General features: G+C 71.7%; 55 protein-coding genes and 3 tRNA genes (2 of these 58 running past the window's edge). 30 read left to right on the top strand and 28 right to left on the bottom strand.

Annotation, left to right across the window (positions count from 1 at the left end):
* The 3 genes in view from yidD to rpmH are tightly spaced (at most 21 nt apart) and all read right to left on the bottom strand, a layout consistent with a single transcriptional unit that may run on beyond the window.
* Positions 1 to 243, bottom strand: the 5' portion of a protein-coding gene (gene yidD / locus VM636_RS15280) for a membrane protein insertion efficiency factor YidD (RefSeq protein ID WP_030420045.1). The gene continues 132 nt to the left of window position 1, outside the view; 243 of the gene's 375 nt are visible here — the first part of the coding sequence; its start codon is at positions 241 to 243; the stop codon falls past the left edge of the window.
* Entirely contained in the window at positions 240 to 611 is a 372-nt protein-coding gene (rnpA, locus tag VM636_RS15275) for a ribonuclease P protein component (RefSeq protein ID WP_078855887.1), read from the bottom strand. The genes yidD and rnpA overlap by 4 nt, the downstream gene beginning before the upstream one ends.
* 21 nt (positions 612 to 632) lie before the next feature.
* Entirely contained in the window at positions 633 to 770 is a 138-nt protein-coding gene (gene rpmH / locus VM636_RS15270; RefSeq protein ID WP_003956500.1) for a 50S ribosomal protein L34, read from the bottom strand.
* Positions 771 to 1146: 376 nt separating this feature from the next.
* Here rpmH and dnaA point away from each other — a divergent pair, with 376 nt between their 5' ends.
* The 9 genes from dnaA to VM636_RS15225 all read left to right on the top strand — a co-directional run bounded on the left by dnaA (position 1147) and on the right by VM636_RS15225 (position 14229).
* On the top strand, positions 1147 to 3030 hold the full coding sequence (gene dnaA, locus VM636_RS15265; RefSeq protein WP_338484827.1) for a chromosomal replication initiator protein DnaA: 1884 nt from the start codon (positions 1147 to 1149) through the stop codon (positions 3028 to 3030).
* 1173 nt (positions 3031 to 4203) lie between these two features.
* The gene (gene dnaN / locus VM636_RS15260; RefSeq protein WP_030420042.1) at positions 4204 to 5334 is read left to right on the top strand and encodes a DNA polymerase III subunit beta; all 1131 of its coding nucleotides are present in this window, start codon (positions 4204 to 4206) and stop codon (positions 5332 to 5334) included.
* A 241-nt stretch (positions 5335 to 5575) separates the two neighbouring features.
* Complete coding sequence (gene gnd, locus VM636_RS15255) at positions 5576 to 6451, top strand: phosphogluconate dehydrogenase (NAD(+)-dependent, decarboxylating) (protein WP_030420041.1); 876 nt, start codon at positions 5576 to 5578, stop codon at positions 6449 to 6451.
* 37 nt (positions 6452 to 6488) lie between these two features.
* Positions 6489 to 7610: a DNA replication/repair protein RecF gene (gene recF / locus VM636_RS15250; protein ID WP_030420040.1), complete on the top strand. Its 1122-nt coding sequence runs from the start codon at positions 6489 to 6491 to the stop codon at positions 7608 to 7610.
* Between the two features lie 14 nt (positions 7611 to 7624).
* Positions 7625 to 8188 carry a DUF721 domain-containing protein gene (locus VM636_RS15245; RefSeq protein WP_030420039.1) on the top strand — a complete coding sequence of 188 codons (564 nt, stop codon included), beginning with the start codon at positions 7625 to 7627 and terminating at the stop codon, positions 8186 to 8188.
* A 424-nt stretch (positions 8189 to 8612) separates the two neighbouring features.
* Entirely contained in the window at positions 8613 to 10673 is a 2061-nt protein-coding gene (gyrB, locus tag VM636_RS15240) for a DNA topoisomerase (ATP-hydrolyzing) subunit B (RefSeq protein ID WP_199809374.1), read from the top strand.
* Positions 10674 to 10715: 42 nt separating this feature from the next.
* Complete coding sequence (gene gyrA / locus VM636_RS15235) at positions 10716 to 13313, top strand: DNA gyrase subunit A (RefSeq protein ID WP_030420037.1); 2598 nt, start codon at positions 10716 to 10718, stop codon at positions 13311 to 13313.
* A gap of 18 nt (positions 13314 to 13331) precedes the next feature.
* Positions 13332 to 14054 carry a DUF3566 domain-containing protein gene (locus VM636_RS15230; RefSeq protein WP_107091313.1) on the top strand — a complete coding sequence of 241 codons (723 nt, stop codon included), beginning with the start codon at positions 13332 to 13334 and terminating at the stop codon, positions 14052 to 14054.
* A gap of 98 nt (positions 14055 to 14152) precedes the next feature.
* Positions 14153 to 14229: transfer RNA gene (locus VM636_RS15225), tRNA-Ile, on the top strand.
* 55 nt (positions 14230 to 14284) lie between these two features.
* Here the strand turns inward: VM636_RS15225 and VM636_RS15220 are convergent.
* The 11 genes from VM636_RS15220 to VM636_RS15170 all read right to left on the bottom strand — a co-directional run bounded on the left by VM636_RS15220 (position 14285) and on the right by VM636_RS15170 (position 21453).
* Positions 14285 to 15442 (bottom strand): site-specific integrase, encoded by a 1158-nt coding sequence (locus VM636_RS15220; protein ID WP_053913027.1) that lies wholly within the window; start codon positions 15440 to 15442, stop codon positions 14285 to 14287.
* On the bottom strand, positions 15442 to 15630 hold the full coding sequence (locus VM636_RS15215) for a helix-turn-helix domain-containing protein (RefSeq protein WP_053913026.1): 189 nt from the start codon (positions 15628 to 15630) through the stop codon (positions 15442 to 15444). Before VM636_RS15215 ends, VM636_RS15220 begins: the two co-directional genes overlap by 1 nt.
* A complete protein-coding gene (gene repSA / locus VM636_RS15210; protein ID WP_053913025.1) occupies positions 15627 to 17018 on the bottom strand; it encodes a replication initiator protein RepSA in 1392 nt (463 codons plus the stop codon). The genes VM636_RS15215 and repSA overlap by 4 nt, the downstream gene beginning before the upstream one ends.
* On the bottom strand, positions 17015 to 18085 hold the full coding sequence (locus tag VM636_RS15205) for a DNA cytosine methyltransferase (RefSeq protein WP_053913024.1): 1071 nt from the start codon (positions 18083 to 18085) through the stop codon (positions 17015 to 17017). The genes repSA and VM636_RS15205 overlap by 4 nt, the downstream gene beginning before the upstream one ends.
* Entirely contained in the window at positions 18082 to 18327 is a 246-nt protein-coding gene (locus VM636_RS15200; RefSeq protein ID WP_234340376.1) for a hypothetical protein, read from the bottom strand. Before VM636_RS15200 ends, VM636_RS15205 begins: the two co-directional genes overlap by 4 nt.
* A gap of 5 nt (positions 18328 to 18332) precedes the next feature.
* Positions 18333 to 18515, bottom strand: coding sequence for a hypothetical protein (locus VM636_RS15195; protein WP_053913022.1), 183 nt, complete (start codon positions 18513 to 18515; stop codon positions 18333 to 18335).
* 91 nt (positions 18516 to 18606) lie between these two features.
* Entirely contained in the window at positions 18607 to 18891 is a 285-nt protein-coding gene (locus VM636_RS15190; protein ID WP_053913021.1) for a hypothetical protein, read from the bottom strand.
* 15 nt (positions 18892 to 18906) lie between these two features.
* Entirely contained in the window at positions 18907 to 19089 is a 183-nt protein-coding gene (locus VM636_RS15185) for a mobile element transfer protein (RefSeq protein WP_053913020.1), read from the bottom strand.
* 14 nt (positions 19090 to 19103) lie between these two features.
* The gene (locus tag VM636_RS15180; RefSeq protein WP_053913019.1) at positions 19104 to 19763 is read right to left on the bottom strand and encodes a DUF2637 domain-containing protein; all 660 of its coding nucleotides are present in this window, start codon (positions 19761 to 19763) and stop codon (positions 19104 to 19106) included.
* 20 nt (positions 19764 to 19783) lie between these two features.
* On the bottom strand, positions 19784 to 21118 hold the full coding sequence (locus tag VM636_RS15175) for an FtsK/SpoIIIE domain-containing protein (protein ID WP_053913018.1): 1335 nt from the start codon (positions 21116 to 21118) through the stop codon (positions 19784 to 19786).
* Between the two features lie 2 nt (positions 21119 to 21120).
* Positions 21121 to 21453 carry a hypothetical protein gene (locus VM636_RS15170; protein ID WP_053913017.1) on the bottom strand — a complete coding sequence of 111 codons (333 nt, stop codon included), beginning with the start codon at positions 21451 to 21453 and terminating at the stop codon, positions 21121 to 21123.
* A 131-nt stretch (positions 21454 to 21584) separates the two neighbouring features.
* On the opposite strand from VM636_RS15170, the gene VM636_RS15165 reads away from it, so the two are divergent.
* The 3 genes from VM636_RS15165 (at position 21585) to VM636_RS15155 (ending at position 23882) form a co-directional block, all read left to right on the top strand.
* A complete protein-coding gene (locus tag VM636_RS15165; protein WP_053913097.1) occupies positions 21585 to 22451 on the top strand; it encodes a winged helix-turn-helix domain-containing protein in 867 nt (288 codons plus the stop codon).
* Positions 22441 to 23124, top strand: coding sequence for an HAD family hydrolase (locus tag VM636_RS15160; RefSeq protein WP_053913016.1), 684 nt, complete (start codon positions 22441 to 22443; stop codon positions 23122 to 23124). Before VM636_RS15165 ends, VM636_RS15160 begins: the two co-directional genes overlap by 11 nt.
* A gap of 554 nt (positions 23125 to 23678) precedes the next feature.
* Positions 23679 to 23882 (top strand): N-(5'-phosphoribosyl)anthranilate isomerase, encoded by a 204-nt coding sequence (locus VM636_RS15155; protein WP_159042098.1) that lies wholly within the window; start codon positions 23679 to 23681, stop codon positions 23880 to 23882.
* A 400-nt stretch (positions 23883 to 24282) separates the two neighbouring features.
* Here the strand turns inward: VM636_RS15155 and VM636_RS15150 are convergent, their stop codons facing one another.
* Positions 24283 to 24642, bottom strand: coding sequence for a hypothetical protein (locus tag VM636_RS15150; protein ID WP_338484817.1), 360 nt, complete (start codon positions 24640 to 24642; stop codon positions 24283 to 24285).
* A gap of 488 nt (positions 24643 to 25130) precedes the next feature.
* Positions 25131 to 25481 (bottom strand): DUF6344 domain-containing protein, encoded by a 351-nt coding sequence (locus VM636_RS15145; protein ID WP_030420034.1) that lies wholly within the window; start codon positions 25479 to 25481, stop codon positions 25131 to 25133.
* Positions 25482 to 25817: 336 nt separating this feature from the next.
* Between VM636_RS15145 and VM636_RS15140 the strand changes: the two genes are divergently transcribed.
* Together VM636_RS15140 and VM636_RS15135 are read left to right on the top strand one after the other, a co-directional pair.
* The gene (locus VM636_RS15140; protein ID WP_003999697.1) at positions 25818 to 25946 is read left to right on the top strand and encodes a DLW-39 family protein; all 129 of its coding nucleotides are present in this window, start codon (positions 25818 to 25820) and stop codon (positions 25944 to 25946) included.
* A 156-nt stretch (positions 25947 to 26102) separates the two neighbouring features.
* A complete protein-coding gene (locus VM636_RS15135; protein WP_030420033.1) occupies positions 26103 to 27437 on the top strand; it encodes a hypothetical protein in 1335 nt (444 codons plus the stop codon).
* A 137-nt stretch (positions 27438 to 27574) separates the two neighbouring features.
* On the opposite strand, the gene VM636_RS15130 is transcribed toward VM636_RS15135, so the two are convergent.
* The gene (locus VM636_RS15130; RefSeq protein ID WP_338484814.1) at positions 27575 to 29365 is read right to left on the bottom strand and encodes a protein kinase; all 1791 of its coding nucleotides are present in this window, start codon (positions 29363 to 29365) and stop codon (positions 27575 to 27577) included.
* A 78-nt stretch (positions 29366 to 29443) separates the two neighbouring features.
* Positions 29444 to 29992, bottom strand: a complete 549-nt coding sequence (locus tag VM636_RS15125) for a DNA-binding protein (RefSeq protein ID WP_030421108.1) — start codon at positions 29990 to 29992, stop codon at positions 29444 to 29446.
* A gap of 182 nt (positions 29993 to 30174) precedes the next feature.
* Here VM636_RS15125 and VM636_RS15120 point away from each other — a divergent pair.
* Positions 30175 to 30247: transfer RNA gene (locus VM636_RS15120), tRNA-Ala, on the top strand.
* A 405-nt stretch (positions 30248 to 30652) separates the two neighbouring features.
* Positions 30653 to 31429: an isoprenyl transferase gene (locus VM636_RS15115; protein WP_030421107.1), complete on the top strand. Its 777-nt coding sequence runs from the start codon at positions 30653 to 30655 to the stop codon at positions 31427 to 31429.
* A 141-nt stretch (positions 31430 to 31570) separates the two neighbouring features.
* On the opposite strand, the gene VM636_RS15110 is transcribed toward VM636_RS15115, so the two are convergent.
* Positions 31571 to 32263, bottom strand: coding sequence for a DUF5324 family protein (locus tag VM636_RS15110; protein ID WP_030421106.1), 693 nt, complete (start codon positions 32261 to 32263; stop codon positions 31571 to 31573).
* Positions 32264 to 32517: 254 nt separating this feature from the next.
* Between VM636_RS15110 and VM636_RS15105 the strand changes: the two genes are divergently transcribed.
* Positions 32518 to 33051 carry a peptidylprolyl isomerase gene (locus VM636_RS15105; RefSeq protein ID WP_030421105.1) on the top strand — a complete coding sequence of 178 codons (534 nt, stop codon included), beginning with the start codon at positions 32518 to 32520 and terminating at the stop codon, positions 33049 to 33051.
* A gap of 140 nt (positions 33052 to 33191) precedes the next feature.
* A complete protein-coding gene (locus VM636_RS15100) occupies positions 33192 to 34115 on the top strand; it encodes a rhomboid family intramembrane serine protease (RefSeq protein WP_030421104.1) in 924 nt (307 codons plus the stop codon).
* 248 nt (positions 34116 to 34363) lie between these two features.
* On the opposite strand, the gene crgA is transcribed toward VM636_RS15100, so the two are convergent.
* Positions 34364 to 34618: a cell division protein CrgA gene (gene crgA / locus VM636_RS15095; RefSeq protein WP_030421103.1), complete on the bottom strand. Its 255-nt coding sequence runs from the start codon at positions 34616 to 34618 to the stop codon at positions 34364 to 34366.
* A 142-nt stretch (positions 34619 to 34760) separates the two neighbouring features.
* On the opposite strand from crgA, the gene VM636_RS15090 reads away from it, so the two are divergent.
* The 5 genes from VM636_RS15090 (at position 34761) to VM636_RS15070 (ending at position 38519) form a co-directional block, all read left to right on the top strand.
* Entirely contained in the window at positions 34761 to 35540 is a 780-nt protein-coding gene (locus VM636_RS15090) for a DUF881 domain-containing protein (protein WP_338484809.1), read from the top strand.
* Positions 35541 to 35621: 81 nt separating this feature from the next.
* On the top strand, positions 35622 to 35783 hold the full coding sequence (locus VM636_RS15085) for a hypothetical protein (RefSeq protein WP_030421101.1): 162 nt from the start codon (positions 35622 to 35624) through the stop codon (positions 35781 to 35783).
* Positions 35780 to 36418, top strand: a complete 639-nt coding sequence (locus VM636_RS15080; RefSeq protein WP_338484807.1) for an aminodeoxychorismate/anthranilate synthase component II — start codon at positions 35780 to 35782, stop codon at positions 36416 to 36418. The genes VM636_RS15085 and VM636_RS15080 overlap by 4 nt, the downstream gene beginning before the upstream one ends.
* Positions 36415 to 37740 (top strand): class E sortase, encoded by a 1326-nt coding sequence (locus VM636_RS15075; protein WP_053913010.1) that lies wholly within the window; start codon positions 36415 to 36417, stop codon positions 37738 to 37740. The genes VM636_RS15080 and VM636_RS15075 overlap by 4 nt, the downstream gene beginning before the upstream one ends.
* A 14-nt stretch (positions 37741 to 37754) precedes the next feature.
* Complete coding sequence (locus tag VM636_RS15070; protein ID WP_030421098.1) at positions 37755 to 38519, top strand: class E sortase; 765 nt, start codon at positions 37755 to 37757, stop codon at positions 38517 to 38519.
* Positions 38520 to 38663: 144 nt separating this feature from the next.
* Here VM636_RS15070 and pknB read toward each other — a convergent pair whose 3' ends face one another.
* The 6 genes from pknB to VM636_RS15040 form a co-directional block, all read right to left on the bottom strand.
* A complete protein-coding gene (gene pknB / locus VM636_RS15065; RefSeq protein WP_030421097.1) occupies positions 38664 to 40646 on the bottom strand; it encodes a Stk1 family PASTA domain-containing Ser/Thr kinase in 1983 nt (660 codons plus the stop codon).
* Positions 40647 to 40836: 190 nt separating this feature from the next.
* Complete coding sequence (locus VM636_RS15060; protein WP_030421096.1) at positions 40837 to 42309, bottom strand: penicillin-binding transpeptidase domain-containing protein; 1473 nt, start codon at positions 42307 to 42309, stop codon at positions 40837 to 40839.
* Entirely contained in the window at positions 42306 to 43751 is a 1446-nt protein-coding gene (locus tag VM636_RS15055) for an FtsW/RodA/SpoVE family cell cycle protein (RefSeq protein ID WP_030421095.1), read from the bottom strand. The genes VM636_RS15060 and VM636_RS15055 overlap by 4 nt, the downstream gene beginning before the upstream one ends.
* Before the next feature lie 27 nt (positions 43752 to 43778).
* The gene (locus VM636_RS15050) at positions 43779 to 45329 is read right to left on the bottom strand and encodes a Stp1/IreP family PP2C-type Ser/Thr phosphatase (RefSeq protein WP_030421094.1); all 1551 of its coding nucleotides are present in this window, start codon (positions 45327 to 45329) and stop codon (positions 43779 to 43781) included.
* Between the two features lie 141 nt (positions 45330 to 45470).
* Positions 45471 to 45983 (bottom strand): FHA domain-containing protein, encoded by a 513-nt coding sequence (locus VM636_RS15045; RefSeq protein WP_030421093.1) that lies wholly within the window; start codon positions 45981 to 45983, stop codon positions 45471 to 45473.
* A gap of 10 nt (positions 45984 to 45993) precedes the next feature.
* Complete coding sequence (locus tag VM636_RS15040; protein WP_030421092.1) at positions 45994 to 46845, bottom strand: DUF3662 and FHA domain-containing protein; 852 nt, start codon at positions 46843 to 46845, stop codon at positions 45994 to 45996.
* A gap of 490 nt (positions 46846 to 47335) precedes the next feature.
* Here VM636_RS15040 and VM636_RS15035 point away from each other — a divergent pair.
* A tRNA-Leu gene (locus tag VM636_RS15035) sits at positions 47336 to 47422 on the top strand.
* Between the two features lie 217 nt (positions 47423 to 47639).
* Here the strand turns inward: VM636_RS15035 and VM636_RS15030 are convergent.
* On the bottom strand, positions 47640 to 48470 hold the full coding sequence (locus VM636_RS15030; RefSeq protein WP_030421091.1) for a carbohydrate-binding protein: 831 nt from the start codon (positions 48468 to 48470) through the stop codon (positions 47640 to 47642).
* Between the two features lie 762 nt (positions 48471 to 49232).
* Here VM636_RS15030 and VM636_RS15025 point away from each other — a divergent pair.
* The 5 genes from VM636_RS15025 to VM636_RS15005 all read left to right on the top strand — a co-directional run bounded on the left by VM636_RS15025 (position 49233) and on the right by VM636_RS15005 (position 53923).
* Positions 49233 to 50084, top strand: a complete 852-nt coding sequence (locus VM636_RS15025; RefSeq protein ID WP_030421089.1) for a hypothetical protein — start codon at positions 49233 to 49235, stop codon at positions 50082 to 50084.
* Positions 50085 to 50214: 130 nt separating this feature from the next.
* On the top strand, positions 50215 to 50544 hold the full coding sequence (locus VM636_RS15020) for a rhodanese-like domain-containing protein (RefSeq protein WP_030421088.1): 330 nt from the start codon (positions 50215 to 50217) through the stop codon (positions 50542 to 50544).
* Positions 50545 to 50988: 444 nt separating this feature from the next.
* Positions 50989 to 51840: a DUF5819 family protein gene (locus VM636_RS15015; protein ID WP_338484802.1), complete on the top strand. Its 852-nt coding sequence runs from the start codon at positions 50989 to 50991 to the stop codon at positions 51838 to 51840.
* Positions 51837 to 53051 carry an HTTM domain-containing protein gene (locus tag VM636_RS15010; protein ID WP_030421086.1) on the top strand — a complete coding sequence of 405 codons (1215 nt, stop codon included), beginning with the start codon at positions 51837 to 51839 and terminating at the stop codon, positions 53049 to 53051. Before VM636_RS15015 ends, VM636_RS15010 begins: the two co-directional genes overlap by 4 nt.
* Complete coding sequence (locus VM636_RS15005) at positions 53048 to 53923, top strand: TrmH family RNA methyltransferase (protein ID WP_078962558.1); 876 nt, start codon at positions 53048 to 53050, stop codon at positions 53921 to 53923. Before VM636_RS15010 ends, VM636_RS15005 begins: the two co-directional genes overlap by 4 nt.
* Before the next feature lie 160 nt (positions 53924 to 54083).
* Here the strand turns inward: VM636_RS15005 and paaN are convergent, their stop codons facing one another.
* On the bottom strand, positions 54084 to 55775 hold the full coding sequence (paaN, locus tag VM636_RS15000; protein WP_030421084.1) for a phenylacetic acid degradation protein PaaN: 1692 nt from the start codon (positions 55773 to 55775) through the stop codon (positions 54084 to 54086).
* A 294-nt stretch (positions 55776 to 56069) separates the two neighbouring features.
* Between paaN and VM636_RS14995 the strand changes: the two genes are divergently transcribed.
* Positions 56070 to 56809: the 5' portion of a 3-hydroxyacyl-CoA dehydrogenase gene (locus VM636_RS14995; RefSeq protein ID WP_030421083.1), read on the top strand. It continues 778 nt past the right edge of the window; 740 of the gene's 1518 nt are visible here — the first part of the coding sequence; it begins with the start codon at positions 56070 to 56072; its stop codon lies off the right edge, out of view.

Here is a 56809-nt window from a genome sequence, read left to right as displayed (position 1 = left end):
ACGCAGCATTTCGTGCCACCGCGGCCGCTTGCGCGGTGGGACATGGTCCACCCCGCCGAGCGACCACGGATTGCAGCGCAGGATGCGCCAGGCGGTGAGCGCCGTGCCCTTGAGGGCACCGTGCCGGTCGATGGCCGTGAAGCCGTAATGGGAACACGACGGGTAGTACTTGCAGACCGGGCCGAGCAGCGGACTGATCGTCCACTGGTACAGCTTGATCAGCGCCAGCAGCGGGTACTTCATCGCGCGCCCCCTCCCAGGAGCCGCTCCAGGGCGGCGTCCAGGTCTCGGGCCAGCTGTGCGTGGTCGGCGTCGCCCGCGCCGGCCAGCGCTCGTACGACTACCAGGCTACCGGGGGGAAACAGGGCGATCCGGTCACGCATCAGATGGCGAAGCCTTCGCTTGACCTTGTTGCGCACCACGGCGTTGCCCACGGCCTTGCTCACGACGAAACCCGCACGTGTCGGGGGAGCGCTCTCCCCAGGCGCGTGCGGGTCCGTGGCACCGCTTCGAAGGTGGACGACGAGGGCCGGGCGGCCGGCCCGGCGGCCCCGTCGTACCGCGGTCGCGAAGTCCTCGCGCCGCCTCAGCCGGTTCTCGGTGGGCAGCACGACGTCATGACCTGATCGGGATCAGGCGGACAGACGGGCGCGACCCTTGCTGCGGCGAGACGCGAGGATCGCGCGGCCGGCACGGGTGCGCATACGCAGCCGGAAGCCGTGGGTCTTCGCGCGACGACGGTTGTTCGGCTGGAAGGTGCGCTTGCTCACTCGGGGGCTCCAGAAAAGAATCGGGGTTGGCGGGGTGCCGTCCTGGCTGTCACCGTGCGCCCACGAGTAGCTCTCGTTACGCCCGAGTGCACCGCTTTGCGATCACCTTGGGCGTGATCCGTGCCCATCGGAGGCAGGCGGCAGCAGCCATCGACAACTCGACCTCGTTACGGTACGTGCGACTGCGCCATTCGGTCAAACCAACGAGGGCCGGGAGACACTTGTCCACAGCCTGGGGACAACAACTTGAACCCTACCGGTCGCGCTGACTACCGTGGCCGGACTCCGATTCGTTCCCTATCCCTGCCCCATCCGAGTTTCATCCCGACCCGTCCCCGAATCACACCTTCGAGGGACTCGTGAGAGAGCGTGCCCTGTGGCTGACGTACCTGCCGATCTTGCCGCAGTGTGGCCACGCGTTCTGGAACAACTTCTCGGCGAGGGCCGCGGGCAGGACGTCGAGTCCAAGGACGAGCACTGGATCAGGCGCTGCCAGCCCCTCGCGCTGGTCGCCGACACCGCGCTGCTCGCCGTGCCGAACGAGTTCGCGAAGAACGTGCTGGAGGGCCGGCTCGCCCCGGCGGTCAGCGAGACGCTGAGCCGCGAGTGCGGGCGCCCGATCCGGATCGCGATCACCGTCGACGACTCCATGGGCGAGCCCGCCGCCCCCGCTCCGCCGGCCCGTCCGCAGCCGCGCTACGAGGAGCCGGAGCTGCCCGCCCCCGGGCAGGGCCGCGACGAGTACGAGGGGTACGGCCGGCGCCGCGCCGACCAGCTTCCGACCGCCCGCCCGGCCTACCCGCAGGAGTACCAGCGGCCCGAGCCGGGCTCATGGCCGCGGCCGGGGCAGCAGCAGGACGAGTACAGCTGGCAGCAGCAGCGCCTCGGCTTCCCGGACCGGGACCCCTACGCGTCGCCCTCGGGGGACGCGTACTCCCAGGACGGCTACCCGCAGGACGCCTACGGCCAGGACCCCTCGTACGGACAGGAGCCGTACCCGCAGGACTACCGTCCGCAGCCGCCGGACCGCTCGCCGTACGAGGGGCAGCGCGGTGACTACGACGGTCCGCGCGGCGACTACGACGGGCGCGGACCGCGGCGCGAGCTGCCCGACCCCTCGTCCTCCGGCCACGTGCACCGCGGCGGCCCCGTCGGCCCCGGACCGGCCACCGGCGCACCGGGCCCGCTGGCCGCGCAGCCCGCGCCGGCCCCCGGTCCGGGCGAGCCGACCGCGCGGCTGAACCCGAAGTACCTCTTCGACACCTTCGTGATCGGCGCGTCGAACCGCTTCGCGCACGCGGCGGCCGTGGCGGTCGCCGAGGCACCGGCGAAGGCGTATAACCCCCTCTTCATCTACGGCGAGTCCGGCCTCGGCAAGACCCACCTGCTGCACGCGATCGGGCACTACGCGCGGAGCCTGTACCCGGGCACGCGCGTGCGGTACGTCAGCTCCGAGGAGTTCACGAACGAGTTCATCAACTCGATCCGCGACGGCAAGGGCGACAGCTTCCGCAAGCGCTACCGCGAGATGGACATCCTGCTCGTCGACGACATCCAGTTCCTGGCGGACAAGGAGTCGACGCAGGAGGAGTTCTTCCACACCTTCAACACGCTCCACAACGCCAACAAGCAGATCGTGCTCTCCAGCGACCGGCCGCCGAAGCAGCTCGTCACGCTGGAGGACCGGCTGCGGAACCGCTTCGAGTGGGGTCTGATCACCGACGTCCAGCCGCCCGAGCTGGAGACGCGCATCGCGATCCTGCGCAAGAAGGCGGTCCAGGAGCAGCTCAACGCCCCGCCGGAGGTGCTGGAGTTCATCGCCTCCCGCATCTCGCGCAACATCCGGGAGCTGGAGGGCGCGCTGATCCGGGTGACGGCGTTCGCCTCCCTCAACCGGCAGCCGGTGGACCTGGGGCTGACGGAGATCGTCCTCAAGGACCTGATCCCCGGGGGCGAGGACTCGACGCCGGAGATCACCTCGACGGCCATCATGGGCGCGACCGCCGACTACTTCGGGCTGACGGTCGAGGACCTGTGCGGGAGTTCGCGCGGGCGCCAGCTCGTGACGGCCCGGCAGATCGCCATGTACCTGTGCCGGGAGCTGACGGACCTGTCGCTGCCGAAGATCGGCGCGCTGTTCGGCGGCCGGGACCACACCACGGTGATGCACGCCGACCGGAAGATCCGGAACCTGATGGCGGAGCGGCGCTCCATCTACAACCAGGTGACCGAGCTGACGAACCGCATCAAGAACGGCTGACGCAGGCGCTCCGCCTCGAGGCGCCCCCGGACGACGTGTCCGGGGGCGCCTTCGCATGCCGTGAAGGGCTCCTGGCGGCACGCGAAGGGGCTCCCGGGGCACTGCGGACCACTGGGGCCCCGGGAGCCCGCGGGGCCCGGTGGCCGGCTGCCCCGGCGGGGGCTCCGGCGACCACGACTCCGGGCTCCGGCTCCGGCGGCAGCGGCAGCGGCAGCGGCAGCGGCAGCGGCAGCGGCAGCGGCAGCGGCAGCGGCAGCGGCAGCGACTCCGGGCTACGGCTACGGGCCTGCGCCCCCACTTGCGACGGCACCCACGCCCTCCCGCACGCCTCCGTCCGCCACGCCCGAGCCCGTTCCGCCGTCCCACCCCGGCCGTGCCCACGTCACCCGGTGTTCGAATACCTCGCGGGTTACGGTCTCCGTCCACAGATTCGGCGACTTTTTTTCCGTCCACACCTTGGGGACCGCGAAGTTGTCCCGATCTTGTCCACAGCCCCGGCAGGTGAGAGATCATCAGGGCAGGTCACCTCCCTGTGGATTTGTGCACAAAAGATATCCACAGGCTGTGGACGGCGAATCCGTCCCCAGGCCGCCGCTCCGGTTGTCCACGGGTGACCCACAGGCAGGGGCCGGTTGTCCCCAGTGATCACCCCCTTCTCCACATCTCTGTCCACTGTTCGGCAACGCGACGCGACGTCTCACCGCGTCGAGTGAAAGGCGTCACACGATGCTGCCGGGTTGGGCTGTGGGAAAGCTGGGTAAAGCTGGGGACGCACCTGGGGAGAAGTCGCCCCTCCCTGTGCACGGCGTGTGCAGAACTTTCCGTTCTCCACAGAGAGCCCCGGTTGTCCACCGGCTCCGCCCACAGGACCGGTGGACAAAATTCCTGCCCTGACCTGGGCAAACGAGGTTATCCACGGTATCCACAGGCCCTACTACTACTCCCGACCTTTTAGAGAGCGGAATCCGTTTCGAAGCGGGACCTGTGCACAACTCGCCCTCCGCGGCCCGACCGCCCCTCGTCATGACTTGACCCCGGACGGCACCTACTGTCAGTGCGGTGCGTCAGACTGGTTCCCGGTGTCCTGCCCCCAGGGAGGGCCGGCGACACCGGGTCAGACGACGAAGGCGAAGCAGGGCGAGAAGCGCCGGCAACAGCAGGAGGCGGCTTACGGTGAAGATCCGGGTGGAACGCGACGTACTCGCGGAGGCAGTGGCCTGGGCGGCTCGCAGCCTCCCGGCCCGTCCGCCGGCGCCGGTCCTCGCCGGCCTGCTGCTGAAGGCCGAGGAGGGACAGCTGAGCCTGTCGAGCTTCGACTACGAGGTCTCGGCGAAGGTCTCGGTCGAGGCGGAGGTCGAGGAGGAGGGCACCGTCCTGGTCTCCGGCCGGCTGCTCGCCGACATCTCCCGCGCCCTGCCCAACCGGCCGGTGGAGATCTCCACAGACGGTGTACGGGCGACGGTGGTCTGCGGCTCCTCGCGGTTCACCCTCCACACCCTGCCTGTGGAGGAGTACCCGGCGCTGCCCCAGATGCCGAACGCGACGGGCACCGTCCCCGGCGAGGTCTTCTCCTCCGCCGTGCAGCAGGTCGCCATCGCCGCCGGCCGCGACGACACGCTGCCCGTCCTCACCGGTGTGCGCATCGAGATCGAGGGCGACACGGTCACGCTGGCCTCCACCGACCGCTACCGCTTCGCGGTCCGCGAGTTCCTGTGGAAGCCGGAGAACCCGGACGCCTCCGCGGTCGCCCTGGTGCCCGCCAAGACGCTCCTGGACACCGCCAAGGCGCTGACCAGCGGCGACCAGGTCATCCTGGCGCTGTCCGGCTCGGGTGCCGGCGAGGGCCTGATCGGCTTCGAGGGCGCCGGCCGGCGTACCACCACGCGTCTGCTGGAGGGCGACCTCCCGAAGTACAAGACGCTCTTCCCGACCGAGTTCAACAGCGTCGCCGTCATCGAGACCGCCCCCTTCGTGGAGGCCGTCAAGCGCGTCGCCCTGGTCGCCGAGCGCAACACGCCGGTGCGGCTCAGCTTCGAGCAGGGCGTGCTCATCCTGGAGGCCGGCTCCAGCGACGACGCACAGGCTGTGGAAAGGGTCGACGCCCAACTTGAGGGCGACGACATCTCGATCGCCTTCAACCCGACCTTCCTGCTGGACGGGCTGAGCGCCATCGACTCGCCGGTGGCCCAGCTCTCGTTCACGACGTCCACCAAGCCGGCGCTGCTCAGCGGCCGGCCCGCGGTCGACGCCGAGGCGGACGAGGCGTACAAGTACCTGATCATGCCGGTGCGGCTGAGCGGCTGACCCGGCCACCGTCGCCGCCGGACGGCGACCCGGTCGTCCACAGGGCCCCCGCGGTCCGTGGACGACCGGCGCACCGCACGGCGTCGTCGCAGGTGAGAGCGTACGTATGAGCGCATGTGCCCACAGGTGTGCATGAGCGTCCGGGTTTAGGCTCGTACGCGGATACGAACGTGCCGCGGCACGCATCCGACACGTTCGGACGTGCCGTCACGCCACCTCGCACACCTAAGGAACGCAACTGATGGAGCTCGGTCTCGTCGGCCTCGGCAAGATGGGCGGCAACATGCGCGAGCGGATCCGCCGCGCCGGCCACACCGTCGTCGGATACGACCGCAACCCGGACCTCGCCGACGTCCACAGCCTGGAAGACCTCGTGGGCAAGCTCACGGGTCCGCGCGTGGTCTGGGTGATGGTCCCGGCCGGCGAGGCCACCCAGGCCACCATCGACCGGCTCGCCGAGCTGCTGGAGCCCGGCGACGTCGTCGTGGACGGCGGCAACTCCCGCTGGACGGACGACGAGAGGCACGCCGCCCAGCTCGCCGCCCAGGGCATCGGCTTCGTCGACTGCGGCGTCTCCGGAGGGGTGTGGGGCCTGGAGAACGGCTACGCGCTCATGTACGGCGGCGCCCCGGAGCACATCGCCAGGGTGCAGCCGGTCTTCGACGCGCTCAAGCCGGAGGGCGACCTCGGCGCGGTGCACGCGGGCAAGGTGGGCGCGGGCCACTTCGCGAAGATGGTTCACAACGGCATCGAGTACGCGATGATGCAGGCGTACGCCGAGGGCTGGGAGCTGCTGGAGAAGGTCGACTCCGTGGAGAACGTCCGCGAGGTCTTCCGTTCCTGGCAGGAGGGCACCGTCATCCGGTCCTGGCTGCTGGACCTGGCGGTCGACGCCCTCGACGAGGACGAGCACCTGGACGGGCTGCGGGGCTACGCGCAGGACTCCGGCGAGGGACGCTGGACGGTGGAGGCGGCGATCGACCACGCGGTGCCGCTGCCGGCGATCACCGCGTCGCTGTTCGCGCGGTTCTCCTCCCGGCAGGACGACTCGCCGCAGATGAAGATGATCGCCGCGCTGCGCAACCAGTTCGGCGGCCACGCGGTGGAAAAGAAGTAGGGCAACACCCGAAGGTTGGGGAGGTCGGCGAACGACCATGCACGTCACGCATCTGTCGCTGGCCGACTTCCGTTCCTACGCCCGGGTCGAGGTCCCGCTGGACCCGGGCGTGACGGCCTTCGTCGGCCCCAACGGCCAGGGCAAGACCAACCTCGTCGAGGCGGTCGGCTACCTGGCGACCCTCGGCAGCCACCGGGTCTCCTCCGACGCCCCCCTGGTCCGCATGGGCGCCGACCGGGCGATCATCCGGGCGCAGGTCCGCCAGGGCGAGCGGCAGCAGCTCATCGAGCTGGAGCTGAACCCGGGCCGTGCCAACCGCGCCCGGGTCAACCGGTCCTCCCAGGTCAGACCCCGCGACGTCCTGGGCATCGTGCGGACCGTGCTCTTCGCGCCCGAGGACCTCGCGCTGATCAAGGGCGACCCCGGAGAGCGGCGCCGCTTCCTGGACGAACTGATCACCGCGCGCTCCCCGCGCATGGCGGGCGTCCGCTCCGACTACGACCGCGTCCTCAAGCAGCGCAACACGCTGCTGAAGTCGGCCGCGCTGGCCCGCCGCCACGGCGGCCGCACCCTCGACCTCTCCACCCTCGACGTCTGGGACCAGCACCTCGCGCGGGCCGGCGCCGAACTGCTCGCCCGGCGCCTCGACCTGATCGCCGCCGTGCAGCCGCTGGCCGACAAGGCGTACGAGCAACTGGCCCCCGGCGGCGGACCCGTCGTCCTGGAGTACCGGGCCTCGGCGCCCGGCGACGCGCACACCCGCGAGGACCTGTACACACAGCTCACGGCCGCGCTCGCCGACGTCCGCAAACAGGAGATCGAGCGCGGCGTCACCCTGGTCGGACCCCACCGGGACGACCTGCTGCTCAAGCTCGGCGGCATGCCGGCCAAGGGATACGCCTCGCACGGCGAGTCCTGGTCCTACGCGCTCGCGCTGCGGCTGGCCTCCTACGACCTGCTGCGGGCCGAGGGGAACGAACCGGTGCTGGTGCTGGACGACGTCTTCGCCGAACTGGACGTCCGGCGCCGGGAACGGCTGGCCGAACTGGTCGCCCCCGGCGAGCAGGTGCTGGTGACCGCCGCCGTCGGCGACGACGTCCCGCACGTCCTGGCCGGGACCCGCTTCGCGGTGGCGGAGGGGACGGTGGAGCGCGCGTGAAACCGGGCGAGCCGATGTTCGACCCCGCCGCCGGCAAGGACCCCGGCGGCCCTCCGGGGAAGACCCCCGAACCCTCCGGCGTGGACCTGGCGCGCGTGGCACTGCGGGCGGCGCGCGAGGCGGCCCGCGCGCGGGGCGACGCGGCGCAGCAGCGCAAGCAGGTCCGGCGCGGCGGTGGCCTGCGCTCCGGCGCGCGCGCCGACGGACGCGACCCCATGGCGCTGGGTTCGGCGATCAGCCGGCTGATCACGGAGCGCGGCTGGGAGGCGCCGGCCGCGGTGGGCGGGGTGATGGGCCGCTGGCCGCAGATCGTCGGCGAGGACGTGGCCAAGCACTGCGTCCCGGAGCGGTACGACGAGGACGCGCGCGTGCTGAGCGTGCGCTGCGACTCCACGGCGTGGGCGACCAACCTGCGGCTGCTCGCCCCGACGCTCGTCGCGCGGATCAACGAGGACCTCGGGCACGGCTCGGTCCGGCTGATCAAGGTGCACGGTCCGGGGGGCCCGGGTGGCCCCGCGCGCCGGTACGGACCGCTGCGCGCCCCCGGCAGCAAGGGCCCCGGCGACACCTACGGCTGACGCCTCCGCCGCTGGTCGCAGCGGTGATCCGCATCACACCCAGCGGGGCCCGGCGGGGCTCGGGACACCCCGTGCGTGCCCGGTCACCACACCGGAATCAGCCGTTCCTCCCTCCTCGGCTCCCCCGTAGCAACGGGTTGACGCCCGGAAGCGCTGAGTGCCCTCGTGGGCCGCTTGAGGCCCCCTTCCGCATATCGGGAGTCGGACAAGGCCGGTTCAGGGCGGCACATGCGTACTCAGGTACCGGCAAACACCCATCAGTGTCAGTGCTACCGGTAGAATGGATGAGAATCCCGCCCCGAACGTGGGGACCGTCCGGGACTAGCTGAGCAACGCTGATCAAGGCTTACCAACGCAACATGCCGCAGCCGCTCCGGCAACCTGCCGACGAGCCTGGCTCGTGCTGTGCCAGAAAGGGCGCTTCGTGGCCGATTCCGGCAACCCCAACGAGAACAACCCGTCCATCGACACCGGCGCCCACGAAGCGGTGAGCACCTCGAACGACGAGGGCCCCACCTCGTACGACGCCAGTGCCATCACCGTCCTCGAGGGCCTGGACGCGGTCCGCAAGCGACCCGGTATGTACATCGGCTCGACCGGTGAGCGTGGCCTGCACCACCTGGTGCAGGAAGTCGTCGACAACTCGGTCGACGAGGCGCTGGCCGGCCACGCCGACACGATCGACGTCCGCATCCTCGCCGACGGCGGCGTCCGCGTCATCGACAACGGGCGCGGCATCCCGGTGGACATCCACCCGGTCGAGAAGAAGCCGGCCGTCGAGGTCGTCCTGACGGTGCTGCACGCGGGCGGCAAGTTCGGCGGCGGCGGTTACGCGGTCTCCGGCGGTCTGCACGGCGTCGGCGTCTCCGTGGTGAACGCCCTGTCCACCAAGGTGACCGTCGACATCAAGCGCGACGGCTACCGCTGGACGCAGGAATACAAGATGGGCGTCCCGACGGCGCCGCTCGCCAAGCACGAGGCGGTCGAGGACTCCGGCACGACGGTCACCTTCTGGGCCGATCCGGACATCTTCGAGACCACGGACTACTCCTTCGAGACGCTGGCCCGGCGTTTCCAGGAGATGGCGTTCCTCAACAAGGGCCTGACGATCAAGCTGACCGACGAGCGCGAGTCGGCCAAGGCGGTCGCCGGCGCCGACGAGGCCGGCGCGGACGTGACGGAGGAGGTGAAGTCCGTCACGTACCACTACGAGGGCGGCATCGTCGACTTCGTGAAGTACCTCAACTCCCGCAAGGGCGAGCTGGTGCACCCGTCGGTGATCGACATCGAGGCCGAGGACAAGGAGCGTCTCCTGTCCATCGAGGTCGCGATGCAGTGGAACAACGGGTACACGGAGGGCGTGTACTCCTTCGCCAACACGATCCACACCCACGAGGGCGGTACGCACGAGGAGGGCTTCCGTTCCGCGCTGACGAACCTCGTCAACAAGTACGCGCGCGAGAAGAAGCTGCTGCGTGAGAAGGAGGACAATCTCACCGGCGACGACATCCGCGAGGGCCTGACCGCGATCATCTCGGTCAAGCTGGGCGAGCCGCAGTTCGAGGGCCAGACCAAGACCAAGCTGGGCAACACCGAGGCGAAGACCTTCGTCCAGAAGGTGGTCTACGAGCACCTCACCGACTGGCTGGACCGCAACCCCAACGAGGCCGCGGACATCGTCCGCAAGGGCATCCAGGCGGCCACCGCGCGCGTGGCGGCCCGCAAGGCGCGCGACCTGACCCGCCGCAAGGGCCTGCTGGAGTCGGCCTCCCTGCCGGGCAAGCTCTCCGACTGCCAGTCGAACGACCCGACCAAGTGCGAGATCTTCATCGTCGAGGGTGACTCCGCCGGCGGCTCGGCCAAGTCCGGCCGGAACCCGCAGTACCAGGCGATCCTCCCGATCCGCGGCAAGATCCTCAACGTGGAGAAGGCCCGCATCGACCGGATCCTGCAGAACCAGGAGATCCAGGCGATGATCTCCGCGTTCGGCACCGGTGTGCACGAGGACTTCGACATCGAGAAGCTCCGCTACCACAAGATCATCCTCATGGCGGACGCCGACGTCGACGGCCAGCACATCAACACCCTGCTGCTGACCTTCCTGTTCCGCTTCATGCGGCCGCTGGTCGAGGCCGGCCACGTGTACCTCTCCCGCCCCCCGCTCTACAAGATCAAGTGGGGCCGGGACGACTTCGAGTACGCGTACTCCGACCGCGAGCGCGACGCGCTGATCGAGATGGGCCGCCAGGCCGGCAAGCGCGTCCGCGAGGACTCCGTCCAGCGCTTCAAGGGCCTCGGCGAGATGAACGCCGAGGAGCTGCGCGTCACCACGATGGACCAGGAGCACCGTGTCCTCGGCCAGGTCACGCTGGACGACGCGGCCCAGGCCGACGACCTGTTCTCGGTGCTGATGGGCGAGGACGTCGAGGCCCGGCGCCAGTTCATCCAGCGCAACGCCAAGGACGTCCGCTTCCTCGACATCTGAGTCGGTCACGGCTGACCGCACCAGGAAGGACCTTCACCAGCAATGACCGACGAGAACACCCCTGTGACGACGCCCGAGGGCGACGCCCTGGCGATGCGTGTCGAGCCCGTCGGGCTCGAGACGGAGATGCAGCGCTCGTACCTCGACTACGCGATGTCCGTCATCGTCTCGCGGGCACTGCCCGACGTCCGCGACGGCCTCAAGCCCGTCCACCGGCGCGTGCTGTACGCCATGTACGACGGCGGCTACCGCCCCGAGCGCGGCTTCTACAAGTGCGCCCGCGTCGTCGGCGACGTCATGGGCAACTACCACCCGCACGGCGACAGCTCCATCTACGACGCGCTGGTGCGCCTCGCGCAGCCGTGGTCGATGCGGATGCCGCTGGTGGACTCCAACGGCAACTTCGGCTCGCCGGGCAACGACCCCGCTGCTGCCATGCGGTACACCGAGTGCAAGATGGCGCAGCTGTCGATGGAGATGGTCCGTGACATCGACGAGGAGACCGTCGACTTCACGGACAACTACGACGGACGCTCCCAGGAGCCGACCGTCCTGCCGGCCCGGTTCCCCAACCTGCTGATCAACGGCTCGGCCGGCATCGCGGTCGGCATGGCGACCAACATCCCGCCGCACAACCTCCGCGAGGTGGCCGCCGGCGCGCAGTGGTACCTGGACCACTACGAGGCGACCCAGGAGGAGCTGCTCGACGCGCTCATCGAGCGCATCAAGGGCCCCGACTTCCCGACCGGCGCCCTGGTCGTCGGCCGCACGGGCATCGAGGAGGCGTACCGCACCGGCCGCGGCTCGGTCACCATGCGTGCGGTCGTCGAGGTCGAGGAGATCCAGAACCGCCAGTGCCTGGTGGTCACCGAGCTGCCCTACCAGGTCAACCCGGACAACCTCGCGCAGAAGATCGCCGACCTGGTCAAGGACGGCAAGATCGGCGGCATCGCGGACGTCCGCGACGAGACCTCCTCGCGCACCGGACAGCGCCTGGTCATCGTCCTCAAGCGGGACGCGGTCGCCAAGGTCGTCCTCAACAACCTCTACAAGCACACCGACCTCCAGACCAACTTCGGCGCGAACATGCTGGCGCTGGTCGACGGGGTCCCGCGCACCCTCTCCCTGGACGCGTTCATCCGGCACTGGGTGAACCACCAGATCGAGGTCATCGTCCGCCGTACGCGCTTCCGGCTGCGCAAGGCCGAGGAGCGGGCGCACATCCTGCGCGGCCTGCTGAAGGCCCTGGACGCCATCGACGAGGTGATCGCCCTCATCCGGGGCAGCGACACCGTGGAGATCGCCCGCGCGGGCCTGATGGACCTCCTGACGATCGACGAGATCCAGGCCAACGCGATCCTGGAGATGCAGCTCCGCCGACTGGCCGCGCTGGAGCGCCAGAAGATCGTCCAGGAGCACGACGAACTTCAGGCCAAGATCAACGAGTACAACGAGATCCTCGCCTCGCCGGTCCGCCAGCGCGGCATCGTCAGCGCCGAGCTGACCGCGATCGTCGAGAAGTACGGCGACGACCGCAAGACGAAGCTGATCCCCTATGAGGGCGACATGTCCATCGAGGACCTGATCGCCGAGGAGGACATCGTCGTCACGGTCACCCGCGGCGGCTACATCAAGCGCACCAAGACCGACGACTACCGGGCGCAGAAGCGCGGCGGCAAGGGCGTGCGCGGCACGAAGCTCAAGGAAGACGACATCGTCAACCACTTCTTCGTGTCCACCACCCACCACTGGCTGCTCTTCTTCACCAACAAGGGCCGTGTCTACCGCGCCAAGGCGTACGAACTGCCCGACGCCGGCCGGGACGCGCGCGGTCAGCACGTGGCGAACCTGCTGGCCTTCCAGCCGGACGAGTCCATCGCCGAGATCCTGGCGATCCGCGACTACGAGGCGGCGCCCTACCTGGTTCTGGCCACCAAGGCGGGACTGGTGAAGAAGACGTCGCTGAAGGACTACGATTCACCGCGTTCCGGTGGTGTGATCGCGATCAACCTGCGGGAGCAGGAGGACGGTTCCGATGACGAACTGATCGGAGCCGAACTCGTCTCGCCCGACGACGACCTCCTGCTGATCAGCAGGAAGGCTCAGTCGATCAGGTTCACCGCTACGGACGACACCCTGCGGCCCATGGGCCGTGCCACCTCGGGCGTCAAGGGCATGAGTTTCCGCGAAGGGGACGAGCTGCTCTCGATGAATGTTGTTCGAGCCGGTACGTTCGTGTTCACTGCCACCGACGGCGGGTACGCGAAGCGGACCTCCGTCGACGAGTACCGCGTGCAGGGGCGTGGCGGTCTCGGCATCAAGGCTGCCAAGATCGTCGAGGACCGCGGATCGCTCGTGGGCGCGCTGGTGGTCGAGGAGCACGACGAGATCCTCGCCATCACCCTCTCGGGCGGTGTGATTCGCACGCGAGTCAGCGGGGTCAGGGAGACGGGCCGTGACACCATGGGCGTCCAACTGATCAATCTGGGCAAGCGCGATGCCGTCGTGGGCATCGCACGCAACGCCGAGGCGGGACGCGAGGCGGAGGAGGTCGACGGCGACGTGGCCGTCGACGAGACCGCCGAGGGTGCCGTCACGACCACCGGCACGGACGAGGGCGAGGCGCCCTCGGCCGAGTAGCACGAGGAGAGAGTCATCGTGAGCGGAGCCACGGGCGCCGGACCGGCCGGTACCCCCACGGGTACGGAGACCAACGGCGGCGGCCGTGGCTTCGCCGCGCGTGCGACGGATTCGCACACGACTCAACTGCGCAGGATCGACGACGGCGCGAGCGGCACCCACGCGTCTGACCCACACGGACCCCAGGGGGGAACTGTGACGGACACCCGAGGCCCGCAGCCCCAGCAGTCGGCCTCGCCGCTGCCGGGGGAACGGCAGCCGCAGCAGAACACCGGCCCGTACCACCCGCCGCAGGCCTACCAGACCCAGGGCGACGGCGGTTCGGCCGCCGGCGTCCGCCGGCCGCGCACCGGGGCCCGCACCACGCCCCGCGTCCGCAAGGCCCGGCTGCGCGTCGCCAAGGCCGACCCGTGGTCGGTGATGAAGGTCAGCTTCCTGCTCTCCATCGCGCTCGGCGTCTGCACCATCGTGGCGTCCGCGGTGCTGTGGATGGTCATGGACGCGATGGGCGTCTTCTCGACGGTCGGCGGCACCATCTCGGAGGCCACGGGCTCCAACGAGTCCAACGGATTCGACCTGCAGTCGTTCCTGTCGCTGCCCAACGTGCTGCTGTTCACCACGATCATCGCGGTCATCGACGTCGTCCTCGCCACGGCGCTGGCGACGCTCGGCGCGTTCATCTACAACCTCTCCGCCGGCTTCGTCGGCGGCGTGGAACTGACCCTCGCCGAGGACGAGTGACCTCGGCGGACGGTGCCGCGGCAACCGATTTTGGGACTGCCCACCTGGTGCGCTAACCTTCAGGAGTCAGCGCGCGGGAAGCCCCCGCAGAGCGCGGCGGGGCTATAGCTCAGTTGGTTAGAGCGCATCCCTGATAAGGATGAGGCCACAGGTTCAAATCCTGTTAGCCCCACCAGCACGAAGACCCCCAGTCGCCAACGGCTGGGGGTCTTTGACATCCACGACTGACATCAACCGATGAGTGGATCTTCCAGAAGCTCGGCGAGCATGCCCACTGCTTCGCGCTCACTGTCGCCGACCACGTGCGTGTACACGTCCATAGTCATGCTGATCTGGCTGTGACGGAGGATCGCCTGCGCGACCTTGGGATGCACCTTCAGAAAGGCCAGCAGGGTCCCGCAGGTGTGCCGAGCCAGGCGGACCGTGATCCGGCGGACGCCGGCGCGCTTGACGAGTCGATCAAAGCTGCGGGAGAAGCCCACCGGGTCGATCATGCCGCCGTGCCCGGAAGAGAAGATCAGGTCATGGTCCGGATCCTGCGACCAGTGCTCACCGGCGATCTTCTGTTCCAGCTCTTGCAGCTCCCGGCGCTCTTCAAGGGCACGGGCGCAGAACTCGGGTAGCGGGAGCACTGCCTGTGAGGACTCCGTTTTGAGGTCCTTGAGGACCAGGCCGGCGCCCTTGACGCGCTGAACCTGCTTAACCGGGGTGAAGTGGCCCGCCTCAAAGTCGATGTCCTGCCAGCGCAGTCCCAGCACCTCGCTGCGCCGGAGGCCGAGGACCAGGACGAGGACGCAGGCCGCGTAGAGCCGGTGGGCACGCACTGAGCGCAGGAAGGCGATCGCCTCGCGGGCGTTCCACGCCGTGCCCTTGTCCTTGCTGACCTTGGGCATGTCGACCAGGAGAGCGACGTTCCGTGTGATCAGTTCCTCGCGCATGGCCCGATTGAGGGCGTTGCGGAGGACTCGCAGGACTTCGAAGCGGGCCGAGGCGCCGACCTTCTCCCGGGTCAGCGTGGCCATGAACGCCCGGATCTGCGCCGGGGTGAGCTTGACCAGCGGCTTCTTGCCGAGATGCGGCAGCAGGTACAGCCGCACCTTGGACTCGTACTTTACGTACGTGTTGTGCTCGCGCTCCGGAGCGACGATGTGCTCCAGCCAGTAGGCGAGCCACTCCCCGAGCGTCCAGGACCGGGAGGGCACAGGGATGCCGTTGCGCTCCTGATCCTGGAGCTTGCCCAGCTTCTCGTTCGCTTCGTCCCACGTCCGGCCGTACACGTACTTGCGCACCCGGTTGCCGTCCGTGTCGGTGACGTACGCGGCGCCCTGGTATCGGCCATCGGACCGCTTGGTGATCGTGCCGCCGCCGTTGGGCCGGCGCTTCGCCATCAGGCAGCCTCCCCGATCTGGCCGACGATGAAGTCGCGGACCGCCTGGTCCGGGATGCGCCGGCACCCGTCGACCTTGATGGACACGAGGCGATGGGTCCGGATCAGGTCGTAGACCTTGGTACGGCCCACCTTCAGCCGCGCCATGACCTCGGACACGGTCAACAGTTCGGGGGCAGCGGTGGTCATGTAGCGGCTCCTTCCAGGTCGGGCAGGGCGGGTAGTTCTTCGCGGGCGGTTTCGCGGTTGTGCTGGATGTCGCGGCGGATGTTGGCGGCGAGCCAGGATTCGCCGGGGGTGTGGCCGTGGCCGGCGTAGGTCCAGTGGGCGAGGGTGAGCGTGGTGGCGTCCTCGTCGTCGGGGTCGGGCAGGTCGAGGGCGGCGCGTTGCTGGGCGGCGCGGTAGTCGGCGCGGGTCTGGCGTAGTTCGCCGAGGGTGGTGGAGTAGTGGCGGGACTTGGTGGAGAAGTGGCCGCGGAAGCCGAGCATGTGGGCCCAGTCGCGGAGCTTGCGGTCCGGGTAGAGCGCGTGGAGGTCGAGGCACGATTCGATGAGCCGGCGGGGGTGGTCGGCGACGCCGAGGAGGACCAGGGCTTCCTTGTTGCCGATGCGGCGGTCAACCGTGCCGGTGGTCTCGGCGGCTTTGGTGGCGTACTTGGCGACATACGAGGCGACTGCCTGTTCGGTGATGTCCTCGCCGTCGCCGAAGGCCCGGATGGGGCGTACGTCGAGCTGCGCGCCCCACTTGAGGGTGCGGGCGGGCTGGTTCCCGGACGGGGGAACGTCGACTTCCACGCGGGCGGCGGCGGCATGGATCGCGTCGGTGAGCAGGTCGAGGGTGGCCCACGCGGGCGGCGGGTCGTCGGGCCCGTCGGGTCCGTCGAAGCGGATCACGGTGTGGAAGTGGACGGCGCCGCGTTTCTGGTACTCGGCGACCTTGCCGAAGGACACCCGGGACTGCTCCTTCGCGTCCTTCTGCGTGAGGCCGGCGCGCTTGGCGATCTCGCGGCGTAGGTAGATCGTGAAGTAGCGCCACAGCTCGGAGGCGTGGTTGTTCCACAGCACCGCGCCCGCGTAGTCGTAGGCGTCCGGGTTGAGCGGAGTGCCCAGCTCGGGGGCGTCCTCGCCGTGCCGGACGCCGCAGCGGCAGGGCCGGGTGCCGGGCCGGTTGTGGACCGGGCCGAACGAGGGCGCGGTGAGGGTGGCGAAGACCCGCGGGTGGTCCCGGATCGTGTGCGGGGTGCCCTTGGCGGGGTCGCCGACGAGGCCGGCGCGGATGAGGTGGTAGGTGTCGCCGGCGTAGGTCCAGGCGCAGGAGGGGCAGCGGGAGGCACGTCGGTTGCCACAGGCGACGCGGAGCCGTCCGCCGGGTTCCGTGTCGGTCGTGTAGGAGTGCAGCACCTTGCCGGTGGCGGCGTCGCGGGTGACGGTCGAGCCCTGGAGGTGGATGGGGTCGGAGCAGCCGCCGGTTCGGCGGATCTGGTCTTGGATGCGGTCGAAGCCGGTGGACCCGGCCAGCCTCAGCACGTCGGCGAGGGTGGCTGGGTCCAGGCCCGCCATGGTGGCGGTGTCGCTCACGCGGCCACCTCCAGGACAGCGGGAACGAGGGGGCGCAGGACGGCGGCGGCGAGGGGTGCGGGGACGGCGTTGCCGATCTGTTCGAACTGCTTGGTGCGGGAGCCGGCCCACGGATAGGCCGCGGGGAAGCCCTGAAGCACGGCCGCTTCCTGGACGGTCAGTCGGCGGATCGGGGTGCCGTCCGCGCCGATCCAGGAGACGTCCTTACGGGCGTTGGCGAACAGCAGGGTGGGGGCGGGTTGGTCGAGGCGGCGACGGGTGGCGGAGGGGCGGTTGCCGACGCGGAGCATCCAGGATCGGGCGCGGCCGGTGAGGGCCCAGGACGGGCCGGTGGTGGGGAAGCGGCTTCCGCCGGTGGTGTGGTTGCCGCGCGTGATGACCTCGCCGGGTGGGCAGCCCAGGACGTCGCCCATGGTCCGCCAGGTGGGCAGGCCGTCGCCGAAGAGGTCAGCAGCGGTGCCGCCGTCGGCGTGGGTGGGCTCCGGGGGCAGGGCGGGGCGGGTTCGTGAGGCGATCAGGAAGGCGCGGCGGCGGGTCTGAGCGAGGCCGAAGTCGGCGGCGTTGAGGACGCCGGTCCAGGTCGAGTAGCCGGCGGCGTTGAGGGACCAGGCGGTGTGCTCGAACAGGGGCAGTACCGCGGGGACCTCTTCCAGGGCGATCCAGTCCGGGCGCAGGTCGAGGGCGTAGCGGAGGGGTTCGACCACGAGCAGGGAGCGGGGGTCGGAGCAGGCGGCGCGGATGGTGTCGCGGGTGTCGTGCCCGCGGGTGAGGTCGTCCAGGGCCTGGTGGCACAGGGGCAGGTCGGTGTTTCCGGCGCGCAGGCCGGCGGCGCTGAAGGTCTGGCAGGGCGGGGACGCGATCAGCCCGGAGACGTTCTCGCGCAGCCGGGTGGTGGGGTAGGCGGCGACATCGGCGCGAATCGTGGTGTGTCCGGCGGCGGCGCGGGTGGCGCAGGTGGCCGGGTCGATCTCGATACCGACATCCCGCAGGCCGAGGGTGCGCAGTCCCTCGGACCAGCCACCGGCCCCGGCGAACAGGTCGAGGACGCGGCGCGGTGCGGCGGTCATCGGGCACCGCCCTTGCGGCTCTTGCGCGGGGGGTCGGAGTGGAACCTCTGGGTGCCCAGGTCCCGGCCGTCGTGCTCGTGCCGGGGGGCGTTGGGGTTGCGGTCGTTCCAGCCCTCTGCACAGACCTTGTGGACGGGTTCACCGGAGTGCGAGCGCAGAGGGGTGGGCTTGCCGCACTGGGTGCAGGGGCAGTCGCCGCCGTGGTCGTAGTGCTGAGCGGACTTCCAGTTCAGGAGTCCCACGACACTCACCGCCCCGTCCGGGTCAGAGAGGCGGCGGGGATGGTGTGACCGGTGCCCTTGCAGGTCGGGCAGGTGATACGGAGGGTGACGCGGGTGCCGTTGGAGTGGTGGGTGCCGGTGGTGACGGCGGCGGTGGCGAAGCCGTCGCAGTCGCGGCAGACGCGCGTGATCTGGACGTGCTGGGGCATGATGAGGTTTCCCTTTCGGGTCCGTTGGATCTGGATGGGTGGAGCCGTCCGGGGCGGCGGATCTTTGGCGAGAGAGCCGCCCCGGATGGCGTTACTTGCTGCGGAGGTACTTGCGGTTGATCGTGTAGCTGAGGCCGCCGGTGGCCGACAGGACTCCGATGGCGGCACCGGCGACGACCTGGACGACGAAGGCGATCACCAGCAGCACCGCGACCGACCCCGTGAGGACGACGAGCGTCAGGACGATCGGGCCCTTGTAGGAGCGCGGGGCCTGTTGGACGATCACGACGCGTCGCATATCGGTGCCGGGCGGGATCTGCCGGTAGAGGTCGGCGGGGATGTGCCCGGCGCGGATCTGGTCTTCGGGCAACTGCATGGCTCGGTCCTCCTCTCAAGTGCAGCGGTGGGTGCGGGCGGCGAGTTCGGCGGCCGACCGGTCGCCGTATTCGTTGGAGAAGCCGCACTTCGGCGCGGTGCAGACGGTGGTGTGCCGGGTCTGGCCCCGGCCGTTGTTGAACGAGGCCACCTGGACCGGGCCGATGCGGATCACGTCGTAGAAGCGGTTCGGGCGCACAAGGTCACCTCCTTTCAGGCGAGTTGGGCGACGATCGCGCCAGCGAGGTCTTCCGGAACGCCGAGGCGAGCGCGCAGGGTGGCGCTGTCGATGTCCGTGCCGGTGCGGGTGCGGTGCTCGGTGGCGACCTTCCGGGCGTGGTCGACCAGCGCGGGCGGTACCGCAGGAGCCGAGGCAGGGGCTTGCGGCAGTGCCGGGACAGGCTCCGGGGTCGGGATCTCCGGGTCGGGAACCGGCTCCGGGGTCGGTTCGGGCCCCGCGGGGCGGTCGACGACTGGCACGGGCCGAGGTTCAGGCGCCGGGGCGGGTGTGCGATCGGTGGGGGTGTGGGCGAGCAGGGTGCCGCCGAGGAAGGCCAGCGCGGGCCAGCCGGCGACGAGGATGCGCAGCCAGGCCGGAACGTGGTCCAGGTCGAGGAGCCCGGCGGTGGCGATGTTGGCGCCGAGTGAGGCGACCAGGGCGACCAGAAACCAGAACCAGGCCAGCCCCGACCGTTCGGCACGCAGCCGGCGCCACACGGCGACCAAGAGCAGGTCGACGGAGACGGGGTAGGCCCATGCCTTCCAGCCGGTCTGTCCGGCTGCTTCAGCGAGGTCGTGCAGGTGGGCGAAGGACAGGGCACCGGCGATCACGGCCTGAATGAGTACGGCGTCGATGCGAATCGAGCGGAACACGGCTCTTCACCTCCCTCCGGTCAGGGCTGCGGGGTGACCAGCGGCGGGACGGTGGGCATCGGCGGCACCTGCCCGGCCGGGGGCCGGAACGGGGCCAGGAACGGCAGATCCGGGGTCAGGTGGGCGAACTCCCGGCACACGGCCGCTGCTTCGGCCGGCGAGGTCTCCGGGGTACGGATGCGGGACCAGCCACCGGAGGTGTCACCGGCCACCGCGACGCCGGGACGGTCCGCCCGGATCGAGGTCACCGCCACCACCGCATCCGGGGCGATGTCACCCAGGCCCATTTCGGCGGTCTGCTTGTCGTTGACCCGGTGGACCACACGCCCGGTGAGCTGGGCTCGTAACGCGGTGGCGCCTCTGCCGAGGTCGGAGCCGAAGCGCTGCCCGCAGACCTCCAGATAGATGCCGACCGCACGGGCCATCTGCCCCAGTCGCACCAGTTGCATGACCGTCCGGTCCCGCGCCGCCTCATCCTTCTTCGAGGTGACGAAGAACAGCTCTGCCACCTCATCGATCAGGACGACCAGCGGCACCGGCCGCAGCTTCGCCGGCAGGTCCCACACGTCCGAGACACCGTGCAGAGCGAGGAGGTCGAACCGCTCGCCCATCTCCAGGACCAGCGCGTCTATCAGGCGCCCGGCCATGTCCGGGTCCGTGGCCAGGGCCGACAGGCGCGGCGCGTAGCGGCTGTGCTCGACACCGCGCTTGCAGTCGATGCCGATCAAACCAACCGGGAGCTTGGCCAGCCCTTTGACCAGATTGCGCTGGTAGACGGACTTGCCGGACAGCGTGGCGCCGAGGGTCAGCGCCATCGGAACCGCGCGGTAGTCCCGCTCGAAGACCGTGCCGTCCTCCCGTAGAGCCACCGGAACCCGAAGGCCGGAGGGCTGCGCGGAACGCGGGAGACGGACCCGGCGCAGCACGTCGTAGCCCGTCATCCGCAGTTCCACATGGCCGGGCCGGGTCTCCGCCACGGTCACCGACTGCACGCCGAACGCGTGACGCAGCCGCTCCGAGGAGGTGGCCACGTCAGCAGGCTCCAGGCCGGCCGGGAGACGCAGCGTGATACGCAGCCCGGCCGAGGAGGGGCGGATACGACGGACCTGCGGCGGCACCGGCCGCACCTCACGACGAGCCACGTTGCGCGTCATGAAGGCACGGAACCCAGCAGGCTGCACCGTGAGCCCGCACACCTCCATCGTGGACCGGTACGACCAGGTGAACCGGCCCCACGTCAGCGGCAGACCCACCGTCGACCAGTACACGCGGGGCGCCCGCTGCTTCGCGTAGCCGAGGCCACCGGCACCCGCCAGGACGCCCGTAGCCTCCAGCCACATCGTCAGGCCGCTCATGATCAGGCTCCGAGCGGGGTGACCGCCACCGCGCGGAACGCGATCCCGTGCCGCTTCTGGCCGTTGAACTCGTTCTCCCAGTCCCGCGCCCTCAGCCCGGTCACCGCCACCGGCATACCCGGCGCCAGCCCGTCGGAGAGCCCCGTCTCGGGCACGGTCACCTGGTAGAGACTGCCCTCCCCCTCGTCCGAGACCAGCAGGCCCACGGTCGACAGACCCGCACCGGTCTCCCGGTCCACGGCCCGCTCACCGGTCTTCTTGTTCGCCATCTTCGGCTCGGGCGCGGTCGCCACGAACACCACGGCGCTGGAGAGGTCGATCTTGAAGGACGGCATGATGCCTCCAGTAAGTGACTGACTTGGCTAGCCCGATTGGCTACGTGACTAACGTAAGCATGCTGGCTAGCCATGTCAACACCTGGCTGTCCTGGCTGTGCTGCGTGCCTCCCGACGCGTACCATCGCCTCATGGCTTTCACCCCAGACCCCCTGGACCCCGACGACGACCGACCGCCGTACGAGCAGGTCGCAAGCAGCCTGGGAGCCGCGATCCGCACGAAGAGGCTGGCCCCGGGTGAAAAGCTTCCCTCTCACCAAAAGCTGACGGAGCTGTACGGCTTCGCCCGCGCGACGATTCAGCGCGCCCTACGTGAGCTGGAAGACGAAGGGCTGGTTGTCTCCCGTAAGGGCAGTGGGGTGTACGTCCGGAACCGTACGGAGCGGCCGGCAGGGCTGCGCCCGTACGTCGAGCAGGCGTTCACGGCTCAACAGGTGTCGATCGACTTCGCCGGATTCTCAAGCGAAACGTTGCACGGTGCGCTCCAGGAGCCCCTGGACAAGATCAGGATTGGTCGCCTGACCCCGACGAGCATCCATGTTCGTGTGCTTGTGCCAGACATGTCCCTGCCGCAAGCGGTACCCGTGCGCAAGGACGACGGGTCGGATGACCAACGTCTTCGCAAGCGCATGAACGGGATCATGCTGGGATACGCCCGCAGCATCAGGGACTCGGTCAAGGAGCTGGAACACCTCGGGCTCGTACCGGAAACGGAAGTCGAGGTTCGTGTCTACAGCGGCACGCCGCCGTTCAAGCTGTACGTGATCAACGGAAGTGACGTGTTCACCGGCTACTACCTGGTCCAGCCCAACAAGGTTGTCGCCCAGGGAGAGACGATCGACATCTACGACGTGCTGGGTAAGGACACGGTCCTGTTCCATCACTCGGTGAACGAGGGTGACTCCTCCCACGGCGCGACGCAGGTCCAGCAGGCGCAAGCGTGGTTCGAGAGCTGGTGGAGCACCATTGCCAGGGAGTGCAACCTTGATGATCAGTGACCGTCTGGCCAGGACCCTCGCGGCTGCCGAAGCCGTGCTGTTCGACTTCGACGGACCGCTGTGTCACGTGTTCGGAGGGTTGCCGGCACCGGAGGTTGCCGCGGGTCTGTCTCGACTCGTTGCAGAGGATGCCCCGGAACTTTGGAGCAAGCTCGTAGGTACCAGCGACCCGCTGGAAGTCCTGAGCATGACCTACGACTTCAACCGTTCGCTGAGTGGCAAGGTCGAAGCGGCGCTGATCGCTGCGGAGATCGAGGCCGTGGACGCGGCGGGAGAGCCGACCAGGGGTGCAGCCGAAGCGCTGACGGCGGTCAGGAAGTCAGGCCGGCGGATCGGGGTGGTGACGAACAACTCGGGGGAGTGTGCCCGCCGGTATCTTGCCCGACACGAGTTGTCCGACTTCGTGGATGTTGTGGTTGGGCGAACTCCGCACCGGCCCGACCTGATGAAGCCGAGCCCCCATGCTCTACTCGGGGCCGCCGAAGCTCTCGACGTGTCACCTGAAGGGTGCGTACTCATCGGCGATTCCGTGACCGACGTCCAAGCTGCCCACGCCGCGGGGGGAACCGCCATCGGCTACGCAAACAAGCCCCGCAAGCTGCGCACACTCGCCGAAGCCGGAGCCGAAGCCATCACGGAAGACATGGCGACCATCGCCGGCGCACTCAGCTAGCTCGGCTCCAGTTGTTACAGGTTTCTCTACCTCATCAAGCCCCGGCTGCGCTCCGCTCCGCCGGGCGCGCTTCCCGGCTCCGCTCCGGGCGCCGCTCCTGCCTCCGGCCCGCTCCGCCCGCGCTGCGCCGACGCGCGCCCACACGTGGATAGGGCCGAGGCCATGAGGCGATCACAGCACAGAGCGGCCCGCGGTCAAGGCAATGCCTCCGGCGGGGGATCGGCCGGCACCGGGATGGAGGGGGCGCCGTTCCCGGCTGCGGGTCAGTAGTGGCGTGCGTGGGTGCTCCCATCCCGTACGCCGTCGACCCAGGCAGAGCCGAGCAGACGCGGCCCAGGGGCGTCAAGGTCGTTCGTACAGTGGCGCGCTCCACCTTGACGCCCCTGAACCACGCCCGCTCCACGGTGTGTGGGTCGACGGCGTACGGGATGGGAGCTGGGGTGAGTGGTGGGTTGAGGTGCGGAGGAACTGCGTCAACTTCGCGTTACCCCGATGGCTTCGCCAACTTCCACAATCACCAGTGAGACTCAGAGATCAAGTTGTAGCTTGCCTTCATGGGAGCATGGGTTGATCAGATATTCCGGGCGGCGCAGGCGAGTCAAGGTGGCGTCGTGCGCCGGTCGATCTACGACGTGGAGCGGTTTGGTGCGTTGGAAGAGATCATCAAGATCGCGCGTGAGCGCCACTTCCACGTTCTTGAGACGGGGGACCAGGTCGTCATCCTCTGCAACGAAGGCGAACTGCGGATTCATTGCTGAAAGCGCGTCGCGCCCCAGAATGGCGGGCGCGCAGCGGGGGTCGACCGGTCAGTTTGTCAAGACCGAGCCTGAGCGTGACATCAGCGCCTGACACCAACAAGCCCGGCTAGTGGCGATCAGAAGCGAACCTCGGCGGACCAGCAGACAAGGGACGCAGCAGGTTCCCCAGGGCCGCCGACCGCCTCTGATCGACCTGATAAGGATGAGGCCACAGGTTCAAATCCTGTTAGCCCCACCAGACGGAAGACCCCCAGTCGGTAGCCACTGGGGGTCTTTGCGTTCCTGCTGGCATCAGCCCCGAGCGCTCGAACAGGGCTGTTGCCGCTCGCTCCGCCTCATCAAGCCCCGGCCGCGGTCGTCCGCCGAGCGCGCTTCCCGCCTCCGGCTGGGCAGACGCGCGCTAGCTTCCGCCGGCGAGATGCGAGAACAGCGCCGCACCGCACCCGAGGACAACCACCTGCGCGAGGCCGGGAATACGCCATCCCAGGGCGAGGAGGCCACCGCCCGTGACCACCGCGCCGCCTCCCAGGAGCCACGCAGCCCCCGATGCCGTCTCCGACGCACTCGACGGACTGCCACTGTCACTGTCGTAGCTGTCGGCCCATCCCGCTATCCCGTAGCCGTACAGCATCCCGGCGACGACCATGAGGTCGATGACGAGGAGCGCCACGCTGACCCCGATCTGTCGGCCGGTTGACGGCTCGTTCGCCCGCCTCATGCCCACCGCCGTCCCGTCTTCAGGTGAAGATCTGCCGAGCACACGCGGCCAGCATGCTCTTCTGGCGGGCACCGCACATGAGCACGGGTACTCAGAGGCGCCGCTCTCCTGAGGCACCCAGGTCGGATCTTTCAAGGCCGGCACTCTGCGCTGACACCGGCGGCTGTCACGTGCCGTGCGGGGGCGGCCCCGGTGGACGGGTGGGGCGCGGGTGCCGCTGCTCGCGGGGCCGTCGGTGCGGCCCGCGACGCCGTGGTCGTAGGCGGGGCGCGCGATGGACATGAGGGCGATGACGGGCAGCGCCGTGCCGGTCGCGGTCTGACAGCCGGTCGGCGGTGCGTCCGCCGGCCCCGTGCTCCCGGCGTCCCGTCTCCCGCTGGACTCTCCCGCGCCCGGGTGCTCGGCGAGGGCGGGGGCCTTGGGGAACGGCGAAGGCCCGGCGGCTCTGGGAGCTGCCGGGCCTTGGACGCGTGGTTCGGGGTACGCAATCGCCGGGGCGTCGGGCGCGGACGGGGTCCGCGAAGGGGTGCTCAGCGCTGGAGCGGTGCCGTGTGCTGGGCCGGGGGCTCGGGGACGCCGCACAGGGGGCCGGCGGAGCGGGCCGTGTCGGCCGGGGGGATGTGCCGGCACCGGGGAGCCGAGCCGTGGGCCTCGGCGCGGATGCGCTGCTTCATCGTGGGGGGCAGGGAGCCGGGTCGGGACCAGGGCCGGGACGCCGCCGCGGGTGCGGTCCGCTCGGCCGCGCGCTCCGTGTTGCTGTGGGTGCCGGTCTGCGGTACGGCCGCGGCGGCCGTCGTGGAGACGAAGCCGAGCGCCGCGCAGAGCGCGAGGAAGGCGGTGACGATGGCGGTCCACAGCGTCATGACCTTGTTCCGGGCCATGGCCCCTCACTTTCAGGTTGGGCGATTTGCGTACTTTCCTCATGATGTGTATGTGGATCGTGAAGTGGTGGACCGACGCCCGCGCCGCCGCGATGTTCAGATGAACACCACTCGGATGGCCGCAAGAGGGATGAAAAGGGGTGCAGGCGGGAGGAAGTCGGGTGAAGTCACCGTCCGTGGGGGTGTGATCACCCTCCGATCGGAACGGGTGGGGTGTCGCCTACTGAGGTGCGAAGACGGCCAGTTGACAAGCCCATCAGGTCACTGATCGGTATCGGCCGGTGTGTATAGTCGGGCGCCAGAGGTCCCCTACGTCAAGAAAGACGAGGTCGCGCGGTGAAGAAGCTTCTCCTGGTCGCACTGGCCGCCATCGGCGGGCTCCTCGTGTACCGCCAGATCCAGGCGGATCGCGCCGAGCAGGACCTGTGGACGGAGGCGACTGACTCCGTGCCCACGGGTTCCTGAGCACGACCGGCACATCCGGTCCCGAGCAGACCCCGGCCGTCCTGCGGTCGGGGTTTTGTGTTGTCCGGAAGCTGCCCGGTGCTGGCGCGGCGCGCGGCAGGATGGTCCGGGGCCCGTTCCGGCCCGGGACGACGGTGGGCGCGAGGGGTGGCGGCGATGGGGCGAGGCAACGGGGCGCGCCGGGGGGCGGCGCCGGGGCGCGCCGGCACGAGGGGGCTCGTACGGCTGGTCGCCGCGGGTGCCGCGCTGGCCACGACGGCGGTGTTGCCGGGCGGAGCCGCCCTCGCGGCCGGGAACCCGGGCTACGCCTTCGCCGGGGACGCCGTGCCCGTCGAGGGCGCGAACGACCCCGCGGACGCCGTGGCGCTCGAACCGGGCGCCGTCCACCGCAGTTCCCTGTCGCCGGGCGGACCCGTCCACTTCCGCGTCGACCTGGACGCGGCCTCGACCGCCTACGTGTCCGTCACCGCCGTCCCGGCCCCCGGCGCCGAGGTCGCCGCCGCCGACGGCATCCGGGTCTCCCTCCAGGACGCGGCCGGCGGTTCCTGCTCCTCCGACAGCGCGACCTTCGGGGCCGCCCGCAGCCCCCGCCCGGTCACCGCCCTCGTCCTGCGCGAGATCTCCTCCGGCCGGACCCGCTGCCAGGACGCCGGCACGTACCGCCTCGTCGTCGAGCGCTCCCGCACACCGGACGCCCCGTCGGACGCCTGGGACCTCGAACTCACCACCGCCACCGAGCCCCCGCTCCGGAAGGACGGCGCGACGGGCAGGCCCGGTGCCTGGGACTCCTCCTCGCCCGAACCCCTCTCCGGCGAGCCGGTGAACCGCCCGGGCGGTGCCGGTTTCGCCGAGGCGGCCCCCCTCGGGCAGGGGGTCTGGCGCGACGGTCTCCGCCCCGGGCAGACCCTCTTCTACGCCGTCCCCCTCGACTGGGGCCGCCGCCTGTCGGCCACCGCCGAACTCGACGCCACCGACGGCCGCTCCGGTTTCGCCACCAACGCCCTGCGCCTGGCGCTCCACGACCCCGCCCGCGGCGAGGCCGACGCCGCCGCGCGCAGCTACGCCGGACGCCGGATCTCCGTCGCCCTCGCCGCGCTGCCGCCGGTCGACCACGCCAACCGCCGCGCCGGCGGCCGGACGGCGGGCACGATGCGCGTGGCGGGCCGCTACTACCTCGTGGTGCACCTCGCCGCGCAGGTGGCCGAGGACTTCGGCGAGGGCCCGTTCACGGTGACCCTGCGGGTGCGGGTCGACGGGGCCGCGCGCTCGGGTCCCGACTACGCGGGCGAGCCCGTCCCGCCGGGGGCCTTCGAGGTGTCGGCGGGCGACGGGCCGGCGGCGGCCGGCGCCGCGGGTTCCGGCGGCGATCCCGTCATGCGGGCGGTCGCGGCCGGCGGTTTCGCCACCGGCACCGCGCTGCTGCTCGTCCTCGGCGTGTGGACCGTCGTGGCCCGACGGGGCGGCGGCGCCCGTACGATCCGGCACGGGTGAGGCGGTGGGGCGGCGGCGTCCTCGTCGGTCACGTCCATCTCGTCCGCCGCGTATACCGCGTATACCGCGTATACGCGGAGGCCCCGCGTCGTCCTGGGGGTGGGCGCGGACGGCACCGTACGGGCCGTGGGCCGGGGTCAGAGGCGGGTCAGGGCCCAGAAGCCGACGGCGTAGCAGGCCAGGGCGAGGAGCAGGAGCGGCACCGCGACCGACGCCGGGGGGCCGGGGCGCCGGCGCCGTCGTGCCGCGCGGTGCTGGGCGCGGCCCGGTGCGGGCGGGGACGTGCGCGGGTCCCGCGCGGTGTACCCGGCGGTGGGGGCCTCGGCGGTCCGCCACGGCGGCGGGGTGGGGGAGGCGCTCGGACCGGTGTGGGGGTGGAGGGCGTGCGGGGGTGCCTGCGCGGGCGGAAGCGGCGGAGGCCGGTGTGAGGGCGGGGGCGGGGGGACGGCCGGCGATTGCCCCGGATGTCCTTGCGGTGTGGGTGGAGGGAGGGGCGGCTGCGGCGTGGGGGACGGGAGGGAGGTGACCGTGGACCGCGGGGGCGGCAGCGGGAAGCTCCCGGTGTCCGACGGAGAGACCGGCCCCTGGTCCGGACCCGGTCCCGCAGGCGGCTCCGAGGCCGGATCCCGCCCCGGTTCCGGGCCCGGCGGCGCGCTCTGGGGGATCGGCGGGGCCCCCTCCCCTCCGGCCGGCGGCCGGCCGCCGTGGTCCGGCGCCGACGGGGAGGGCGTCGCCTCGACCGCCGCCGGACCCGGAGGGAGCGGCGGGACTTGAGGGGGATGGGGGATCCGCGGGGCCAACGGGGCCGACGGGACTGATGATGCCGGAGGGGCCGGTGGGATCGGTAGCCCCGACGGGGCCGACGGGTCCACCGAGGCCGATGGTCCCGACGAGGCCGAGGGCGTGGTCGAGGGGGCCGGCGGGACGGAAGAGCCCAGTGGGGCGGGCAGGGCGGGCGGGGCGGGGGCGGAGGACCGGCGCGGGGCGGCCCCCGCGTCCTCCGGGGTGGTGGACGGGGCGCCGGGCGGAGTGCCGGCCGGGGCTCGGGCCAGGGGGCCGTCCGGGCCGAACCCCGGTGGGAGCGGCCCGACTTGGTCGAAGATCTCGATCAGCTCGTCGTCCGGGCCCGGCTCCGGCAGCAGTTCCACCGCCGCCGCCAGGGCCTTGCGCGCCCCCGTCGCCGTACGGAACCGTGCGGACGGGTCGGGCTCCAGCAGACCGGCCACGACCTGCCACAGCGGGTCGGGGATGCCCCGCGGCGCGGACGGCGTCCCGTGTTCGGCGAAGTGCTGGACGAGCGCCTTGGCGTCCGGCTTCGCCCCCTCCAGCAGGTACAGGGCGACCAGCCCCGCGGCGAACAGGTCGGCGGCGAAGTCCGGCTCGGCGCCCATCAACTGCTCCGGCGCGAGGTATCCCGGCGTCCCCACCACCAGGTCGGTCTCCGTCAGCCGGGGCTCCCCCAGCCGCATCGCGATGCCGAAGTCGGACAGCCGCAGCCGGGGGCGGCGCGCACCGGTCGCCTCCAGCAGCAGGTTGGCGGGCTTGATGTCGCGGTGGACGACGTCCTCCGCGTGCACCGCGGCGAGGCCGGAGAGCAACTGGTCGAGGAGGGTGCAGACGAAGACCGGGGGCAGTGGGCCGTAGTCGCCGACGAGGTGGACGAGGGAGCCGCCGGTGACCAGGTCCATGGTGAAGAGGACCTGGTCGTCGTCGGCCGCCCAGCTCGCCGGGGCCACCACGTGCGGGTGGTCGATCCGCAGGGCCTGCTCGCGCACGAAGCGCAGCAGCGCGTGGGCGTCCCGTTGCTGGAGCACCTTGGCCGCCACGTAGCGCCGCCGGCGGTGGTCCCACGCCCGCCAGACGGCGCCGACCCCGCCCCGGCCGATCGGATCGACCAGTTCGTACCGGCCGGCGAAGACCTCACCCATGGCTGTGCGCCGCTCCTCCCCCTCGCGCCACGTCCCCGGGCCCGGCCGCCGGCGCGTGCGGCGACCGGGCCCGGCGGGTCAGTTCTGGTGGGACTCGTAGTGGGCGACCGCGTCGGAGGTGCGTCCGGCGCCGTAGACCCGGAGGAACTCCGCCAGCTCCGGGTGGGAGGGGGAGAGGGAGTCCGCCGCGTCGATTATGTCGCCGGCCGCCGCCACCGAGCGCAGCAGCGACTGGATCTCGCGGACCACCCGCTTGACCGTGGGCGCGCCGGAACCGCTCGTGCTCTGACCGGTGTTGCTGAGGACCGAGCCGCCCTGGGACTTCTTGATCTCGTCCATGCGCTCGGTCGCCTCGGCCGCGCTGACCCGGCCGTCCGCGACCTGGCCCGCCAGGTCCTGGAGGAGTTGCACCCGCTGGACCACCGCCGGGTTGCCGATCTTGGCCCGCTGGCCGCTCATGAGCTGGGACAGCATCGGCGCGGACAGCCCCAGGACCCCCGCGAGACGCGCCTGGTTGAGGCCGAGATCATCGATGAGCTTGCGGAAGAGCGCCCCCAGCGGCTCCCCGTACCAGTTCCGCTGCAGTTCCCGCGCTCTTGCGGTGGCTTCCTGCTGTGCGGCGTCCATTGCGTCTCCCCATCGCTTCCCCATCGACCGCAGTTCGCTCCAGCGAACCACGCCGAGCATCTTACGGAGCGTGGTCGTCGACGGGGACCCCCCGTCATTTGTGAGATATCGGGGACGACCCGGTACTCTGGTCTGCGGCGTCCGCCGGCCGGCGGTTGCTCCGGCCGGACGCTTCCTTCTCCGGGGCCTTAGCTCAGTTGGTAGAGCGCTGTCTTTGCATGGCAGATGTCAGGGGTTCGACTCCCCTAGGCTCCACTCTCGAAGAGCCCGTTCCTCCTGCGTCGACGCAGGTCGGACGGGCTCTCTGCGTCAGGGCCGCCGTGCGGTGGGCCGGGTGCGCGGAGGCCGGCCGAGAGCGCGCGGACGGGGTCGCCGGGGGCCGGGTGCCCGTCCGGGGCGACCCGGGCGGGGCCGTGCCGGGGCGGGGGACAACGGCGTTCGCCGGCGGGTGGGTTGAGGGCTCAGGGCCCTTGTCCGGAGCGGCCCCGGGAGCCTGAACAGGCCCTTGGCAGACGGCCGATCGGCGCCCGAGCCGGGCTGTCTGCTCTTGATATCGTCACTCCACAGGGCACCAGCGCCACACCCCTGCGGGGCGGTGCCACGTGGCTCATCGCCGTCGGCGCCTGCGACCGCCGCCGACGAGCTTGGAAGGGGAACACCATGCGGGCGAAGGTACGGGCCGCTCTCGACGCGTTGTACATGAAGCGTCTCGTCAGGGAACTGGACGGGCGCCCACGACCCCAGCACATCGGCATCATGCTGGACGGCAACCGCCGCTGGGCCAAGATGTCCGGGATCGAGGACCCCCGCGAGGGCTACCGGGCCGGTGGCGCCAAGGTGATGGACTTCCTGCGCTGGTGCGACTCCGCCCAGATCGAGCACGTCACCCTCTTCATGCTCTCCGACGACAACCTGCGCCGCCCCGAGGACCAGCTCGTCCCGCTGATCGACATCATCGCCGAGGTGGTGGAGCACCTGGCCGCCCCGGGCAACCCCTGGCCCGTGGAGGTGGTCGGTGCCCTGGACCTGCTGCCCGCCGAGTCGGCGGCCCGGCTGAAGAACGCGACCACGGCGACCCACGGACGCAAAGGCGGTACGAGGGTCGACGTCGCGGTCGGGTACGGCGGCCGGCGGGAGATCGTCGACGCGGTGCGCTCCGCCCTCACCGAGCACAGCGCCCAGGGCGGTGACATCGACGAGTTCATCGAGACGTTCACCATGGAACACATCTCGAAGCACCTGTACTCCAAGGCCCGGTCGGAGTCGGACCTGATCATCCGGACCAGTGGCGAGCAGCGGCTCTCCGGTTTCCTGCTCTGGCAGTCCGCGTACGCCGAGGTCTACTTCTGCGAGTGCTACTGGCCCGACTTCCGGGAGATCGACTTCCTGCGCGCCCTGCGCTCCTATTCGCTGCGCGAACGCCGCTACGGCCGCTGAGCCGTACGTCTTTGGCGGCCGGACCGGCCGGACCGGCCGGACGGGGCCGCCCGTGTTCCACGTGAAACATCGCCGCGGGGGCGGACGACCCGGGCGGGTCCTCCGCCCCCGCGGCGGCAGGCGCGGTGTCGGTGACGGGGGTCAGCGCGGCTCGTCGCCGTCCTCCCGGTCCTGCTGGGCCCGTGCCTCGGCGTCCAGGGCCGAGGCGCCGGTGCCGTCCACCGAGGTCAGCCGACCGGACTCGGGGACCTCCGTCGCCGGGGGCGGTTCCACCAGCCAGTCCGGGTTGGCCTGCTTGTCCCACCACTTCCAGGCGGCGAACACCCCGCCCGCGACGAGACCGGCCAGGGCGACGAAGCGGGCCACGCGGCCCGCCTTGGCCCGGCAGCGCTGCCGGTGGGCCAGCTTGTGGATCTCCTGGGCCGAGACCCCGGACCGCATCGCGGCGACCGCGGCGGCGCCCCGGGCGGCGGCCTCGTTCCCGACGGGGCCGGCCGCGGCCACCGCCTGCTCGATCCTCGGGCGGGAGTAGTCGGCGGCCTGCCGGGCGGCGATCCTGGCGCGGGCGGCGGCGTCCTGAGCGGCCTGGTCCACCTTGGGCGGCACATGCGTACGGGCCTGTTCCAGCCGGGGCGCGACATGGGCGTCGTACTGGAGGCGGGCCTGGTCGGCCGCCTGGGACACCTTCGGCGCCAGCCGTACGCGCGCCTCGTGCGCGTAGTGCGCGGCCCTGTCCTTGGCGGTGTCGGCGTAGGGCGCCACCACGTCCGCGGCGTGCAGCACGCTGTCCTTCGCCGAACCGGTCGCGGCGCGCACGCTGTCGATGCGGGTCACGGTTCCTCCTCCTCGGTGGCGTACGGTCATTCGACTTTCCTCCCTTTTCCGGATCATGCCTGCCACGGCGCCGACGGGCATGCGTGGACGGGCATCCGGGTCACGGCGGCGGGGCGGGCGCGTGATCGGTGGGTACCCGGGAGGGATTCCGCAAGCGATTCCGGCGGATACGGAACGGGAATTCCCGGTTGGCCGCCGCACGCCGTCCGGCGTGCGAGGATCGGGGGGCACAACAAGACGACGGAAGGCACATCGTGGCTGAGCAGCTCTACGCCACCCTGAAGACCAACCACGGCGACATCGACGTCCGGCTCCTGCCGAACCACGCCCCCAAGACGGTCAAGAACTTCGTCGAGCTCGCCAAGGGCGAGCGTGAGTGGACGAACCCGGCCACGGGTGAGAAGTCCACGGACAAGCTCTACGACGGTACGGTCTTCCACCGGGTGATCAGCGGTTTCATGATCCAGGGCGGTGACCCGCTGGGCAACGGCACCGGCGGTCCCGGCTACCAGTTCGAGGACGAGTTCCACCCGGACCTCTCCTTCGACAAGCCCTACCTGCTGGCCATGGCCAACGCCGGTCCGGGCACCAACGGCTCGCAGTTCTTCGTCACCGTCTCCCCGACGACGTGGCTGAACCGCAAGCACACCATCTTCGGCGAGGTGGCGGACGCGGCGAGCCAGAAGGTCATCGACGCCATCGCCGCCGTGCAGACCAACCCGCGGACCGACCGTCCCGTCAAGGACGTCGTCATCGAGTCGGTCGTCGTCGAGACCCGCGAGGGCTGAACCGCGCACGCGGGCTCCCCGACGCCCCAAGGGGCGTGCCCCGGGGAACCAAACGCCCCGCTCGTCCGTATGGATGGGCGGGGCGGTGCACGTTCCGGACAGGGGCGGACATCGGACACGGACACGACTGAGGGGACCTCATGGACCAGGGACCGGGCACACCAGGGACGCCGGAGGGCCCCGGAGGCCAGGCACCGACGCCCGCCCACAGCCTGCCCGGCTGCTATCGCCACCCGGACCGTGAGACCGGCATCCGCTGCACCCGCTGCGAGCGGCCGATCTGCCCGGAGTGCATGGTCGACGCGGCCGTCGGCTTCCACTGCCCCGAGTGCGTCCGCGGCCGGTCCGGCTCCGGCACCGGCTCCCACTTCGCGGCCTCCCGGCCGCGCACCCTGGCCGGTGGCACGATCGCCGCCGACCCCCGGCTGATCACCAAGATCCTCGTCGGGATCAACGTGGCGGTCTTCCTCGCCATCCAGGTCCACGAGTCCCTCGTGGCCGATCTGGTCCTCATCGGGCGCTGGCCCCCGGAGCCCTTCACGGCGACCGAGGGGGTCGCGGGCGGCCAGTGGTACCGCCTGGTGACCTCGATGTTCGCGCACCAGGAGATCTGGCACATCGCCTTCAACATGCTGAGCCTGTGGTGGCTCGGCGGTCCCCTGGAGGCGGCCCTCGGACGCGCCCGGTACCTGACGCTCTACCTGGTCTCGGGGCTGGCCGGCAGCGCGCTCACCTATCTGCTCGCCTCGCCGGTGCAGCCCTCGCTCGGGGCCTCCGGCGCGGTCTTCGGGCTCTTCGGCGCGACCGCGATGCTGCTGCGCCGGCTCAACGCCGACATGCGACCGATCATGGTCCTGCTGGCGATCAACCTGATCTTCACCTTCACCGTGGGGAACATCGCCTGGCAGGCGCACATCGGGGGTCTCGCCGCCGGTGTGGTGATCGGCTACGGCATGCTCCACGCACCGCGCGAGCGGCGGGCCCTGGTGCAGTACGGAGTCTGCGGACTGGTCCTCGTGGCCGTCCTCGTCCTCACCCTGGTGAGAACCGTCCAGCTCAGTTGAGCGCATCGGTTGTCCACAGCGTGTTGCGGATCTTGTGCACAGGGTGCGGACAGCGCGGCGCCCCCTGCTGATGGCCAGCGTTACCGCAGGTCAGGCAGGGGGCGAAGGTGTTTTCGGTTACCGGTATGTCCGTCGTACCGGCGTCAACCTCCCGTGAGTTATCCACAGATCGTCTTTCTTTTCCCCATGTGGAAAACCGCTGTGGATAACTCAGGGGAGAGCGCTGCGCAGAGCTACTTCCCGCAGAGCTACTTCCACTGGGTGGAGACGCCGAACCCGGCGGCGATGAAGCCGAAGCCCACCACGATGTTCCAGTTGCCGAGCTGCTCGACGGGCAGCGAACCGTCGGTCACGTAGAAGAGGACGATCCAGGCCAGGCCGAGGACGAACATGGCCAGCATCACCGGTGCGACCCAGCCGCGGCTGTTCAGTTTGATGGCCGCGGTCTGCTTCGCGGGCGGCGGCGTGTAGTCGGCCTTCTTGCGGATACGTGACTTCGGCACGAGGGTCTCTCCTGTCGATGCGCTGCGTGACCGCGCAGGGAACGGGTCGGGCTCGGGGGCGGGTGGGCAAGGGGACTCTGAGCGCTCCCCCGGGCGTCCGTTAGCGTAGTGCTTCCGCGGCGCCGAAGGAGATAAGGGTACGTTGAGCAATTCTGCCGACTCCCCGGGGACGGGGGCCGGCCCGGGCCCCGGGCGCCGCTTCCGGCCCGTGCGGGTGCTCACCGCGGCCGTCTTCGCACTCGCCGGGCTCATCTTCTTCACCAGCTTCGACACCGCCAAGGGCACGAACATCCGCACCGACGCCTCACTGCTGCGGCTGTCCGACCTCGTCCAGGACCGCAGCCGCAAGAACGGCGAGCTGGAGGAGGCCAACGCCGCCCTGCGCCGGGACGTCGACACCCTGGCCCGCCGCGACGACGGCAGCACCAGGGAGGAGGACGCCAAGCTGGCCGAGCTGGAGGACCGGGCCGGCACCCAGCCGGTCGAGGGCGAGGCCCTCACCGTCACGCTCGACGACGCCCCGCCCGGCGCCACCGCCAGGCTCCCCGGCTACCCCGATCCGCAGCCCGACTACCTCGTCATCCACCAGCAGGACCTCCAGGCCGTCGTCAACGCGCTCTGGCAGGGCGGCGCCCGGGGCATCAAGGTCATGGACCAGCGGCTGATCTCCACCAGCGCCGTCCGCTGCGTGGGCAACACCCTGATCCTCCAGGGCCGCGTCTACTCGCCGCCGTACACGATCCAGGCGGTCGGCGACCCGAAGCGGCTCAAGCGGGCCCTCGCCGAGTCCCCGGCGATCCAGAACTACATGGTCTACGTCAACGTCTACGGTCTCGGCTGGAAGGTCGAGGACCAGCGGACCGTGAAGCTGCCCGGTTACTCGGGCACGGTGGACCTGCACTACGCACGGCCTGTCCAGTGACGCCCTTCCGGACGGCCTCTCGCCGTTAGTCTGGTCTCGTACGGCGTGAGTCTGGTGCCGTGGTGCGACGGAAGGGGCGGCATGTACGGCTGGATCTGGCGGCATCTGCCGGGGAACGCGTGGGCGAAGGCGCTGATCTCGCTCGTGCTCGTCGTGGCCGTGGTCTACGCACTGTTCCAGTACGTCTTCCCATGGGCCGAACCGCTGCTTCCCTTCAACGATGTGACGGTGGACAACCAGTGAGTGCGCGCATCCTCGTCGTCGACAACTACGACAGCTTCGTCTTCAACCTGGTCCAGTACCTCTACCAGCTCGGCGCCGAGTGCGAGGTGCTGCGCAACGACGAGGTGTCCACCGCGCACGCGCGGGACGGCTTCGACGGCGTACTGCTCTCCCCCGGCCCCGGCACCCCCGAACAGGCGGGCGTCTGCGTCGAGATGGTCCGCCACTGCGCGGCCACCGGCGTCCCCGTCTTCGGCGTCTGCCTCGGCATGCAGTCCATGCAGGTGGCCTACGGGGGCGTGGTCGACCGGGCCCCCGAGCTGCTGCACGGCAAGACCTCGCCGGTGCTGCACGAGGGCGAGGGCGTCTTCGCCGGGCTGCCGTCGCCGTTCACCGCGACCCGTTACCACTCGCTCGCGGCGCGGCCCGAGACGGTGCCCGCCGAGCTGACGGTGACGGCGCGCACCCCCGACGGCATCGTGATGGGCCTGCGCCACCGCGAACTGTCCGTCGAGGGCGTGCAGTTCCACCCCGAGTCGGTGCTGACCGAGCACGGCCACCGGATGCTGGCCAACTGGCTGGCCGCGTGCGGTGACGAGGGGGCCGTGGCGAGGTCGGCGGGGCTCGCCCCGGTGGTGGGCAGGGCCACGGCGTGACCGCGCTGCGCCCCGAGCGCGCGTCCGGCGCGGCCGGTGACGAGGCGGCCTCGTACGCGGGGGCGTACGGGGGGTCCGGTGCGCTCGGGGACGGCCTGTACGGGGACCCGGGGGCAGGCGCCCATCCGCCCGGCGCGGAGGGCGGCCCCGGCGGGGCCCACGGGCACCCCGGCGACACGCACGGTCATCCCGGCGGGGCCCACGGGCACCCGGGGACCCACGGTCATCCCGGCGGGGCGCACGCCTACCCCGGCGGAGCACCCGGCCACCCCGACCCCGACCCCGGGCATCCCCCGGGCGGCCGGGCCCACCCCGGTGACGCCTACGGACACCCGGGCGCGGGAGACCCGTACACCGCCTTCGCGGGAGACCCGTACTTCTCCTCCGCAACGGCCGCTCACCCGCCCGTCGCCGATGACGAGACCATGGCCCTGCGCCTGCCGGAGGCGCCCCCCGAACCGGCCCCGGCCGCCGTACCCGCCGCGGACGGCCCCCCGGGCGGCGGTCGCGCGGCCCGCAGGAAGGCGGCCAGACGGCGTCAGGGGCGCCGCGCGGCCGGCGGACGGGTCCCGGCCGCCCCGGAGGGCGGGGAGGAGCCGGAGGCGCCCCTCTCCCGCGTCGAGGCCCGCCGCCGGGCACGGGCCCGCAAGCCCGGCGCCGCCGCCGTCGCCAGCCGGGCCGTGGGCGAGGTGTTCATCACGACCGGCGTGCTGATGCTGCTCTTCGTCACCTACCAGCTCTGGTGGACGAACGTGCGCGCGCACGCCCAGGCCGACCAGGCGACCAGCAGCCTCCAGGACGACTGGGCCAACGGCAAGCGCAACCCGGGCGCCTTCGAACCGGGGCAGGGCTTCGCGATCCTGCACATCCCCAAGCTGGACGTCGTCGTGCCGATCGCCGAGGGCATCGACAGCAAGAAGGTGCTCGACCGGGGCATGGTCGGGCACTACGCCGAGGAGGGGCTGAAGACCGCGATGCCCGAGGCGAAGACCGGGAACTTCGGACTGGCGGGCCACCGCAACACCCACGGCGAGCCGTTCCGGTACATCAACAAGCTGAATCCGGGCGACCCGATCGTGGTGGAGACACAGGACACGTACTTCGTGTACAAGATGGCGTCCATCCTGCCGGTGACCCCGCCGAGCAACATCGGCGTCCTCGACCCGGTGCCCGCCGAGGCGGGGTTCACCGAGCCCGGCCGCTACGTCACGCTCACCACGTGCACTCCGGAGTTCACCAGCAAGTACCGGATGATCGTCTGGGGCAAGATGGACGAGGAACGGCCGCGCAGCAAGGGCAAGCCGGATGCGCTCGTCAGATAAAGGGCGGATGACCAGTGGCAGCGACCACCGACACGGACCACGAAGAGCACACCGCCGCGCCCGGCTCACCGCCGCCCGCGGGCCGAAGACGCGGCGCCGGACGCTTCGTCGCCCTGGCCGTCAGCTTCCTCGGTGAACTGCTCATCACCGCGGGCCTGGTGCTCGGCCTGTTCGTCGTCTACTCGCTGTGGTGGACGAACGTCGTCGCCGACCGGGCGGCCGACCGGCAGGCGGAACGGGTCCGCGACACCTGGGCGCGCGACGCCGGGCCGTCCGGGCCGGGCGCGCTGGACACCAAGGCCGGCGTCGGCTTCCTGCACGTGCCCGCGATGGGCGACGGCGAGGTCCTGGTGGAGAAGGGCACGTCGAGCGAGATCCTGAACGACGGCGTGGCCGGCTACTACACGGACCCCGTCGAGGCGACGCTGCCGTCCTCCGGCAAGGAGGGCAACTTCTCGCTGGCGGCCCACCGCGACGGGCACGGCGCGAAGTTCCACGACATCCACAAGATCGAGAAGGGTGACCCGATCGTCTTCGAGACGAAGGACACCTGGTACGTCTACAAGGTCTACAGCATCCTCCCGGAGACCTCGAAGTACAACGTCGACGCCATCGCCCCGGTGCCGGAGGAGTCCGGCCGCACGGAGGCCGGCCACTACATCACCCTGACCACCTGCACGCCGGTGTACACCAGCCGGTACCGGTACGTGGTCTGGGGCGAGCTGGTCCGCACGGAGAAGGTGGACGCCGACCGGACGCCGCCGAAGGAACTCGGCTGAGCCTTCCCCCGGCCGCCGGCGGAGTCTTTGCCGGCCGGGCCTCCCCTCGGCCGGGAGGCACGCGGGACACGGGACACGACGGAGCCCCGGCCCCCTCGCAGGAGGGGTGCCGGGGCTCCGTCGTGAGCGGGGTGGCCGCGGGGCTCAGTGGCGGCGGCCGTTGAGTCCGCCGATGAAGCCGCCGCCCTCGTCGCCGCCGCCTCCGCCCGCGGTCTGGAGGGTGATCTGCGTGCCGCCCGGGTCGTCGACCTCGGTGCCGGGCTCCGGGTCGAGGCCGACCACCAGCGCGTTGTCGTTCTGGGCGCCGGGCGCCTGGACGTTGGTGAAGCCGCTCTCCTGGAGCTTCTGGCGGGCCTGCGCCACGGTGGAGCCGCGGACCTCGGGGACCTTGGCCTTCTCCGCCGCCTTGCCGACGACGATCTGGACCTCGGAGCCCGGGTCGACCTGCTGGTTGCGCTCCGGCGTGGTGCGGATGACCCGGCCCACCTGGTTCGCGTCGCCGGTCTCCTCCTCGGAGCAGGTGCCCTTGAGGTTGCTGCCCTGCAACTGGGCCTTGGCCTCCTCACAGGTGCGGCCGAGCACGTCGGGCACGGTGGACTTCGCCACCGGCTTGGCGACCTCCAGGGTCACCGTCGAGCCCTTCTCCAGCTCGGTGCCCGGGTCGGGGTCCTGGCTGAGGACGGTGCCCTCGGTCTGGGAGGACTCGGTCTGCTTGGTCTCGACCTTGAAGCCCTTCTCCTCCAGGCGCCGGGTGGCCTCGTCGACGTTCTTGTCGATGACGTTGTCGACCGCGACCTTGGGGGCGCCCGTGGAGACCACGAGGCTGACCTTGGAGTTCTTCTCGACCTCGGTGCCCTGCTTCGGGTCCTGCGAGCAGATGTTGCCCTTGGCCTGGTCCTCGCAGGGCTTCTCGGTGAACTCGGGCACCAGGTCGACGTTGGCCGCCGCGTTCTCCGCGTCGCCCTTCGACAGGCCGACGAAGACCGGCACGGAGACCTTGCCGTTGCCCGCGTTGTTGCCGCTGAACACCCACTTGCCGATCAGGACGGCCCCCACGAGGACGACCACCGCGGCCACGGCCAGCAGGATCGTGGACGTGTGGGGGGAGGACTTCTTCTGGCGCCGCCGGTCGGGCCGGTCGTCGTAGCCGTAGCCGCCGTCGTCCGGGTTGGCCGGGGGCAGCATCGTCGTGGCCGCGCCGGAGTCCGCGCGCATCGCGGTGGTCGGCTGCTCGCCCGGGTAGCCGCCGTAGCCGACGGCGCCCATCGCGGCGGTGGCGGCGACCGGCTGGCCGTCGAGGCAGGCCTCGATGTCGGCGCGCATCTCGTCGGCCGACTGGTAGCGGTAGTCGGGGTCCTTGACGAGCGCCTTCAGGACGATGGCGTCCATCTCGGGCGTGATCTCGGGGTCGAAGACGCTGGGCGCCTGCGGTTCCTCGCGCACGTGCTGGTAGGCGACGGCGACCGGCGAGTCGCCGACGAAGGGCGGACGGACCGTGAGCAGTTCGTAGAGCAGGCAGCCGGTGGAGTACAGGTCGGAGCGGGCGTCCACCTGCTCGCCTTTGGCCTGTTCCGGGGAGAGGTACTGGGCGGTGCCGATCACGGCGGAGGTCTGGGTCATCGTCATGCCGGAATCACCCATCGCACGGGCGATGCCGAAGTCCATGACCTTGACCTGGCCGTTGCGCGTGAGCATGACGTTGGCCGGCTTGATGTCGCGGTGGACGATGCCGGCCCGGTGCGAGTACTCCAGGGCCTGGAGGATGCCGATGGTCATCTCCAGCGTCCGCTCGGGCAGCAGCTTGCGGCCGGAGTGCAGCAGTTCGCGCAGCGTCGACCCGTCGACGTACTCCATCACGATGTACGGGATGGAGACCTCGCCGATGTAGTCCTCGCCCGTGTCGTAGACCGCGACGATCGCGGGGTGGTTGAGCGAGGCGGCCGACTGGGCCTCCCGGCGGAACCGGGCCTGGAAGGACGGGTCGCGCGCGAGGTCCGCGCGCAGCGTCTTCACCGCCACGGTGCGGCCGAGCCGGGAGTCGTGGGCGAGGTACACCTCGGCCATTCCTCCGCGGCCGAGCACCTGGCCCAGCTCATACCGCCCGCCGAGGCGACGCGGCTCTTCCATAGCTACCTACCAGCCCTCTCCGTCGGTCCCGACCGGCCTGCTTGTACGGTCGGAGGCTGCCGTCCGGCCTACCGTACCCGGCTCGCTTTGCGTCACCCGGCCAAGCCTGTCAGCCGATACGGGACCGGTATCGCAACGTGCGCCGATGTGAAGGCGGCGTGACCGGAGTCACGTTCCGTCCGGTCCCCGGTCACCTCTTGCCGTCGAGCACGGCCTGCATGACGCTCTTGGCGATCGGCGCCGCGAGGCCGCCGCCGGAGATGTCGTCGCGGACCGCGGCCTCGTCCTCGATGACCACGGCCACGGCCACCGGCGAGCTGCCGTCCGGGCCCTTGGCGTAGGAGATGAACCAGGCGTACGGGTTCTCGCTGTTGTCGACACCGTGCTGTGCGGTACCGGTCTTCCCGCCGACGGTGACGCCGGGGATCCGCGCGTTGGTTCCCGTGCCGTCCTTGACCACGGTCTCCATCATGGACTGGAGGATCTGGGCGTTCTGCGCGGAGAGCGGCTTGCTCATCTCCTGCGGGTCCGTCTTCTCGATCGTGTCGACGCTCGGGGCCTGCAGCTCGTCGACCATGTACGGCTTCATCAGCGTGCCGTTGTTGGCGATGGCCGCGGTGACCATGGCCATCTGGAGCGGGGTGGCCGCGGTGTTGAACTGGCCGATGGAGGAGAGCGCGGTCTGCGAGGGGTTCATGTCGTCGGAGAAGACCGAGGCGCTGGAGCGGACCGGGACGAACTGCTCCTCGGTGAAGCCGAACTTCTTCGTCTGCTCCAGCATCTTCTCGTTGCCGAGGTCGGAGCCGATCTTGCCGAAGACGGTGTTGCAGGAGACCCGCAGCGCCTCGCGCAGCGTGGCGTTCTCGCAGGGGATGTTGCCCTCGTTGGGCAGCTCGGTCGTGGTGCCCGGCATGGTCCACGGCAGCGGCGAGTCGGTCTTCTCCTCGGCCGAGGAGTACAGCCCGTTCTCCAGGGCCGCGGCGGCGGTGACCACCTTGAAGGTGGAGCCGGGCGGGTAGACCTCGCGCAGCGCCCGGTTGAGCATCGGGTCGTTCTTGTCGTTCTTCTTCTGCAGCTTGTTCCACGCCTCGCCGTCCGCGTTGGAACCGCCGGCGAAGACCGAGGGGTCGTACGAGGGGTACGAGGCGAGCGCGAGGATCTTGCCGGTGGACGGCTCGATCGCCGCGACGGCGCCCTTGCCACCCCGCTTGGCCAGGCCCTCGTAGGCGGCCTTCTGGGCGGCGGCGTTCAGGGTGGTGACGACGTTGCCGCCCTCGCGCTTCTTGCCCGTGATCATGTCGAGCGTGTTGCGGAAGAAGAGCCGGTCGTCGTTGCCGGTGAGGATGCCGTCGTGGATGGCCTCGATCTGGGTGGCGCCGTACGCCTGGGAGACGTAGCCGGTCACCGGCGCCCACATGGCGCCGTCCTTGTAGGTGCGCTTGAACTTGAAGTCGCCCTTGGTGGTGGCGTGGCCGGTGATGGCCTTGCCGTCCACGATGATGTCGCCGCGCGGGCTGGCGTACCGCTCGATGGCGACGCGGCGGTTGTTCTCGTCGTTCTTCAGGGTGTCGGCCTGGACGTACTGGAGCCAGTTGTCGCGCAGCAGCAGGGCCAGCACCAGGAGGCCGCAGAAGATCGCGATACGGCGCAGAGGCTTGTTCACGGTCGGACCACCTGGGTCATCTCGGCGTCGGGGTTGGCGGCGGGGGCCGGGGCCGGGCGGCGGGCGGTGTCGCTGATCCGCAGCAGGATGCCGATCAGGGCCCAGTTGGCGATGACGGAGGAACCTCCGTACGCGAGGAAGGGCATCGTCATACCGGTGAGCGGGATGAGGCCCATGACACCGCCGGCGACGACGAACACCTGGAGGGCGAAGGCGCCGGACAGGCCGATGGCGAGCAGCTTGCCGAAGGGGTCGCGGGCGGCGAGGGCGGTGCGCACGCCGCGCTCCACGATCAGCGCGTACAGCAGCAGCAGGGCCATGATGCCGGCCAGCCCCAGTTCCTCGCCGAAGGTGGCGAGGATGAAGTCGGAGTTGGCGGCGAAGCGGATCAGCTCGGAGTGGCCCTGGCCCCAGCCGGTGCCGAGGGTGCCGCCGGAGCCGAAGGCCCACAGCGCCTGCATCGCCTGCTCGGAGTGGACCATGCCGTCGGTGGCGCCGGACCGGCTGAGCTGGTACTCCCGCATCGGGTCGAGCCAGGCGTGCACCCGGGTCTGGATGTGCGGTTCGAAGCTGGCCACGCCGACCGCGCCGACCGCGGACATCAGCAGACCGAAGACGATCCAGCTCGTCCGCTCGGTGGCGACGTACAGCATGATCACGAACATGCCGAAGAAGAGCAGCGAGGTGCCGAGGTCGGTCTCGAAGACGAGGATCAGGATCGAGATCGCCCAGACCACGACGATCGGGCCGAGGTCACGGCCGCGGGGCAGGTAGAGCCCCATGAAGCGGCGGCTGGCCAGGGCCAGCGCGTCGCGCTTCACCATCAGGTAGCCGGCGAAGAAGATCGCCAGCACGATCTTGGCGAACTCGCCGGGCTGGATGCTGAAGGAGCCGATCTGGATCCAGATCTTGGCGCCGTAGACGTCGAGGCCGAGGCCCGGCACGAGCGGCAGCAGCAGCAGGACCAGCGCGCCGGCCATGGAGATGTACGTGTAGCGCTGCAGGACGCGGTGGTCCTTGAGGAAGACCATCACGACGACGAAGAGCGCGATGCCCATCGCGGTGTACATGAGCTGCCGCGGGGCCGCGTTCCCGGCCTGGTTGATGGCCTGGAGCAGCTCCGACTGGTCCAGCCGCCAGATGGCGACCAGGCCCAGCCCGTTGAGCAGCGTGGCCAGCGGCAGCAGCAGCGGGTCCGCGAACGGGGCGAACTTGCGCACCACCAGGTGGCCGACGCCGGCCAGCAGGCCGAGGCCCAGGCCGTAGCTCAGCAGCCCGGTGGGGACCTCGCCGTGCAGGGCCAGGCCCACGTTGGCGTAGGCGAAGACCGGGATGACGACCGCGAAGACCAGCAGGGCCAGTTCGGTGTTGCGGCGGCTGGGCGCGCCGATGGCACCGATCGTGGACGTGTGGTGGGTCGGCGAGTTCGTAGTACTGCTCATCGTGTGACGGGGCCTCTCACGGCTTGCCTACTGCTTACCGCACAGCGAGACGACCTTCTGCTCCTCCTCCGAGAGGCTGGGGCCGGGGCTGGAAGTGGGTGCGGTCGTGGACGGGGACGGGGACGATCCGGGTTCCGTGGGCTGCTCCGGCGCGGCGGGCGCGGTCGGGGCGGCCGTGGCCCTGGACGTGAGGGAGGCCGGGGTGGTTCCCGTGGTGCCTCCGGCCTGGCCCTCGCCGGACTTGGCGTTCTCGCTCTCCGCGGCCCGCAGTTCGGCCTGCTTGCGGCAGGCGGACGCCTGGACGGCCAGCTCCTCGATCTTCGCGCGGGCGTCGTTCAGGTCGCCCTCGGCGATGGTCGCCTCCACCAGCTTCTGCTGGTAGGGCGGGAGGTACTTGAGTTCGATCTCGGGGTGGTCCTTCTGGACCTTCGAGAGCGAGACCCAGGCGAGGTCCTGGCTGATGCCCCGGTAGAGCGCGACGTGGTCGTTGTTGGTGCCCACGTAGTACTGGGTCTGGGTCCAGCGCCAGCCGCCGTAGAGCCCGCCGCCGATGACGGCGAGGGCGAGCGCGCCGTAGAGGGACCGCTTGAGCCAGCGGCGGTTCTTGCGGGGTTTGACGAAGTCGTCCCGGTCGTACTCGCCGAAGCCGTCCGCCGGGGTGTAGCCGGCGCCGTCGCCGCTGCCGGGCGGGCCGAACTCGCCGCCGCCGCGGCGCTGTCCCCGGCGGCCGAGGCCGGCGGCGCGGCCGGCCGGGGTCTGCATGATGCCGTTGTCGTTGACCTGGAGCTGGTTCTCCGCGACGGCGCCGACCACGATCGGCGTGTCGGACAACTGCCCGGAGAGCGTGTCGCCGGTGTCGAGGTCGAGGACGTCCGCGACGATGACGGTGATGTTGTCCGGGCCGCCGCCGCGCAGCGCGAGCTGGATCAGTTCCTGCACGGTCTCCTGGGGGCCCTGGTAGCCGGCGAGGGTCTCCTCCAGGGTCTGGTGGGAGACGACGCCGGAGAGCCCGTCGGAGCAGATGAGGTAGCGGTCGCCGGCCCGGACCTCGCGGATGGAGAGGTCGGGTTCGACGTGGTCGCCGCTGCCGAGGGCGCGCATGAGCAGGGAGCGCTGGGGGTGGGTGCCCGCCTCCTCCTCGGTGATGCGCCCCTCGTCGACCAGGCGCTGCACCCAGGTGTGGTCCTGGGTGATCTGGGTCAGCACGCCGTCGCGCAGCAGGTAGGCGCGCGAGTCGCCGACGTGGACGAGGCCGAGGCGCTGGCCGGTCCAGAGCAGGGCGGTGAGCGTGGTGCCCATGCCCTCCAGGGCGGGGTCCTCCTCGACCATCTGCCGGAGCTGGTCGTTGGCCCGCCGCACGGCGGTGCCGAGGGAGGTGAGGAGGTCGGAGCCGGGCACGTCGTCGTCGAGGGCGACGATGGTGGAGATCACCTCGGAGGAGGCGACCTCGCCGGCGGCCTGGCCGCCCATGCCGTCCGCGATGGCGAGCAGGCGGGGACCGGCGTAACCGGAGTCCTCGTTGCCCTCCCGGATCATGCCTTTGTGCGATCCGGCGGCGAAGCGCAGTGACAGACTCATGCGCACCTCGCCCGTCGGCTCCGCATGCAGCCGGTCGTGTCGAGCCACACTGCCCACCCTCCGGTCGGGAGCGCGCCGGGGCCGGGGGTGACGGCCGCCTCCGCGTGCTCGCTCCGCTCGCGCTGATTCATTGGTGTAGCACTACTTCCGCAGCTCGATGACGGTTTTGCCGATGCGGATCGGCGCCCCCGGCGAAATCGGTGTCGGGGTCGTCAGCCGGGACCGGTCCAGGTAGGTGCCGTTGGTGGAGCCGAGATCCTCGACGATCCACTGGCCGTCGCGGTCGGGGTAGATCCTGGCATGCCGGCTGGAGGCGTAGTCGTCGTCCAGCACGATCGTGCTGTCGTGCGCCCGGCCCAGGGTGATGGTCTGCCCCTGGAGCGCGACGGTGGTGCCGGTGAGGGTCCCCTCCGTCACCACCAGCTTGGTGGGGGCGTTGCGGCGGGCCCGCCCGCCCGGTTGCTGGCGCTGCTGCGGGGGCGCCTGGCCCTGGCGCGCGGCCTGCTGGGGCCGTCCGGCCTCGCGCCGCGCGCCGCGCTGGGTGACCCGTGTCCCGAACAGGTCGCTGCGGATGACCTGCACGGCCACGATGACGAACAGCCACAGTACGGCGAGAAAACCCAGCCGCATGACCGTGAGGGTCAGCTCTGACATTGCCCCCGGATCACCCTTCGGCTTGCCTGTAGATAACGGTGGTGCTGCCCACGACGATTCGCGAGCCGTCGCGGAGCGTAGCGTGGGTGGTGTGCTGCCCGTCCACCACGATGCCGTTGGTGGATCCGAGATCCTGGATCGTCGAGGGCGTTCCGGTCCGGATCTCGCAGTGCCGGCGGGAGACGCCGGGGTCGTCGACCCGCACGTCCGCCTCGGTGCTGCGGCCCAGCACGAGCGTCGCGCGGGAGATCTGGTGGCGGTTGCCGTTGATCTCGATCCAGTGGCGGGTGCGTCCGCCGGGGGGACCCGCGGGGGGCGGGTAGCCGTAGCCGCCGCCCGGCGGGGGCGCGGCCGGCATCGGCGGGGCGCCGCCGGGCGGGGCGGCAGGGGGGTAACCGTAGCCGCCCGGCTGATGGCCGGGGGGGCCCGGGGGCCGTCCGGGGGGCGCGCCGGCCCCGGGGTGGGCGGGGCCGCCCGGCTGGCTGCTGGAGGAGGCGAGCGTGCGGCTGCGCACCCGGTACAGGCCGGTGTCGAGGTCGTCCGCCTTCTCCAGGTGGACCTTGATGGGGCCCATGAAGGTGTAGCGCTGCTGGCCGGCGTAGTCGCGGACCATGCCCGCCAGCTCGTCGCCGAGCTGGCCGGAGTAGGGGCTGAGCCGTTCGTAGTCGGGCGTGCTCAGTTCCACGATGAAGTCGTTGGGCACGACGGTGCGGTCGCGGTTCCAGATGGTCGCGTTGTTGTCGCACTCGCGCTGCAGCGCTCCCGCGATCTCCACCGGCTGCACCTCGGACTTGAACACCTTCGCGAAGGTGCCGTTGACCAGACCTTCGAGACGCTGCTCGAACTTCTTCAGGACTCCCATGGGGCACCTCCTCCGTCGCTGCCGCCCTGTCCACTGTCTTGCGTACTGCCTGCCGTGCCGGATGTCCGCGCACTGCCTACCTGGTACTGCTTACTGATCGTATCCACGCGCCGGTCGATCGGCTGGTTCCCCCTGTCGGCCCGGTCGACGGGTGTCGACGCCTCTCGGAGTTCCCGGTGGGGCCTCCCCTCGAACTCCTCGGCTCCGTCGGTGCGCGCTCGCGCGCGCCCTCGTGCCCAGGATCGTAGAGGCGCCCGAGGACCAGTGTCCCGCACCGGGCCGTGGACCCCGACCGTCGTGGGGGAGACGGGCCCGACCGGTACGAGGTTGATACGTGAACGCGCCGGGGCCGCCGGGAGTGCCCGGGGAGCCCCCCGGGCGCCCGTGGACCCGGGGAAAGGGATGTGAAGGCACGCCTTCCAGCGTGCTAATGTTCTCGTGTCGGAAGGCGCCGGACCGAAGGGGACGGAGCCGGAGGACACACCCAAATGCGCGGGTGGCGGAATAGGCAGACGCGCTGGATTCAGGTTCCAGTGCCCGCAAGGGCGTGGGGGTTCAACTCCCCCCTCGCGCACCATGAAGAGGGCGGCATCGCTGAGGCGATGCCGCCCTCTTTCTCGTGTCCCCGGCCCCGGTCGTGGGGCGGGCCGGGGCCGGGGGGCCGGTGGCGGGTGTGTGAGGAACCTCTCACGGCCGGACGGGCCGGGACGGCGGTGTCCCGGCCGCTTCGCGGACCCGGCGGGCGTGGGAGAGCAAGTCCGCGCGTGCGCGGCGGAGTTGGCGGACCGCTCCGGTCAGTCGCGGCGCCACAGTGCCGGGACGACGGGGGGCTCCCAGCCGGCCATCGAGGTGTGCGCCTGGAGGCAGCGGTAGGCGGCGCCGTTGTACGTGACCCGGTCGCCGGCCGTGTAGGGGCGGCCGACCGCCCAGGTGCCGGACGGCGGGTCGGTCGGCGGGTCGGTGGGGCCGGGACCCGAGCCGCCCTTCACGTTGAGCACGAAGTCGAAGGTCCCCTGCTTGCCGCCGCCCGCGTCCCGGACGGTCATCAGCAGGTCCGGGTCGAAGATCGCGTCCGTGGCGTTGCGGGGCTCGCCGGGGAAGTAGAGCTGGGTGGTGAGGACCGGCTTGCCGGGGGCCTGCGCCTTGACGTGGAGGTGCCGGGTGCGGCCCGGGTAGAGGCCCGGGACGATCGTGCGCAGGACGAACGCGCCGGTGGCGTCGGTGAACTGGTGGCCGCGGAAGGCGTAGCCGGTCATGTCGTAGGCGCCGGCCACGTCCGCCTGCCAGAAGTCCAGCAGGACGCCGGGGAGCGGGGCGCAGTCGCGGCCGAAGACGTAGCCGCTGACGGTGAGCCGGGTGCCGGGGGTGCTCGATGTCACCAGGTCGGTGCGCAGCGGCGAGTTCGGCTTGAAGTACGGGCCCTCCATCTGGTCGGGCGTCGGGTCGTCGCCGTCGTCGCAGTACGGGGTCGGCGCCAGCGTGCGGCCCGGGGTGCGGGCGGCGTCCCGGGCCAGGGCGCTGCCGCCGCCGACCAGCAGCGGGACGGCGGCGCCGGCGGCGACGGCCGCCTTGAGCAGCGCCTTGCGGCTGATGCCGCCGGGGTCGCCGGGGGTGGTGGGTGTCATGGCGGTTCCTCGTTCTCCTCGGTCTCCCCGGCGGGGAAGGCCCCCGGGGAGGGTGGACGGGTGTGCATGACGGGCGCTCGCGGGGGAGCGCGCCCCGCCGGGACGCGGGGCAGGCTGCTGTGGTCCGGGGGACGCGCTCCGTGGGCGATCGCCGGAACCGTAAGCCCGCCGCGCGGCGCCGCGGCACCTCCCGGACCGCCCTCTGCCCGGCGTTATACGGGGCCGCGGGGGTACCGCCAGAGGTGCCCGGCGGCCGGATGTTCCGGCTGGTCGCGGGCGGTGGCGCCGGCCCGGCGGGCGGTGGCGCCGGTGCGCGGCAGGGGGCGGGCGGGCCGTGCGGGTCCGGCGGCGCCCGCGGGGCGGTGATCCGCCGCGGGCCGGTCCCCGGTCGCCGGGCGGCCCTTCCGGGTACGGCGGCTCCGCGACCGCGAGGGCGGCGTCACCCCCGCCGCGTTCGCCGCCGGCCGGACCGGTGACCACCCCGCACGACCGGCACCTCGTTGGCCCGCGCCCGCGCGCGTCGGCGCCGGCCCGCGCCTGGTCTCCGGGTACCGCGGCAGGGGCGGGGGACAGGGCGGGGCCGCGGTCGCCTTCGCCCCCGCCGACCGTACGGAGGCCGGCCACGCCGTTCTGCTCGCGCGGCGCGTTCCGGTCGGGCCGCGGCCGAGGCCGGCGTCCGGGGGCCCCGGCGAAGGGCTCCGGCGTCCCCCGCGGGCCACCGGGAGCGGCCGGGGCCCCGGAAAGGTGGCCTACGCTGTCCGGGTGACGACCCCGGAAGCTGAGCAGGGGGGCGACGGCGCGGGCGCGGACTCGGCGGCGCCGCCCGGTAACGGTGCGCCGCGGCCCGAGGAACGCCTGGAACGGGCCGTTCGCGCCGCCGAGCAGGCACTCATCGAGTACGAGATAGCGCTGGAGACCTTCCGCGTGGAGGTCGAGAACTTCTCCCGCCTGCACGAACAGCGGCTCGGCCCGGTCTACGCGCGTCTGGAGGAGCTGGAGGCGCAGATCCTGGAGGCCCGCGCCGCCCGCACCCAGGACCCCGACGACCTGCGCCGCGCCGACGAGGCACGGGCCCGGCTGATGCCGATACCCGGGGTCGAGGAACTGATGCACGGCTGGATGGACGGCCACGGGCTGTTCCCGGAGGCCGCCGCGATGCTCACCGACCAGGCCGTACGCCCCCCGCAGCGGGTGCGGCCCGGCGAGGAGGCCCGCAAGCTGTACCGCGAGCTGGCCCGCAAGGCCCACCCGGACCTCGCCCAGGAGGAGCGGGAACGGGCCCGGCGCGAGGAGTTCATCACCCGCGTCAACGCCGCCTACGCCCGCGGCGACGCCGCCGAGCTGCGTGAGCTGGCCGCGGAGTGGGAGGCCGGTCCGGTGCCCGAGCGGCGGCCGAGCCACGGCGAGGAGCTGTACGCCCGCCTGGAGTGGCTCGCCCAGCGCAAGGAACTGCTCACCGTGCTCGCCAAGGAGCTGGAGGACAGCGCGATCGGCGCCATGCTGCGGCTGGCCCCGGACGATCCCGACCGGCTGCTGGACGAGATCGGCGAGCAGCTCGCGCGGCAGGTGCGCGAGCGGGAGGCCGAACTGGCGGCGGCGCTCGGACGGGCGTGAGCCGGGAGGCCGCCCGGCCGGCGGACGCCCCGGTCCGCGGCGGCGCCCCGGCGGGCCGCCCCGGCCGGGTGGGGCGCGGGCGGGGACGCGGGGCTCCGGTAGCGTCGGGGGCATGAGTTTCGGAGCTGGTGTGCCCACGGTCGAGGTCGCGGACCTCAAGGACGACGACTTCCTGCTGGACGTCCGCGAGGACGACGAGTGGCGGGCAGGTCACGCCGACGGTGCGCTGCACCTGCCGCTGAGCGAGTTCGTCGCCCGGTACGGCGAGCTGACCGAGGCCGCGCCGGCCGACGGCCGGGTGCACGTGATCTGCCGCTCCGGCGGGCGTTCCGCCCAGGTCACCCAGTACCTCGTCCAGCAGGGCATCGACGCGGTGAACGTCGACGGCGGCATGCAGAGCTGGGCCGCGGCGGGCCGGCCCGTCCGCGACGAGCGGGGCGAGCCGGGACAGGTCCTCTAGGGTCTTTCGTTTGGATCAGGCCGGACCCCGCGAGCCCGGCGTGATCCAAACGGAAGGCCCTGGATCCGTCCGGCGGCCCCGCCGGTCCCCGCGCGCGGTCCGGGGCCGCGGTGCGGTTTCCGCCCGGGGCTGTGCGGGCGGGCGGTCCTGAGTACCGTTCGCGTTCGAGCGCCGGGGAACGGACGGAACGACGGATCGGTACCGGAGACCGGGGACGGGGCGGGAATGGACGCGGACGAGACAGGCGCGAACGCCGGGCGGGGCGCACCCGCGGGGCCGGCGGGGCGGGTGCCCCCCGAGGTGCCCGAGGCCCCGGCCGGCCGGATAGGCCCGCCGGAGGGCTCCGGCTCCGCCGAGGCCGAGGAGGCCGGCGGGGCTGGCGGTGGGGCTGGGCCTGGTGGGTCTGGCGGGGTCGTTGGGCCTGGCGGGGTCGTTGGGCCTGGTGTGTCTGCTGCGCTTGCCGAGGCTGGTGGGGCTGCCGGGGCGGACGAGTTCGGCGGGGACGACGTGGCCGGTTTGACTGGTGTGGCCGGTGTGACCGGCGGGACGGCGGCCGCGGGGGTTCCGGACCGGGAGGCGGCGGCGGGCCACGGCACGGCCGGCGCCGAGGCGGGCGGTCGCCCGGCCCCACTGCCCGCGGGGCCCCGCGCCGGGGTCGCCGCGCTCTCCCCGCGCTACCAGGTCGGCGCCGCGCTCGCGCTCGGCGTCGTCGCCGTCGTCGTCTGCGCCCACGTCGGCCTGATGTTCCTGCACGTCGCCCCCTCGAACACCCTCACCAAGCAGCACGGCGCCGTGGTCGACGAGTGGATCTACCCCGAGTTCGAGCAGAACTGGAAGCTGTTCGCGCCCAACCCGCTCCAGCAGAACGTCTCCGTCCAGGTCCGCGCCGAGGTGAGCACGGCGGACGGCGGGGTGCGCACCACCGGCTGGTACGACCTGTCCGCCCAGGACGGCCGGGCCATCCGCGGCAACCCGCTGCCGAGCCACACCCAGCAGAACGAACTCCGCCGCGCCTGGGACTTCTTCGTCGCCACCCACGACTCCGAGAACCGCCCCGTGGGCCTGCGGGGCGCCCTCTCCGAGAACTACCTGCTGCGCATCGCCGCCCTGCGCCTGGCACGCGACGGCGTCGCCGGTCCGGGCGGTTCGGTCGACCGCGTCCAGTACCGCTCCCGCACCACCGCCGTCTCCCCGCCCCCGTGGAGCGGGGAGAAGGTCTCCGCCCAGCGGCCCGAATACCGCGAACTGCCCTGGTGGCCGATGCCCGCCCGCGACCCGGAAGGGGGCGCCGCGTGAACGCCCTCGCCCTGTCGCTCTCGCGCGGCATCGCCCGTGTCACCGGGTCCGCGCTCGGCCCGTACCAGACCGCGGTGATCCGGATCGGCTTCAGCCTCACCTGGCTGCTCTTCCTGCTGCGTGAACTGCCCCACCGGCACGAGCTGTACGGCCCCGACGGCCCCTGGAGCCGCGATCTCGCCGAGCAACTGATCGCGGACAACGGCGCGTTCACGGCGCTGCTGTGGTGGGACGGCCGGTTCTGGTTCGAGACGGTCTACGTCCTCGCCGTTCTGGCGAGCGTGCTGCTGCTGCTCGGCTGGCGCACCCGCACCACGTCCGTGCTCTTCATGATCGGCGTGCTCTCGCTCCAGAACCGCAGCATCTTCATGGGCGACGGCGGCGACAACGTCCTGCACCTGATGAGCATCTACCTGGTGTTCACCCGCTGCGCGCAGGTGTGGTCCCTGGACGCGCGCCGGGCCCGCCGTGAGGAGGCGGCCCGCGCGCGGGGCGAGCGCGTCACCGACCGGACGGGGCCCGTGCTGTGGACCGTCCTCGGCTGCGTGCTGGTCGCCGTGACGCTCGCCGGGCGGCTCGACGGCGACCGCCTCGTGCCGGTCCTGCTGTGGACGGTGTGGCTCGCCCAGGCGCTGTGCCGGACCGTGCGCCGCCGGGCGCGGAGCGAGGAGCCGCGCATCCTGCTCGACGTCGTCGCCCGCGTGGTGCACAACGGCGCCCTGCTGGTCATCATGGCGGAGGCCTGCCTGATCTACGCCACCGCCGGCTGGTACAAGATCCAGGGTTCGCGCTGGCAGGACGGCACCGCCGTCTACTACCCGCTGCACCTCGACTACTTCGCCCCGTGGCCCGCCCTGTCGCAGGCGCTGGCGGCCAGCGGCACCATGGTCATGCTCATCACCTACGGCACCGTCGTGGTGCAGGTCGCCTTCCCGTTCACGCTGTTCAACCGGCGGGTCAAGAACGTCCTGCTGGCCGTGATGATGACCGAGCACGCCGTGATCGCCGTGGTGCTGGGGCTGCCGTTCTTCTCGCTGGCGATGATCGCGGCCGACGCGGTCTTCCTGCCGACGTCCTTCCTGCGCGGCCTGGGTGCCCGGGTGGCCCGCCTCGGCCGGCGCGCCGGCGCGGGGGAACGGCCGCCCGCCGAGGTGCCCGCCCCGCGCTCCGGGGAGGGGGCCGAGGGGGCGCGCGTAGGCTTCCCGGCATGACCGACCCCGTCTCCGAGGCCCTGGCCGCCTGGCGTGGCCACGCCGCCCGCTGCGTGCTGCTGGACGGCTTCCACGCCCTCAAGCACGCGCTGCGCTTCGGCGCCGAGGTGCCCGTGGCCGTCACCGCCGACCGCGCGGGCGCCCTGGCCCTCGCCGACGAGCTGGCGCCGGACGTGCGGGACGCCCTGGCCGGGCTCCTGGTACCGGTGGACCGGGACGCGTACGCCGCGCTGGTGCCGCGTCCGCACCCGACCGCGGTGGCCGCGCTGGCGGTGCGCCCCGCGCGGGAGGAGGGGCTGCGCAGGCTGGCGGCGCTGCCGCGCACCGCGCCCGTCGTCGTCCTCGACCAGCCGCGCAATCTCGGCAACGCGGGGGCCGTGATCCGGCTCGCCGCCGGTTTCGGCGCGACCGGCGTGTGCACCACGGGCACCCTCGACCCCTGGCACCCGACGGTGGTGCGCGGCGGGGCGGGGCTGCACTACGCGACCGTCGTGGAACGGCTGACCACGGCGGAGCTGCCGCCCGGCCCGGTCTTCGCGCTCGACCCGGGGGGCGAGGACATCCGGGGGACGGTCCTGCCGGACGACGCGCTGCTGGCCTTCGGCTCGGAACGCGGCGGCCTCACGCCCGAGCTGCGCGCACGGGCCGACCACCTGGTGGCGCTGCCCATGCGGCCCCAGGTCTCCAGCTACAACCTGGCGACCAGTGTCGCCATGACCCTCTACCACTGGAGCGCCACGTCCGGCGGCGCCCCGGGAGGTGCCGCCGGAGGCGCCGTGGACGGCTCCGGCGGGGGCGGCGTGGACGGCTCCGGCGGGGGCGGCGCCGTCGGAGCCCGCCCCGTGCCGGGAGCACCGGCCCAGGGCGGGTGAACCGGCCCGTGCCGGGTGCGCCTGCCCGGGGGCGGGCGCCGGCCCGGGACGGGTGAACCCGCGGTACGGCGGACCGGTGCCGCCGCGGCACCGGACCGCCTGCCGCCGGACCGCAAGACCGCCGGACCGGCTGGGCGCCGAGGGGGGCCTGCCGGGGTGCCTACGCCTCCCGGCGGACCTCCACCATCCGGAAGCGGCTGGCGACGAACGCGCCGTCGCACAGGGCCGCGTTGGCCGCCGGGTTGCCGCCCGAGCCGTGGAAGTCGGAGAAGGCGGCCGTCTGGTTGACGTAGACCCCGCCGGTGAGGTTCAGCGAGAGCTGGGCGGCCTCGTCGAGGCACGCCTCCCGCACCGCCTCCTCGACTCCGGGGTCGGTGGTGTAGGCGCCGACGGTCATCGCGCCCTGCTCCCGGACGCTGCGGCGCAGCAGCTCCACCGCGTGCTCGGCGGAGTCGACGGCGACGAGGAAGGAGACGGGGCCGAAGCACTCGGTGGCGCAGGCCGCCGCGTCCGCCGGCTTGGCGCTGTCCAGCTTGACGATCAGCGGGGAGCGCACGGTGGCGTCCGGGAACTCCGGGTGGGCGATCGCGCGGGAGGCGAGGGCGACCTCGCCGAGACCGGCGGCGTCCTCCAGTCGCTCCCGCACGCCCGGGTTGACGATCGCGCCGAGGATCCCGGTGGCGCGGGCGTCGTCGCCGAGCAGTCCGTCCACCGCGGCGGCGAGGTCGGCGGCGACCTCGTCGAAGGTCTTCGGGCCCTGGTCGGTGGCGATGCCGTCGCGCGGGACCAGCAGGTTCTGCGGGGTGGTGCACATCTGGCCGCTGTAGAGCGAGAGGGAGAACGCCAGGTTGGCGAGCATGCCCCGGTAGTTCCCGGTCGACTCCACGATCACCGTGTTGACGCCGGCCTTCTCCGTGTACACCTGGGCCTGGCGGGCGTGGGCCTCCAGCCAGTCCCCGAACTCCGTCGACCCGGTGTAGTCGATGATCCGGATCTCCGGCCGGGTGGCGAGCGTCCTGGCGATGCCCTCGCCGGGCCGCTCGGCGGCGAGCGCGACCAGGTTGGGGTCGAAGCCCGCCTCGCCGAGCACCTCGCGCGCGATGCGCACGGTGAGCGCGAGCGGCAGCACCGCCCGCGGGTGCGGCTTGACCAGGACGGCGTTGCCGGTGGCCAGGGAGGCGAAGAGGCCCGGGTAGCCGTTCCACGTCGGGAAGGTGTTGCAGCCGACGACCAGGCCGATGCCGCGCGGGACCGCCGTGAACTCCTTGGTGAGCACGAGCGGGTCCCGCTTGCCCTGCGGCTTGGTCCACTCGGCTTCCCCGGGGGTGCGGACCTGCTCCGCGTAGGCGTACGCCACCGCCTCCAGGCCGCGGTCCTGGGCGTGCGGGCCGCCCGCCTGGAACGCCATCATGAACGCCTGCCCGGAGGTGTGCATGACCGCGTGCGCGAACTCGTGCGTCCGGTCGGCGATCCGCCGCAGGATCTCCAGGCAGACCATGGCGCGCAGCTCGGGGCCCGCGTCCCGCCAGGCCCGCCGCCCGGCCAGCATGGCGGGCAGCAGCACGTCGACGTCGGCGTGCGGGTAGGTCACGCCCAGCTCGACGCCGTACGGGGAGACCTCGCCGCCCACCCAGTCGTCGGTGCCGGGCTGGCCGAGGTCGAGGCGGGTGCCGAGCAGGGCGTCGAAGGCGGCCTTGCCCGCCGCGAGGTCGAGGCTGTCGCCCTCCCCGTACGCCTTGGGGTGTTCGGGGTGGGGGGACCAGTACGCGCGCGTGCGGATCGTCTCCAGCGCCCGGTCGAGGGTGGACCGGTGCTGGGCGGTCAGCTCGGGCGCGGTGAGTGCGGCGGCCATGCGGGACCAACTCCTCGTCTCGGCTCTGCGTCTGGGCGATGCGGGCTGCGTACGCCGTCCGTCCCGCGCCCGCGGGTCCCTGTGGTCCATGGGCCCGTGGTGTGCACGGCGCGCACGGTCCGCGGGGCGGGCGGGGCGTCCGCCGTGTCCACAGCCTTCACGGTGTGCGCGGTCTCCACGACCCGGCACGGCCCTGGGCAGGAACGGGCGGACAGGGCTAGAGTAACCGAACGATCGGTCGGTACAAGGGGGTCCGCCGCTTCTGTGGAAAACCCCGTGGGGGAGGATTCCGCCATGACAGCACTCGACCTCGGCAGCCCCGTGGGCGTGGTCGGCACCGGCACCATGGGGCAGGGGATCGCCCAGGTGGCGCTGATCGCGGGGCATCCCGTGCGGCTGCACGACGCCCTTCCCGGACGGGCCGGCCAGGCGGCCGAGGCGATCGGCGCCCGGCTCGACCGCCTCGTCGAGAAGGGGCGGCTCACCGGCGCCGAGCGGGACGCGGCGCGCGCCCGCCTGGAGCCCGCCGGGAGCCTCGCGGGGCTGGCCGGCTGCGGCCTGGTCGTGGAGGCGGTCGTGGAACGCCTCGACGCCAAGCAGGAACTGCTGCGCGAGCTGGAGTCCGCCGTCGGCGAGGAGTGCCTGCTCGCCACCAACACCTCCTCCCTGTCGGTCACCGCCGTCGGCGGGGCCCTCGACCGGCCGGAACGCTTCGTCGGCCTGCACTTCTTCAACCCGGCGCCGCTCCTGCCGCTGGTCGAGGTGGTCTCCGGCTTCGCCACCGCCCCGGCGGCGGCCACGCGCGCGTACGAGACGGCCCGCGCCTGGGGCAAGACGCCCGTGTACTGCGCGGACACGCCCGGCTTCATCGTCAACCGCATCGCCCGGCCCTTCTACGCCGAGGCCCTCGCGGTGCACGAGGCGCGCGGCGCCGACCCGGCCACCGTGGACGCCGTGCTGCGCGAGTCGGGCGGCTTCCGGATGGGCGCCTTCGAGCTGACCGACCTGATCGGGCAGGACGTCAACGAGTCCGT

Origin of the sequence: Streptomyces sp. SCSIO 75703 (assembly GCF_036607905.1) — a bacterium.
GTDB lineage: Bacteria > Actinomycetota > Actinomycetes > Streptomycetales > Streptomycetaceae > Streptomyces.
The sequence above is the reverse complement of the archived record's forward strand: the minus strand, read 5'-3'. Positions and strand labels throughout refer to the sequence as shown.

Coding starts and splice junctions, on each gene's coding strand:
- gnd (WP_030420041.1), top strand. CDS start 5,576: ATGGAGCTCGGTCTCGTCGGCCTCGGCAAGATGGGCGGCAACATGCGC.
- recF (WP_030420040.1), top strand. CDS start 6,489: ATGCACGTCACGCATCTGTCGCTGGCCGACTTCCGTTCCTACGCCCGG.
- VM636_RS15245 (WP_030420039.1), top strand. CDS start 7,625: ATGTTCGACCCCGCCGCCGGCAAGGACCCCGGCGGCCCTCCGGGGAAG.
- gyrA (WP_030420037.1), top strand. CDS start 10,716: ATGACCGACGAGAACACCCCTGTGACGACGCCCGAGGGCGACGCCCTG.
- VM636_RS15220 (WP_053913027.1), bottom strand. CDS start 15,442: ATGGCGAAGCGCCGGCCCAACGGCGGCGGCACGATCACCAAGCGGTCC.
- VM636_RS15215 (WP_053913026.1), bottom strand. CDS start 15,630: ATGACCACCGCTGCCCCCGAACTGTTGACCGTGTCCGAGGTCATGGCG.
- VM636_RS15205 (WP_053913024.1), bottom strand. CDS start 18,085: ATGACCGCCGCACCGCGCCGCGTCCTCGACCTGTTCGCCGGGGCCGGT.
- VM636_RS15195 (WP_053913022.1), bottom strand. CDS start 18,515: ATGCCCCAGCACGTCCAGATCACGCGCGTCTGCCGCGACTGCGACGGC.
- VM636_RS15190 (WP_053913021.1), bottom strand. CDS start 18,891: ATGCAGTTGCCCGAAGACCAGATCCGCGCCGGGCACATCCCCGCCGAC.
- VM636_RS15175 (WP_053913018.1), bottom strand. CDS start 21,118: ATGAGCGGCCTGACGATGTGGCTGGAGGCTACGGGCGTCCTGGCGGGT.
- VM636_RS15170 (WP_053913017.1), bottom strand. CDS start 21,453: ATGCCGTCCTTCAAGATCGACCTCTCCAGCGCCGTGGTGTTCGTGGCG.
- VM636_RS15165 (WP_053913097.1), top strand. CDS start 21,585: ATGGCTTTCACCCCAGACCCCCTGGACCCCGACGACGACCGACCGCCG.
- VM636_RS15160 (WP_053913016.1), top strand. CDS start 22,441: ATGATCAGTGACCGTCTGGCCAGGACCCTCGCGGCTGCCGAAGCCGTG.
- VM636_RS15155 (WP_159042098.1), top strand. CDS start 23,679: ATGGGAGCATGGGTTGATCAGATATTCCGGGCGGCGCAGGCGAGTCAA.
- VM636_RS15145 (WP_030420034.1), bottom strand. CDS start 25,481: ATGGCCCGGAACAAGGTCATGACGCTGTGGACCGCCATCGTCACCGCC.
- VM636_RS15135 (WP_030420033.1), top strand. CDS start 26,103: ATGGGGCGAGGCAACGGGGCGCGCCGGGGGGCGGCGCCGGGGCGCGCC.
- VM636_RS15130 (WP_338484814.1), bottom strand. CDS start 29,365: ATGGGTGAGGTCTTCGCCGGCCGGTACGAACTGGTCGATCCGATCGGC.
- VM636_RS15125 (WP_030421108.1), bottom strand. CDS start 29,992: ATGGACGCCGCACAGCAGGAAGCCACCGCAAGAGCGCGGGAACTGCAG.
- VM636_RS15115 (WP_030421107.1), top strand. CDS start 30,653: ATGCGGGCGAAGGTACGGGCCGCTCTCGACGCGTTGTACATGAAGCGT.
- VM636_RS15100 (WP_030421104.1), top strand. CDS start 33,192: ATGGACCAGGGACCGGGCACACCAGGGACGCCGGAGGGCCCCGGAGGC.
- VM636_RS15085 (WP_030421101.1), top strand. CDS start 35,622: ATGTACGGCTGGATCTGGCGGCATCTGCCGGGGAACGCGTGGGCGAAG.
- pknB (WP_030421097.1), bottom strand. CDS start 40,646: ATGGAAGAGCCGCGTCGCCTCGGCGGGCGGTATGAGCTGGGCCAGGTG.
- VM636_RS15055 (WP_030421095.1), bottom strand. CDS start 43,751: ATGAGCAGTACTACGAACTCGCCGACCCACCACACGTCCACGATCGGT.
- VM636_RS15050 (WP_030421094.1), bottom strand. CDS start 45,329: ATGAGTCTGTCACTGCGCTTCGCCGCCGGATCGCACAAAGGCATGATC.
- VM636_RS15045 (WP_030421093.1), bottom strand. CDS start 45,983: ATGTCAGAGCTGACCCTCACGGTCATGCGGCTGGGTTTTCTCGCCGTA.
- VM636_RS15040 (WP_030421092.1), bottom strand. CDS start 46,845: ATGGGAGTCCTGAAGAAGTTCGAGCAGCGTCTCGAAGGTCTGGTCAAC.
- VM636_RS15030 (WP_030421091.1), bottom strand. CDS start 48,470: ATGACACCCACCACCCCCGGCGACCCCGGCGGCATCAGCCGCAAGGCG.
- VM636_RS15005 (WP_078962558.1), top strand. CDS start 53,048: ATGACCGACCCCGTCTCCGAGGCCCTGGCCGCCTGGCGTGGCCACGCC.
- paaN (WP_030421084.1), bottom strand. CDS start 55,775: ATGGCCGCCGCACTCACCGCGCCCGAGCTGACCGCCCAGCACCGGTCC.